The sequence below is a fragment of the Herbiconiux sp. genome (assembly GCF_023264895.1).
Lineage (GTDB): Bacteria > Actinomycetota > Actinomycetes > Actinomycetales > Microbacteriaceae > Herbiconiux.
The window spans coordinates 58,712-101,319 of sequence record NZ_JAHFUY010000017.1; the positions used below are offsets into that span (position 1 = coordinate 58,712).

At 69.4% G+C, this 42,608-nt stretch carries 41 protein-coding genes and 1 tRNA gene; 19 read left to right on the plus strand and 23 right to left on the minus strand.

Annotated features, from left to right (window positions below):
* The coding region (locus Q0D57_RS02210) for an alcohol dehydrogenase catalytic domain-containing protein (RefSeq protein WP_291037411.1) at positions 1 to 435 on the minus strand (435 nt) is incomplete at its 3' end.
* Between the two features lie 168 nt (positions 436 to 603).
* Here Q0D57_RS02210 and Q0D57_RS02215 point away from each other — a divergent pair.
* From Q0D57_RS02215 to Q0D57_RS02225, 3 genes are read left to right on the plus strand one after another with little or no spacing between them, the layout of a single operon-like run.
* Positions 604 to 861 (plus strand): BatC protein, encoded by a 258-nt coding sequence (locus Q0D57_RS02215; RefSeq protein ID WP_291037414.1) that lies wholly within the window; start codon positions 604 to 606, stop codon positions 859 to 861.
* Between the two features lie 11 nt (positions 862 to 872).
* The gene (locus Q0D57_RS02220) at positions 873 to 2,186 is read left to right on the plus strand and encodes a cupin domain-containing protein (protein ID WP_291037417.1); all 1,314 of its coding nucleotides are present in this window, start codon (positions 873 to 875) and stop codon (positions 2,184 to 2,186) included.
* A 10-nt stretch (positions 2,187 to 2,196) separates the two neighbouring features.
* On the plus strand, positions 2,197 to 3,099 hold the full coding sequence (locus tag Q0D57_RS02225) for a sucrase ferredoxin (protein ID WP_291037424.1): 903 nt from the start codon (positions 2,197 to 2,199) through the stop codon (positions 3,097 to 3,099).
* Between the two features lie 12 nt (positions 3,100 to 3,111).
* Here Q0D57_RS02225 and Q0D57_RS02230 read toward each other — a convergent pair whose 3' ends face one another.
* Complete coding sequence (locus Q0D57_RS02230; RefSeq protein WP_291037427.1) at positions 3,112 to 3,528, minus strand: VOC family protein; 417 nt, start codon at positions 3,526 to 3,528, stop codon at positions 3,112 to 3,114.
* A 111-nt stretch (positions 3,529 to 3,639) separates the two neighbouring features.
* Here Q0D57_RS02230 and Q0D57_RS02235 point away from each other — a divergent pair, with 111 nt between their 5' ends.
* The 3 genes from Q0D57_RS02235 (at position 3,640) to Q0D57_RS02245 (ending at position 7,576) form a co-directional block, all read left to right on the plus strand.
* The gene (locus tag Q0D57_RS02235; protein WP_291037430.1) at positions 3,640 to 4,680 is read left to right on the plus strand and encodes a WYL domain-containing protein; all 1,041 of its coding nucleotides are present in this window, start codon (positions 3,640 to 3,642) and stop codon (positions 4,678 to 4,680) included.
* Between the two features lie 122 nt (positions 4,681 to 4,802).
* On the plus strand, positions 4,803 to 5,282 hold the full coding sequence (locus Q0D57_RS02240) for a MarR family transcriptional regulator (RefSeq protein WP_291037437.1): 480 nt from the start codon (positions 4,803 to 4,805) through the stop codon (positions 5,280 to 5,282).
* Positions 5,283 to 5,398: 116 nt separating this feature from the next.
* Entirely contained in the window at positions 5,399 to 7,576 is a 2,178-nt protein-coding gene (locus Q0D57_RS02245; protein ID WP_291037440.1) for a glutamine synthetase III, read from the plus strand.
* A gap of 89 nt (positions 7,577 to 7,665) precedes the next feature.
* On the opposite strand, the gene Q0D57_RS02250 is transcribed toward Q0D57_RS02245, so the two are convergent.
* Positions 7,666 to 10,956 (minus strand): lamin tail domain-containing protein, encoded by a 3,291-nt coding sequence (locus Q0D57_RS02250; protein ID WP_291037445.1) that lies wholly within the window; start codon positions 10,954 to 10,956, stop codon positions 7,666 to 7,668.
* A gap of 115 nt (positions 10,957 to 11,071) precedes the next feature.
* Between Q0D57_RS02250 and Q0D57_RS02255 the strand changes: the two genes are divergently transcribed.
* A complete protein-coding gene (locus Q0D57_RS02255) occupies positions 11,072 to 11,953 on the plus strand; it encodes a DNA-formamidopyrimidine glycosylase family protein (protein WP_291037450.1) in 882 nt (293 codons plus the stop codon).
* Between the two features lie 14 nt (positions 11,954 to 11,967).
* Here the strand turns inward: Q0D57_RS02255 and Q0D57_RS02260 are convergent, their stop codons facing one another.
* Positions 11,968 to 12,075, minus strand: a complete 108-nt coding sequence (locus Q0D57_RS02260) for a HepT-like ribonuclease domain-containing protein (RefSeq protein ID WP_291037453.1) — start codon at positions 12,073 to 12,075, stop codon at positions 11,968 to 11,970.
* Positions 12,076 to 12,307: 232 nt separating this feature from the next.
* Complete coding sequence (locus Q0D57_RS02265; protein WP_291037456.1) at positions 12,308 to 12,628, minus strand: nucleotidyltransferase domain-containing protein; 321 nt, start codon at positions 12,626 to 12,628, stop codon at positions 12,308 to 12,310.
* Between the two features lie 235 nt (positions 12,629 to 12,863).
* On the opposite strand from Q0D57_RS02265, the gene Q0D57_RS02270 reads away from it, so the two are divergent.
* Both Q0D57_RS02270 and Q0D57_RS02275 read left to right on the plus strand, forming a co-directional pair.
* Positions 12,864 to 13,691, plus strand: a complete 828-nt coding sequence (locus Q0D57_RS02270; protein WP_291037459.1) for an SDR family NAD(P)-dependent oxidoreductase — start codon at positions 12,864 to 12,866, stop codon at positions 13,689 to 13,691.
* Positions 13,688 to 15,250, plus strand: coding sequence for an FAD-binding oxidoreductase (locus Q0D57_RS02275; protein WP_291037462.1), 1,563 nt, complete (start codon positions 13,688 to 13,690; stop codon positions 15,248 to 15,250). Before Q0D57_RS02270 ends, Q0D57_RS02275 begins: the two co-directional genes overlap by 4 nt.
* A gap of 19 nt (positions 15,251 to 15,269) precedes the next feature.
* Here the strand turns inward: Q0D57_RS02275 and Q0D57_RS02280 are convergent, their stop codons facing one another.
* The 3 genes from Q0D57_RS02280 to Q0D57_RS02290 all read right to left on the minus strand — a co-directional run bounded on the left by Q0D57_RS02280 (position 15,270) and on the right by Q0D57_RS02290 (position 18,432).
* Positions 15,270 to 17,510: a DUF2510 domain-containing protein gene (locus tag Q0D57_RS02280; RefSeq protein WP_291037465.1), complete on the minus strand. Its 2,241-nt coding sequence runs from the start codon at positions 17,508 to 17,510 to the stop codon at positions 15,270 to 15,272.
* Positions 17,511 to 17,634: 124 nt separating this feature from the next.
* Positions 17,635 to 17,955 (minus strand): hypothetical protein, encoded by a 321-nt coding sequence (locus Q0D57_RS02285; RefSeq protein ID WP_291037468.1) that lies wholly within the window; start codon positions 17,953 to 17,955, stop codon positions 17,635 to 17,637.
* Positions 17,956 to 18,063: 108 nt separating this feature from the next.
* Positions 18,064 to 18,432, minus strand: a complete 369-nt coding sequence (locus tag Q0D57_RS02290; protein ID WP_291037470.1) for a VOC family protein — start codon at positions 18,430 to 18,432, stop codon at positions 18,064 to 18,066.
* 63 nt (positions 18,433 to 18,495) lie between these two features.
* On the opposite strand from Q0D57_RS02290, the gene Q0D57_RS02295 reads away from it, so the two are divergent.
* Entirely contained in the window at positions 18,496 to 18,942 is a 447-nt protein-coding gene (locus tag Q0D57_RS02295; protein ID WP_291037472.1) for a MarR family transcriptional regulator, read from the plus strand.
* Between the two features lie 300 nt (positions 18,943 to 19,242).
* Here the strand turns inward: Q0D57_RS02295 and Q0D57_RS02300 are convergent.
* The 6 genes from Q0D57_RS02300 to galU form a co-directional block, all read right to left on the minus strand.
* Positions 19,243 to 19,318, minus strand: a tRNA-Ala gene (locus Q0D57_RS02300).
* Between the two features lie 31 nt (positions 19,319 to 19,349).
* Positions 19,350 to 20,726, minus strand: a complete 1,377-nt coding sequence (locus Q0D57_RS02305) for an acyltransferase (RefSeq protein ID WP_291037474.1) — start codon at positions 20,724 to 20,726, stop codon at positions 19,350 to 19,352.
* Between the two features lie 89 nt (positions 20,727 to 20,815).
* Positions 20,816 to 21,085 (minus strand): Rho termination factor N-terminal domain-containing protein, encoded by a 270-nt coding sequence (locus tag Q0D57_RS02310; RefSeq protein ID WP_291037477.1) that lies wholly within the window; start codon positions 21,083 to 21,085, stop codon positions 20,816 to 20,818.
* A 41-nt stretch (positions 21,086 to 21,126) separates the two neighbouring features.
* Positions 21,127 to 22,038, minus strand: coding sequence for a hypothetical protein (locus Q0D57_RS02315; protein WP_291037480.1), 912 nt, complete (start codon positions 22,036 to 22,038; stop codon positions 21,127 to 21,129).
* Positions 22,039 to 22,124: 86 nt separating this feature from the next.
* Positions 22,125 to 22,778: a GNAT family protein gene (locus tag Q0D57_RS02320; protein ID WP_291037483.1), complete on the minus strand. Its 654-nt coding sequence runs from the start codon at positions 22,776 to 22,778 to the stop codon at positions 22,125 to 22,127.
* 13 nt (positions 22,779 to 22,791) lie between these two features.
* Positions 22,792 to 23,682: a UTP--glucose-1-phosphate uridylyltransferase GalU gene (gene galU / locus Q0D57_RS02325; protein WP_291037489.1), complete on the minus strand. Its 891-nt coding sequence runs from the start codon at positions 23,680 to 23,682 to the stop codon at positions 22,792 to 22,794.
* 25 nt (positions 23,683 to 23,707) lie between these two features.
* Here galU and Q0D57_RS02330 point away from each other — a divergent pair, with 25 nt between their 5' ends.
* The 3 genes from Q0D57_RS02330 to mscL are packed head-to-tail and all read left to right on the plus strand — an operon-like array spanning position 23,708 to position 25,138.
* A complete protein-coding gene (locus Q0D57_RS02330) occupies positions 23,708 to 24,289 on the plus strand; it encodes a 5-formyltetrahydrofolate cyclo-ligase (RefSeq protein WP_291037492.1) in 582 nt (193 codons plus the stop codon).
* 38 nt (positions 24,290 to 24,327) lie between these two features.
* Positions 24,328 to 24,669, plus strand: coding sequence for an FmdB family zinc ribbon protein (locus Q0D57_RS02335; protein ID WP_291037495.1), 342 nt, complete (start codon positions 24,328 to 24,330; stop codon positions 24,667 to 24,669).
* Between the two features lie 10 nt (positions 24,670 to 24,679).
* Positions 24,680 to 25,138 (plus strand): large conductance mechanosensitive channel protein MscL, encoded by a 459-nt coding sequence (mscL, locus tag Q0D57_RS02340; protein WP_291037497.1) that lies wholly within the window; start codon positions 24,680 to 24,682, stop codon positions 25,136 to 25,138.
* Here the strand turns inward: mscL and Q0D57_RS02345 are convergent, their stop codons facing one another.
* Both Q0D57_RS02345 and Q0D57_RS02350 read right to left on the minus strand, forming a co-directional pair.
* Entirely contained in the window at positions 25,139 to 25,339 is a 201-nt protein-coding gene (locus Q0D57_RS02345; RefSeq protein WP_291037500.1) for a hypothetical protein, read from the minus strand.
* 26 nt (positions 25,340 to 25,365) lie between these two features.
* Positions 25,366 to 29,058, minus strand: a complete 3,693-nt coding sequence (locus Q0D57_RS02350; protein ID WP_291037563.1) for an AAA family ATPase — start codon at positions 29,056 to 29,058, stop codon at positions 25,366 to 25,368.
* A gap of 244 nt (positions 29,059 to 29,302) precedes the next feature.
* On the opposite strand from Q0D57_RS02350, the gene Q0D57_RS02355 reads away from it, so the two are divergent.
* Positions 29,303 to 30,391, plus strand: a complete 1,089-nt coding sequence (locus Q0D57_RS02355; protein WP_291037501.1) for an LLM class flavin-dependent oxidoreductase — start codon at positions 29,303 to 29,305, stop codon at positions 30,389 to 30,391.
* 23 nt (positions 30,392 to 30,414) lie between these two features.
* Here Q0D57_RS02355 and Q0D57_RS02360 read toward each other — a convergent pair whose 3' ends face one another.
* Positions 30,415 to 32,310, minus strand: a complete 1,896-nt coding sequence (locus Q0D57_RS02360; RefSeq protein ID WP_291037504.1) for a cell wall-binding repeat-containing protein — start codon at positions 32,308 to 32,310, stop codon at positions 30,415 to 30,417.
* 78 nt (positions 32,311 to 32,388) lie between these two features.
* Here Q0D57_RS02360 and Q0D57_RS02365 point away from each other — a divergent pair, with 78 nt between their 5' ends.
* Positions 32,389 to 32,961: a TetR/AcrR family transcriptional regulator gene (locus Q0D57_RS02365; protein ID WP_291037507.1), complete on the plus strand. Its 573-nt coding sequence runs from the start codon at positions 32,389 to 32,391 to the stop codon at positions 32,959 to 32,961.
* A gap of 39 nt (positions 32,962 to 33,000) precedes the next feature.
* Here Q0D57_RS02365 and Q0D57_RS02370 read toward each other — a convergent pair whose 3' ends face one another.
* The 4 genes from Q0D57_RS02370 to Q0D57_RS02385 all read right to left on the minus strand — a co-directional run bounded on the left by Q0D57_RS02370 (position 33,001) and on the right by Q0D57_RS02385 (position 35,903).
* Entirely contained in the window at positions 33,001 to 34,299 is a 1,299-nt protein-coding gene (locus tag Q0D57_RS02370) for a GNAT family N-acetyltransferase (RefSeq protein ID WP_291037510.1), read from the minus strand.
* A 142-nt stretch (positions 34,300 to 34,441) separates the two neighbouring features.
* On the minus strand, positions 34,442 to 34,726 hold the full coding sequence (locus Q0D57_RS02375; RefSeq protein ID WP_291037513.1) for a GNAT family N-acetyltransferase: 285 nt from the start codon (positions 34,724 to 34,726) through the stop codon (positions 34,442 to 34,444).
* A 19-nt stretch (positions 34,727 to 34,745) separates the two neighbouring features.
* Positions 34,746 to 34,928 carry a hypothetical protein gene (locus tag Q0D57_RS02380; protein ID WP_291037524.1) on the minus strand — a complete coding sequence of 61 codons (183 nt, stop codon included), beginning with the start codon at positions 34,926 to 34,928 and terminating at the stop codon, positions 34,746 to 34,748.
* A 6-nt stretch (positions 34,929 to 34,934) separates the two neighbouring features.
* Entirely contained in the window at positions 34,935 to 35,903 is a 969-nt protein-coding gene (locus tag Q0D57_RS02385) for a manganese catalase family protein (RefSeq protein ID WP_291037528.1), read from the minus strand.
* 150 nt (positions 35,904 to 36,053) lie between these two features.
* Here Q0D57_RS02385 and Q0D57_RS02390 point away from each other — a divergent pair, with 150 nt between their 5' ends.
* The 4 genes from Q0D57_RS02390 (at position 36,054) to Q0D57_RS02405 (ending at position 40,058) form a co-directional block, all read left to right on the plus strand.
* Positions 36,054 to 36,287 (plus strand): hypothetical protein, encoded by a 234-nt coding sequence (locus Q0D57_RS02390; RefSeq protein WP_291037531.1) that lies wholly within the window; start codon positions 36,054 to 36,056, stop codon positions 36,285 to 36,287.
* Positions 36,288 to 36,731: 444 nt separating this feature from the next.
* The gene (locus tag Q0D57_RS02395) at positions 36,732 to 38,012 is read left to right on the plus strand and encodes an Eco57I restriction-modification methylase domain-containing protein (RefSeq protein WP_291037535.1); all 1,281 of its coding nucleotides are present in this window, start codon (positions 36,732 to 36,734) and stop codon (positions 38,010 to 38,012) included.
* Positions 38,009 to 39,094 carry a DUF262 domain-containing protein gene (locus Q0D57_RS02400; RefSeq protein ID WP_291037545.1) on the plus strand — a complete coding sequence of 362 codons (1,086 nt, stop codon included), beginning with the start codon at positions 38,009 to 38,011 and terminating at the stop codon, positions 39,092 to 39,094. Before Q0D57_RS02395 ends, Q0D57_RS02400 begins: the two co-directional genes overlap by 4 nt.
* A 1-nt stretch (position 39,095) precedes the next feature.
* Positions 39,096 to 40,058 (plus strand): hypothetical protein, encoded by a 963-nt coding sequence (locus tag Q0D57_RS02405; RefSeq protein ID WP_291037548.1) that lies wholly within the window; start codon positions 39,096 to 39,098, stop codon positions 40,056 to 40,058.
* A 294-nt stretch (positions 40,059 to 40,352) separates the two neighbouring features.
* Here Q0D57_RS02405 and Q0D57_RS02410 read toward each other — a convergent pair whose 3' ends face one another.
* Together Q0D57_RS02410 and Q0D57_RS02415 are read right to left on the minus strand one after the other, a co-directional pair.
* Positions 40,353 to 41,282, minus strand: coding sequence for a hypothetical protein (locus Q0D57_RS02410; RefSeq protein ID WP_291037551.1), 930 nt, complete (start codon positions 41,280 to 41,282; stop codon positions 40,353 to 40,355).
* A gap of 10 nt (positions 41,283 to 41,292) precedes the next feature.
* Positions 41,293 to 42,369 carry a DUF262 domain-containing protein gene (locus Q0D57_RS02415; RefSeq protein WP_291037554.1) on the minus strand — a complete coding sequence of 359 codons (1,077 nt, stop codon included), beginning with the start codon at positions 42,367 to 42,369 and terminating at the stop codon, positions 41,293 to 41,295.
* Positions 42,370 to 42,608 lie beyond the last annotated feature (239 nt).

Consider the following 42,608-nt stretch of genomic DNA (forward strand, 5'->3'; position numbering starts at 1 on the left):
CTGCACGATCCAGTCCCCCGGCGAAGCGGAGAGGTAGTCGAGCAGGCTGAGGGCGCTGAACGGCATCGAGATGAGCTGCGCCGCGGTCTCGTCGGCGATGCCGTCGGGCACGGGGATGAGCCCGGCGGCCTTCGCCACGAAGTACTCGGCCCACACGCCGAAGGTGCCGCCGGTGACGACGCGCTGGCCGACCTGGAGCGCCGTCACACCCTCGCCGAGCGCGTCCACCACGCCGACGGCCTCGGTTCCGGATGCCGCGGGCAGCGACGGCTTGAAGCCGTAGGTCCCGCGGATGGTCCACAGGTCGTGGTTGTGGATGGGCGACAGCACGGTGCGGACGCGCACCTCCCCCTCACCGGGCTCGGGCAGGGGGCGGTCGGTGACCTCGAGGACGTCGGTGGCTTCGCCGAAGGAGGCGTGAGTGAGAGCGCGCATGCCGCCACGCTACTGCGCCGCCCTGGGACGGCCCCGAGCACGGCGTGCCTTCGACCTCGTCGCCGTCCTCCGTCCGACCGGAATGCGACGGGAAGAGGATGCGGGCTGTCGGGAGCCGGGCGTACGCTTCGAGCGACGGCATCGAGCCGCCCTGTGAGAGGAGATCAGATGGCAATCGACGACGACGACATCACGACCGACACCGCCGCGGGCGGCGAGGGAACCGCCGACGGCGGAGCGAACCCGGGCGGCCACGACGGCGGGGCCGACGGCTCGGCTGCCGGCGGCGAGGGTCCGGCCGACGGCGGAGCCAACCCCGACGGCCACGACGGCGGAGCCGACGGCTCGGCCGACGAGGGAGAGGGCCCGGCCGACGGCGGAGCCAACCCCGGTGGCCACGACGGCGGGGCCGACGGCTCGGCGTGACACACGATTCCGTGCGCGGAACGACGGACGGGCCGGGATCGGGTGACACCGAGGCCCGGCCCGCGCTGTCGCGCTGCATAGACGTCTCCCCCGACACCTTCGCCGCGGAGTACTGGGGGCGCCAGGCGCTGCTGTCGCCCGCCTCCGGACTGCACGCGGACTTCTCCGACCTGTTCAGCGCGTCGGCGGTCGACGAGCTCGTGCGGGAGCGCGGTCTCCGCACCCCCTTCATCCGCATGGCGCACGAGGGATCCGTCCTGCCGCCCGCCTCGTTCACCGCCTCCGGAGGCTTCGGCGCCGAAATCGGCGACCAGGTGAGCTCCGAGAAGGTGCTCGCCGAGTTCGCGGCCGGCGCCACCATCGTGCTGCAGGGGCTGCACCGTGTGTGGCCGCCGCTGATCGACTTCACGAGGCGACTGGTCGACGACATCGGGCACCCGGCACAGGTGAACGCCTATGTGACACCGGCGTCGTCCCGCGGGTTCGACCCGCACTACGACGTGCACGACGTGTTCGTGCTGCAGATCGCCGGGGAGAAGCACTGGCGCATCCACGCTCCCGTGCACCCGGATCCGCTCCGCGACCAGCCGTGGACCGACCACAAGGCCGCCGTCGCCGAGGCGGCGCTCGGCGAGCCCGTGATCGACGCCGTGCTGCGGCCGGGCGACGCACTGTACCTGCCGCGCGGCTGGATCCACTCCGCCACCGCGCTCGGCGGCACCTCGGTGCACCTCACGGTGGGCATGTCGGCCTACACGCGGGCGGATGTGGTGCGTGCGCTGGTCTCGACGCTCGGCGCGCACGAGTCGCTCCGGGGGTCGCTGCCGCTCGGGCTGGACTGGGCCGACGCGGAGGCCGTGCGGCCGGTCGTCGAGGAGGTCGTCGCCGAGATGGTGACGGCGCTCACCGGTGGCGGCGCGGGCGCTCGTGACGGCGCTGACGCGAGCGCTGGCGCTGGCGCTCAGGGCGCGCTCGTCTCCCGCACGCTCGCCCGCCGGTTCGCCGAGGCGACCCGCCCCGAGCCCGTCGCCCCGCTCGCGACGATCGACGCCATCGCGGCACTCGGACCGGCCTCGGTGGTGCGCTGGCGGGGATCGCTCGCCGCTCGGGTCGAGTCGCTGCCCGGCGACGGCGGCGCATCCGGGACGGTGCGGATCGTCACGCCCTCGAAGTCGCTCACGCTCCCCGAAGAGGCCGAGGCGGCCGTGCGCCGGCTGCACGAGGGCGGCGCCGTGCCGCTCGAGGAGCTGCCGGGGCTCGACGACGCCGACGCGATCGTGGTGGTGCGTCGCCTGCTGCGCGAAGGCATCCTGGTGCCGGCGTGAGAGCGGCGGCGTGACCGTCGAGTGGCGGCCGTGCAGCGATCGCGCTCGCGAGCGCGACGATCCGCTCGTGGCCACCGGGTCTCGGGGGTTGCAGTGGTTCCTGGTCGAGATCTCGGGTGCCTGGGGCACGCGGGCGTTCCTCGACCCGCCGTTCGACACCGAGCTGGGGCGCGCGCTCGTGACCCGCATCGAGGCGGCCGGGATGCGCCCGCTCGCCATCCGGCGCACCGGTCGCCGCGAGGCGCAGACCTCGTGGCGCTGGGCGTTCGTCGACTCCCGTCCAGGCCACGAGGTGGTGCGCTGGGGCGAGGTCGGCTCCCCCGCCGATCTGCTCGAAGTTCCTCTCGACGGCTCCACGGGCACGGTGTCGGAGCGGCCGCTGTTCGCCGTCTGCGCCCACGCGCGGCACGATCAGTGCTGTGCCGTGCGCGGCCGACAGGTCGTCACGCGCCTCGCCGAGGCCTACCCCGACGAGACCTGGGAGTGCTCCCACCTCGGTGGTGACCGCTTCGCCGGGACGATGGTGCTCTTCCCGCACGGCCTCTACTACGGCAAGGTCGACGACGCGGATGCCGCGCACGTGGCCGAGGCGTATCTCGACAGGCGCGTGGTCGACGAGTTCTACCGCGGCCGCAGCTCGCTCACCCACCCCGTGCAGGCCGCCCAGCACTTCGCGCGCGAGGAGTTCGGCGACGACGGGCTCGACGCCTACCCCCCGCTCGACGAGCGCTGGCACGGCGACGGCGATCGCGTGCTCGGCGCGGCGCACTGGACCGTGCGGCTGGGTGACGCGGCGGGCGTCATCACCGTGGAGCTCGCCGAGCACCTGTCGGAGCCCCTCCTCAGCACCTGCGCCGCCACCCGCTCGGGGCGCGTGCGGCAGTGGGAGCTGCGCGGGATCGTCCGCGACTGACGGCGTGCCGGCTCACGAGACGATCGGCCTCGCCGCCAGCCGGTCGAGGTAGTGCTGGTTGAACATGATCCCGAGCACGTTGCCGAACGGGTCGACCACCGAGGCCGTGACGAACCCGGGGCCGCGCTCGATCGGCTTCTCGTGCGGGGTGGCGCCGAGCGCGAGCAGGCGTGCGAGCGATCCCTCCACGTCGTCGACGTGCCAGTAGACGATCTCGCCGCCGAGGCCCGCGCCGCGACCGTCGGTGCGGCCGGCTGGCGCGTAGCGGGCGTCGATGATGCCGAGCTCGTGCTCGTGGTCGCCGATCCGGAACTCGGTGTAGCCGGGCACGTGGTAGTAGGCGTCGATGCCGAGCAGCTCGGCGTACCAGGCCTCGGCGGCGTCGAGGTCGGTGGCGTAGAAGCTGACGGTGGTGAGTCCACGCAGCATGGTGCTCTCCTTCGTGTCGGGCCGATCCGTCGTGCTCGACCGGCGATGTGATCTCAGTCTGCGAGTCATAAGTGCTCACCTTATGACTACTTTCATGCGCACAATGGAGACATGCGTGCCGACCGTCTCGTGGCCGCCGTGCTCCTCCTCCAGGCGCGGGGGCGCGTGACCGCGCGCGAGCTCGCCGACGAGCTCGAGACGTCGGTGGCGACGGCCCGGCGTGACCTCGAAGCCCTGTCGAGCGCGGGCATCCCCGTGTATCCGCAGTCGGGCCGAGGTGGCGGCTGGTCGCTGCTCGGTGGCGCGCGCACCGACCTCAGCGGGCTCACCGCTCCCGAGGCGCAGGCGCTCTTCCTGCTGCTCGGGCCTGCGGCCGCGATCGATCCGGATGCGCGCACGGCGCTGCGAAAGCTCGTGCGGGCGCTGCCGAGCACCTTCCGGGCCGATGCGGAGGCCGCGGCCGCGGCGGTGGTCGTCGACCGGTCGGCCTGGGGCGCCTCGACCGTCGGCCACGAGGGTGGCCGGGGCGACCGCCGGGCGATGGATCCGGTGCACCTCGCCGTGCTGCAGGATGCGATCGTGCGACGCCGGGCGGTGCGGCTGCGCTACGCCGGGTGGGACTCGCCCGAGGCCGACCTGCTCGTCGAGCCGTGGGGTCTCGTGCAGAAGAACGACGTCTGGTACCTGCTCGCGCCGGTCGCGGCGGAGCCTCCCGGTGGCCCGACCCCCGTCACCGGGGTCTCCGCTCCCCCGCGCTCGTTCCGGGTCGAGCGGATGCGCCGGGTCGAGCACGTGGACCGCCTCGTCGAGCGGCCGGCCGGCCTCGACCTCAGCGCCGAGTGGGAGCGGGTGGTGGCCGAGGTGGAGCACGAGCGGGCTGCGGTGTCGGCCGTGCTGCTCGTGGAGTCGGCGCTGGTGGGCTATCTGCGCTCCCGCTTCGGCCGGCACTGCGAGGTGCTCGACGAGGAGGACGGGCGCGATGACGGGCGCAGCCGAGTGCGGGTGGCGGCCGCGACCGGCACGATGATCGCGCGGGAGCTCGCCGGCTGGGGCGGCTTCGCCGAGGTGCTCGAGCCGCGATCCGTGCGCGACGAGCTCGCGGCCATCGGCGCACAGCTCGCCGCGCTCTACGGGCAGGTGCCCTCGGGGTAGCGCCAACCGCGCCAAAGCCACCGGTATCGCGCAGTTGGCGCTACCCGGGCGGCCCGGAGATACCCGAGGACCGGGCGGACGGATCCGAATGGTTGTACCGACAAGGGATCTAGACTCGGAGGATGGACGGGGCGCGGTGGTTGACGGCTGAACAGCTGCGGGCGTGGATCCGCCTCGAGGCCGTCGTGGAGCTCATGCCCGCCGTCCTCGACTCGCAGCTCCAGCGCGATGCCCAGCTCACGCACTTCGAGTACATCGTGCTCGCGAAGCTCTCCGAGACCGACGGGCGGGTGCTGCGGATGACGGCCCTCGCCGCCACCACGAACTCCACGCTCCCCCGCCTCTCCCACGTCGTGAGCCGCCTCGAAGCACGCGGCTTCGTGGAGCGCCTGCCCTGCCCCGGCGACCGGCGCGCCACGAACGCCCACCTCACCGACGCCGGCTTCGAGAAGGTCGTCGCCACGGCCCCCGGCCACGTGGAGAACGTGCGCGAGCACGTGATCGACGCGCTCACCCCCGAGCAGGTCGCCCAGCTCGACACCATCATGGAGGCCCTCCTCCAGCGCATCGACCCCGAGAACACCCTCCGCAGCCTGCCCTGAGCCCCGGATTCAGACCGTCACACGCCGGAAACACCACCGGCACGCCCGCTCCCTAGATTGAGCGAGCGGCCCCCGCCGAGGGGCGGACCCGAGAGGCCGCGTCGAGGGGGAAGCACATGAGTGGGAACACCGTCCGCAGGCAGGCCATCCGCGATGTGGAGGCGTACACGCCTCCCGCCGTCAGCTTCGCCGGCACCGAGGCACCCGGGGAGATCTTCGGGGAGAACGTCTTCAGCCGCATCGTCATGCAGAAGCGCCTCCCGAAGTCGGTCTACAAGTCGGTCATCTCGACGATCGAGCACGGCGCCGCGCTCGATCCGCTCGTCGCCGACGCCGTCGCCTCGGCCATGAAGGACTGGGCGCTCGAGAAGGGTGCCACCCACTACGCGCACGTCTTCTACCCGCTCACCGGCCTCACCGCCGAGAAGCACGACAGCTTCTTCGAACCGGTCGGCGACGGAACGGCCCTCGCCGAATTCGCGGGCAAGACCCTCGTTCAGGGCGAGCCCGACGCCTCGAGCTTCCCCAACGGCGGGCTGCGCAACACCTTCGAGGCCCGCGGCTACACGGGCTGGGATGTCACGAGCCCCGCCTACGTGCTCGAGAACCCCAACGGCAACACGCTCTGCATCCCCACCGTCTTCGTGTCCATGACGGGCGAGGCGCTCGACCACAAGACCCCGCTGCTGCGCTCGCAGCAGGCCATGGGCGCGCACGCCGAGCGCATCCTGAAGCTGTTCGGGCACACGAATCCGGGAAACATCGTGTCGTTCTGCGGGCCCGAGCAGGAGTACTTCCTCGTCGACCGCCACTTCTTCCTGGCCCGTCCCGACCTCATGAACTCCGGCCGCACCCTCTTCGGTTCGAAGCCGCCCAAGGGCCAGGAGTTCGACGACCACTACTTCGGCGCCATCCCCGAACGCGTGCTCGGCTTCATGATGGACACGGAGCGGGAGCTCTTCAAGCTCGGCATCCCCGCGAAGACCCGGCACAACGAGGTGGCGCCGGGCCAGTTCGAGATCGCGCCGATGTTCGAGCGCGGCAACATCGCAGCCGACCACCAGCAGCTGCTCATGACCACGTTCAAGACCATCGCCAAGAAGCACGGCATGGAGTGCCTGTTCCACGAGAAGCCGTTCCAGGGCGTGAACGGATCGGGCAAGCACGTCAACTTCTCGCTCGGCAACTCGGCCCTCGGCTCCCTGCTCGTGCCCGGCGACAACCCGCATGACAACGCCCAGTTCCTGGTGTTCTGCGCCGCCGTCATCCGTGCCGTGCACAGGTACGCCGGCCTCCTGCGCGCCTCGGTCGCCTCCGCCACCAACGACCACAGACTCGGTGCGAACGAGGCGCCGCCCGCCATCATCTCGATCTTCCTCGGCGACCAGCTCGCCGACGTGTTCGAGCAGATCGCCTCGGGCCCCGCCACCTCCTCGAAGGGCAAGGGGCACATGACCATCGGGGTCGACACCCTGCCGGTGCTGCCGACCGACCCCGGGGACCGCAACCGCACGAGCCCGTTCGCCTTCACCGGCAACCGCTTCGAGTTCCGCGCGCCCGGATCGATGCAGACGGTCTCCGGCCCGATGGTCACGATCAACACGATCCTGGCGGAGTCGCTCGACCACATCGCCACCGAGCTCGAGAACGCGGTCGCCTCGGGCACCGACTTCGACGAGGCCGTGCAGACCCTCCTCACCGAGATCATCACCCAGCACGGCGCCATCGTCTTCAACGGCGACGGCTACGCGGATGCCTGGCCCATCGAGGCGGAGAAGCGCGGTCTCGCGAACCTCAAGACCACGCTCGACGCCCTCCCGGAGCTGATCACTCCCGAAGCTCTGGCGCTGTTCGAGAAGTACCGGGTATTCAACCACCGGGAGATGCACTCGCGCTACGAGATCGGATTGGAGCAGTACGCCCTCACGATCGGCGTCGAGGCGCGCCTGACTCTCGAGATGGGCACGACCGTGGTGCTGCCGGCCGCGGTGCGGCACCAGACCGAGATCGCCCAGAACGTCGCCGCGCTGAAGGCCGCGGGCCTCGAGCCCGACCTCGGCCCGCTCGAGGAGGCGTCGGCGCCCCTCGCCGCACTGCGCTCGGCGCTGGCCGGTCTGCGTTCGGCGCTGGCGGCCGACACCGGCCACTCGGCTCTCGGCGAGGCGCAGCACGCCGCCGCCGCTCTGCTGCCCGCGATGTCGGCCGTCCGAAGCGCCGCCGACGCGCTCGAGGAGCTCGTGGCGGACGACCTGTGGCCCCTGCCCACCTACCAGGAGATGCTCTTCGTCCTCTGACGACGCCGGCCGGCCGACTCCCCCGCGATGAGCGGTGGAGTCGACCGGCGGTGGAGTCGACCGGCGGTGGAGTCGACCGGCGGCGCAGGTCAGACCGTTCGCCGGCGGCGGATCGCGAGACCGGCGAGGAGCAGCGCAGCCGCGAGGCCTGCCGGCACGAAGGGATCGGCACCGGTGGAGGCGAGCGTTCCGGTCGGTGCGCTCGACGCCGCGGTGATCCTGATGTCCGCCCAGCCGATGAGCGTTCCGTCGAGCGCGACGACCGCGAGGCGGTGAGCGCCGAGGGGTGCGGTGGCCGGGATCGTCACCGAGACCGTGCCCGCGGCGGAGACCGTGTGGCGGCCGAGGCTGAGGGGCGTGGAGTGCAGCCACACGTCGACCTGCTCACCCGCGTGCGCCGCTCCCACGGTGACCACCACCGTCTGACCCTGCTGCGCGGTGGCCGCGACGGCCACCGATCCGCGCGAGCCCTCGGTGAGGGCGCTGCCGTCGACCGGCTGCGGCCCGGTCACCACGGGGGCGCCCGGCCCAGTGGGCGCCGGATCGGTCGGCGTGGTCGGGACGGTGGGATCGGTCGGGACCGTGGGATCGGTGGGATCGGTCGGGTCGGTGGGATCGGTCGGATCCGTCGGGTCGGTCGGGTCGGTCGGATCCACCGGCGCCTCCGCACACTCCACCGTGCCGGTGCGCAGGGAGTGCCCGTCGGTGCCGTTGTCGTCCGACCAGTACGCGGTCTTCGATCCGCCGACGCACTGCGACTGCGGCGCGAGCGCGAACCCCTCGTTGTTGAGGTTCGGCATGCCCGTGGGCCGCTCGAGCACCTCGGTCACCACGAAGCGGCCGGCGGCAGCACCGGCAGCGCCACCGCCAGGGGTCCCAGCAGAAGCACCGGCCACGTCGAGCAGCGCGCTCCGCCCGTCGCAGGTGTCGTCGCAGACCGCCCAGAGCACCGAGCGCTCGGCATCCCACTCGAGCTCCATCACGCCCGTGAACCCGCTCGCGATGGTGGCCACGCGGTCGTAGCCGCCGCTCACCTGGTCGAGCGCGTAGGCGTAGACCGTCCCGTTCGCCTCGAGCCCCACGAAGAACAGGCCGTCGCCGTGGCCGGCGTACAGCGTCGGGTCGTAGAGCGCGTTCGTGCGCTCGTCGACGAAGCCCTTGGCCACGAGCGCGGCATCCGGGACCCAGGCGATGCCCTCGAGCCCCGCGTTCGCTCCCACGGCCGGCAGATCGGCGGCGAGGTTCCACTCCATCGAGGCGGAGAGGCCCGCACCCGCACCCGAGTCGGCGCCCGTCACGTCGTAGCGCAGCACCGCGGGCCGGCTCGTGCCCGACACCGAGTTGTCGCGCTCGCTCGAGACGAAGACGCCACCCGCGGGCCCGGCCGCGGTGAACGCGACGCCCTCGGCGTCGACGTCGCCCGTGCCGTCGGCGTAGTGCAGCGGCGTTCCGGCCGCCCCGCCGGCCCCGGCGTCGGCCGAAGGTGCCCAGGCCGAGCCGGTCCAGTCGAGGCGGTAGAGCGTGCCCGGCCCGTTCTTCACGGCCCAGAGCGTGCCCTCGTCGAGAGCGGACGGGGCCGTGACGGAGGTCTCGTAGGCGAGCCCGCTCATGTTGGTGCCGAAGAAGCCCGCCTCGTCGGCGGTCTCGACGTCGGAGCCACCCGGCCACGGCATCGTCTCGAGGTCTCCGGCGCAGGCGTTCACGGCGCCCTTGGTCGGCGCGGTCGTCTCGGCGAACGGCCCGGTGCCGTCGGGGCAGCGGCCGTAGGTCGTGGCCGCGTGGCCCGCCCAGGTGTGCGAGTCGACGAGCGTGGTGCCGTCAGCGGCGAACAGCCGCACCGAGTCGTTGGCGCCGAGGCCGTAGCCGGTGGCGCCGGCCTCGACATCGACCGCGAGGTAGCCGCCCGCCGCGATGCTCGTGCCGACGGGGAGCGCGACGGCGTGGGAGTCGTCGCTGTCCTTCAGCACGAAGCCCGAGACGTCGACGGTGTCGGCACCGTTGTTCTTCAGCTCCACCCAGTCGCCGGGCGTGCCGCCGGAGGACTCGATCTCGTTGATGCGCACGGGCGCGCTGCAGTCGTTCGGTGCGCCCTTCGTGGGCGAGGTCGTGGTGGTGAACTCGCCCGTGGCATCCGGGCAGCGGCCGTAAGTCGTGGCGGCGTGGCCGTTCCAGGTGTGGGAGTCGATGAGGGTCACGCCATCGGGGGCGTAGAGGCGCGCCGAGTCGGCCGATCCGAGGCCGTACCCCAGGGTGCTGTCATCGACGGCGAGGAAGGCGCCGGCGGCGATCGTGGTGCCGGCGGGGAGGGTGGCGGTGTGGCTGTCGTCGTTGTCCTTGACGATCCAGCCGCTCAGGTCGACCGTGTCGGCCGTCGGGTTCACGAGCTCGATCCAGTCGCCCGGTGTGCCGCCGTTGGACTCGATCTCGTTGATGCGCACGGCGTCTCCGGGCACCACCACGGGGGCGCAGTCGTTGGCGGCGGCCTTCGTGGCGCTCTGGGTGAGCACGAACTCGCCCGAACCGTCGGGGCAGCGGCCGTAGGTGGTCGCGGCGTGGGAGGTCCAGCTGTAGGAGTCGATGAGGGTCGCGCCGTCGGCACTGAAGATGCGCGCGGTGTCGGCGCCGCCGAGCCCGAAGCCGACCTCGACGTCGACGTCGACATCCACAGCGGCGAAGCCACCCGCCGGGATGACGGTGCCCGCGGGCACCTGCAGGGTGCGGGAATCGTTGTCGTCCTTCACCACGAGACCCGAGGCGTCGACCGGCACCGAACCGGTGTTCACGAGCTCGATCCAGTCGCCGGGCGTGCCGCCGGAGGACTCGACCTCGTTGATGCGCACGACGGTGGCCGGGTCGAGCGTGCAGTCGTTCGCGGCGCCGCGGGTGGGCGAGACGGTGGCGATGAACTCGCCCGTGCCGTCGGGGCAGCGGCCGTAGCTCGTGGGGGCATGCTGGGTCCAGGCCCAGGAGTCGACGAGGGTCGAGCCGTCGGCCAGGTAGAGCCGCACGGTGTCGGCGCGTCCGAGGCCGAACGACATCTCGGGGTCGCCGAACGACAGGAACCCACCCGGCTGGATGACGGAGCCCGCGGGCAGCGCGTCGGTGCGCCCGTCGTTGTCGTCGCGCACGATCCAGCCCGAGACGTCGATGGCGGCCGATCCGGTGTTCGTGAACTCCACCCAGTCGCCCACGGCGTCGCCGTCGGACTCGATCTCGTTGATGCGGATGTCGGCAGCCGCCGAGTCAGCAGCAGGGCCCGTCACGGGCGCGCCTGCAGCAGAGGCCGACGAGACGCCCAGCGGCGACAGCGCCGCGAGGAGCGGGACCGCGAGAGCGGTCGAGACGAGGAGCGCGGCGTTCTTCCGCCAGTGGTTTCGCATGAGGGCCCTTTCGCACGCCGAGAGGCGTCGACCGCAGTGTGGCGACCCGCGTCGAACACCAGGTGAACGCCAGCCAACGCGAGCGGATGTCGGCGGCCGGGCGCAGACTGGACGCGTGCCCGAACTGCCGGAAGTCGAAGCCCTGGTCACCGACCTCGGCGCTCGCCTGCGCGGGCAGGTGGTCGAACGGTTCCAGGCGGTCTCGTTCGCGGCCGTCAAGACGTTCGATCCGCCGCTGTCGGCTCTGAGCGGCGAGACGGTCGAGGGGGTGCGCCGGCACGGCAAGTTCCTCGACCTCGAGATCGGGGGTCTCCACCTCGTCATCCACCTCGCGCGGGCCGGCTGGATCCGCTGGCGCGACGGCCCGCCGCCACCGCCCACGGGCAAGCCCTCGCGCGGTCCCCTCGCGGCCCACCTCATCCTCGAGGGCGGCAACGGGCTCGCGGCAGGATCGGGCCTCGACATCACCGAGGCGGGCACCAAGAAGAGCCTCGCGATCTCGCTCGTGCGCGATCCGGCCGACGTCCCTGGCATCGCCCGGCTGGGTCCCGATCCGCTCGACCCGGCCTTCACCGAGGAGGCCTTCGCCGGCATCCTCGCCGCGGCCGGTCGCGCTCAGATCAAGGGAGTGCTGCGCAACCAGTCCCTCATCGCGGGCATCGGCAACGCCTACTCCGACGAGATCCTGCACGCCGCCCGCATGTCGCCCTTCAAGCCCGCCGCCATGACCGCGCCCGAGATCGCCGCTCTCTACGCCTCGCTGCAGTCCACCCTGCGCGATGCGGTCGCTCGCTCCGACGGCCTCGCCGCGAGCGAGCTCAAGCGCGAGAAGAAGTCGAACCTCCAGGTGCACGGCCGCACGGGCGAGCCCTGCCCCGTCTGCGGCGACACGGTGCGCCAGGTCACCTACGCCGACTCCTCCCTGCAGTACTGCCCCACCTGCCAGACCGGCGGCAAGCCCCTCGCCGACCGCGTCCTCTCCCGCCTCCTCAAGTAGGCCGCGCGCACCCCTCAGTCCTCGAGGAGCGCCTCGGCGATCGCGGGGAACTGCACGGCGACCGCCTGCCAGAGGATCTCCTCGTCGGTGCCGTCGTAGTCGTGGGCGATGAAGCTGCGCACGGCACGGATCCCGCGCCAGTCGATCTGCGGATGCGACGCTCGGAACGACTCGGGGGGAGCCGGTCGGCCGCGGCAGACAGATCCACCATGAGCGACCGCGCGATGCGGCGCTGATCGTCGTCCTCCGGATCGACGAAGCGGTCGTGGCCACGTTCGGCCACTCGACGAGCTGATGCCGCGAACCGTGCGATGTCGGCGAGGAGGGCCGGCACCCTGTCCACCTCGCCGTCGGTCACAGAGGAACGGCCTCGGCGCGGATGCGTGCCAGCGTGGGCCCGGTCCCTCGGTCCGAGACGACGTCGACGCTGACTCGCACGAGCTCCTCGACATCGGCCATGAATCCGGCGAGATCGAAGATGGAGGCATCGGGTTCCGGGTGCACGAGGAGGTCGAGGTCGGAACCCGCACGGGTCCGGCCACGCGCCACCGAGCCGAAGACTCGGACGTCGTGGAGACGGCGACGTGCAGCTGCGGTCTCTATCGGCTCCCGAAGAGCGCGCACTCGGTCGAGGCTCGGCGCTCGGAGCGCTGCATCGATCGGGACCGTCACCATGCGACCGATTATAGTGCGCGACGATCGGGCGGCCTCCGGCTGTAAGGCGGCGGATCCGGGGTAGTTCCCCGCAACTGTGTCGTTGACGGGCGCTGCGGGTGGTTCATACGGTGGGCGCGACAAGGGGGCATCGGCGCCCCTGCGATCGGGGGTACGCGATGGCACGCATCCGCGGCACGCACCGGATGCGACGGGCACGCATCCGCAGCACGCACCGGATGGCGGGGGCCGCCGCATGACGCGGATCGAGGGCGCCGTCGCGGTGGTGACGGGCGGCGCATCCGGAATCGGGCGCGGCATCGCCGAGCAGCTGATCTCCGAGGGTGCGGAGGTGGTGATCGCCGACGTGCAGCGGGACGTCTGCGAGGCCACCGCGGCCGAGATCGGTGCGGTCGGGATGCACGTCGACGTCACGAGCGCCGAGAGCGTCGACTCGCTCGCCACGGCGACGCTCGATCGGTTCGGCCGCGTCGACATCGTGGTGAACAACGCCGGCATCGGCCCGCTCGCCCGCGTCGCCGACCTCACGCTCGCCGACTGGCGGTGGATGATCGACGTCAACCTCTGGGGCGTCGTGCACGGCGTCACGACCTTCCTCCCCCTGCTCCGCGCGAACGAGCGCGGCGGCCACATCGTCAACACCGCCTCCAACGCGATGTTCTCGATCAACCCGGGGCTCGGCGCCTACTCGGCCACCAAGTTCGCCGTCGCGGCCCTCACCGAGACGATGGCCGTGGAGCTCGCCGAGGAGGGCTCCGACGTGCACGTCACGATCCTCACCCCCGGGCCCGTGCGCACGAACATCAAGGCGAGCTCCCGCAACCGCCCCGCCGGCCTCGAGGGCGGACTCACCGACGTCGACATCTCGCACGACCCCGCCTACAGCGGCCTGCGCTGGATCGACCCGATCGACGCGGGCCGCATCACCACCCGCGCCATCCGCGGCGACGAGCTCTACGCCATCACCCACCCCGAGCTGTGGGAGGCGGTCGGCGCCCGCCACGACGCCATCCGCGCCGCCTTCGACCGCCACCCCGCCCCGACGACGAAGGAGTCGCCATGACCATCACCACCCCCGGGTTCACCCTCACCGCCGAGACCGTCCGCCGCCTCGTGGCGGTCGTCGGCGACGACGCCGTGCACCTCGAGGACGCCGACCGCGACCAGTACCGCGACCCCTACTGGTACCAGGGCGACCGCACCTACGACTCCTCCGCCGTGGTCTACCCCACGAGCACCGAGCAGGTGCAGCAGATCGTGCGCATCGCGAGCGACGCGGGCGTGCCGATCTGGACGAGCTCGCAGGGCCGCAACAACGGCTACGGCGGCCCGTCGCCCCGGGTGAAGGGCTCGATCCTGCTGAGCTTCCGGCGCATGGACAAGGTGCTCGAGATCAACCGGGAGCTCGCCTACGCGGTGGTCGAGCCGGGCGTCCGCTGGTTCGACCTCGTCGACGCGCTCGAGGCCTCGGGCAACGAGGACCTCATCGTGAGCATCCCCGACATCGGCTGGGGCTCCGTGGTGGGGAACACGCTCGACTCGGGCGGCACGTACCTCCCCTACGGCATGGACTTCCAGGCCGCCACGGGCATGGAGGTCGTGCTCGCGAACGGCGAGCTGCTCCGCACCGGCATGGGCGGCGTGCCCGGCAACAAGTCGTGGCACCTCTACAAGCGCGGTCTCGGCCCCGTGCTCGATCCGCTCTTCGTGCAGTCGAACTACGGCATCGTCACCCGGATGGGCTACTGGCTCATGCGCCGCCCCGAGGCCTACGCCCCGCTCTATCTCACCATCCCGCGGGGCGACCAGCTCGAGCAGGCGGTCGACATCATCCGGGAGCTCCGCCTCAGTGGCGTGCTCCGCGGCGTGCCGTGCTTCTACAACATCGTCTCGCTGGCGTGGCAGTTCCCCGAGCTCGGCGAGTATCTCGGCGGCAAGGGCGCCCTCAGCGAGGAGCAGCTGCAGGAGCTCGCTGACAGCTCGGGCCTCGGTCGTTGGGGGTTCCGCGCCGCGCTCTGGGGAGACGGACCCGTGGTGGAGCATCAGCTCGCGAAGATCACGGAGGCCTGGAGCGCCCTCGAGGGCTCCCGGATCGTGCACGACCGCACCTTCACGAAAGACGAGTGGGGGCCGTTCGAGAGCTTCACCGAGAAGGTGCACGCGGGAGTCCCGACCATGGACATGATGAACGCGGTGCCCGACGGCATCGGCCACCTCGCGTTCTCACCCGTCATCCCGCTCGTGGGCAAGGAGGTCGCGGAGTTCGAGCGGCTCGCGAGCGAGTTCATCCGCGAGAACCTCGACGAGAACCTCTCGGCCGGCGTGATCGTCACGAACGAGCGCTCGCTCATCTTCATCTGCAACCTGAGCCTCGTGCTCGACGACGAGGCCCAGGTGCGGCGGGCTCGCGACACCCTCAAGAAGATGGTCGAGCACTTCGGCACGCTCGGCTACGGCGAGTACCGGGCGCACATCGACATCATGGATCTCGCCTCCGACCAGTTCTCGTTCGGCGACCACTCCTACCGGCGCTTCTGCGAAGCTATCAAGGACGCCGTCGACCCGAAGGGCATCCTCTCCCCCGGGCGCCACGGCATCTGGCCCGCCGCCTACCGCGAGTGAGCGACGGAGGCGACGGGCGCTACGGCGTCGCGTAGCCCGCGATCCGCAGGTCCGCCATCCACTGGGTGTCCTCGGCGCGTGCCGCCTGGTCGACGAACTCGCCGTCGGTGATGAGGAGGTACGCCGACGGGTCGGATCCGTCGTTCCAGGTGGGGTCGACCGCCAGCCACTGCCCGTCGATCTGCACCTTGTTCCAGGCGTGCCCACCGCCGTCGAAGACGTCGCCGGTCACGACCACGCTCTCGACGCCCGCCTCGTCGAGCAGCGCCTTGTAGGCCGCCGCGTAGCTCGCGCAGACCCCGACGTTGCCGTTCTCGGAGAGCAGCACGCCGCTCGGGTCCCAGGCGTGCTCGAAGCCGTCGGGGTAGCTCAAGAAGGAGGCCTCGAAGGCCGGGGTGTCGTACTCCGCCGTGTCGACGAGCCAGCTGTTGAGGGCCGTCGCCTTCTCGGCGTCGCTCATCCCGTCGGTCACGACGGACTGCACGGCGGCCGCCGTCGCCTTCTCGACCTCGGCCTGCAGGCGCGTGGTCTCGTCGGGGTCGTTGGCGTAGGTGACGTAGACGACCGCGTCGCGGACGGAGTAGCCGCGGTAGCCGAGCACGTAGGGGTTCTGGTAGACCGCCTCGCCCATCGCGTCGTCGAGCTCCGGCATGCCAGGCGCGTCCTGGAACTCCGAGATGTCGATGGCGTCCTCGCGGGCGACGAGGTTGGCTGCGAGGTACTCGGTGAAGTCGTTGCTGCCGTAGACGGGGTAGTCGACCTCGGGCGCGACCGTCGAGGGCGTGTACTGGTCGAAGTCCGCGTCGACCGCTTCGGCCACGAGGGTGATCTCCGGCATCCCGGTCGTCGGCGCCTCGGCGGCGACGCGCGCGTTGTAGGCGGCGATCTGCGCATCGACGCTCGCCCGATCGGGCGCGTTCAGCCGCACCGGCCAGCTCAGCGCCGTGCCTTTCCCGATCAGGGCGAGGCGCCAGGAGGTCTCGTCGCCCGGCGTGACCATCTCGGGGTCGATGTAGCCGGCGGTCTGCCTCGTCGCGCCGTCGAGCGACGTGAAGAGGAACCGGGTGGGGATCTGGTCGAGCGAGTCGACCCACTGACCGTTCGGGAACTGCTGCTCCTTCGCGTCGAGCGGGATCTCCTTCGGCAGCGACGCGGCGACCGCCTCGGCGTCGGTCGAGTTGGTCGAGGAGAACTGGGAGCCGTCGGTCGCGACCACGGCGTACTCGTACTCGCTCGTGTCGTTGTCGAGCGGGTTGACCGTGCCGCTGGATCCGGCGTCGGCGAGCTGTGCGGCGCTCCAGAGCGCGTAGGTCTCGAGACCCTCGTTCTGGGCGAGCTCGACCTCGACCTCCTCCCCCGAGAACGGGTCGAGGAGCGGAGGAGACCATGTCGTCTCGGTCGTGGTGCCCACGATGTCGACGCTCCGGCGATCCCCGTCCCACGACGAGACGGTCACGAGGTACTCGGTCGCACCGTCGACGGGATCCCAGCTCACCTGCAGCGTGCCGTTCTCGTCGGCCGTGTAGACCGCTTCGGGCGCCTCGAGGGGGCGCTCGATGGTGAACGGGTGCACGATGGGCTTCTCGAGCGGCTCGCCCGAACGGTCGAGCTTCTGCACGAGGAAGTACTCCTCGTTGAGGCCCCAGAAGAATCCGCCGTCCGGGTTGAACTCGAACTCGCGCTCGAGGCTCTCGTCGTAGCCGAGGCCGGTGCCGGTGTAGAAGCGCCCGGTCGACAGCGCGTCGGGCGAGACGTCGATCTCGCCCTTCCACTGGAAGGCGGAGAGGTCGGCGTGCTTCGTCAGCGCCGCGTCGGTGAACACCTCGAAGGCGAAGCTGTTGTCGTACTCGTCGCCGTTCTCGCGCGCCATCGCCTCGAGGTCGTAGTCGGCGGGGAAGGTGAAGGTGTGGTCGGGCTCGACGTCTTCGAGCAGGGGCGCGTAGGCGTAGGCCCAGCCCTCCTCGGTCACGAGCTTCGGGCCGGTCAGCGCCGGGATGCCCCACACGAAGAGCGCGGTCACGCCCACGGCGAGCGCCGCGCCACCGGCGACCAGGCCGATGACGAGGCCCCGACGCTTCTTCTCGGGGCGCTGCGGGCCGCCCGACCCACCACCCGTCGCGGCGTTCACCTGCGGCGCCGCCGCGGGGGCGAGCGGATGCACGTGCTCGGTCCAGCGCTCACCGTCCCAGTAGCGCTGCTGGTTCGCCACGGCCGGATCCGGGTACCAGCCTGCAGGGGTCGTGGGGGCGGCGTCCGTCATCGTCGTCCTGTTTTCTCGCGGGACCGCGGCCATCGGCGCGGTGAACTGACACGTGTCGATCAACGATATCCCGCTTCGCGAGCGCCGCAGCACCCACGGCTCGCCCGCGGGTTCGCCCCCTCGGTCAGCCCGCCGGGCGCTGCGCGGATTCGGACGGCTCCGCGACGAGCACGAGCTCGCCGCGGTCGGCCGATTCCGAGAGCATCGAGAGCCACGCGCGGTTGAGGCCGGGCGGGCGGCCGCCGTAGAAGTCGAACTCCAGGGGGATGTGCGGCGAGAGCCAGATCGTGCTCCGCCCGCTCCCCTGCTGCTTGTCCTTCTCCCAGGAGAGCCCGAAGGTCTCTCCGCGCCGGAGCTTCGTGATGACCACCACCTTCAGGTGGGCCAGGGTGCGGTCGTCGATCTCGAGCTCGCGCTGGTGCGTTCCGTAGAGCAGTTTTCCCATCGGTGGTGTCTTTCGGGTCGGGTGCGTCTCGCTGCCCTCGGGCATCCTCAGCATTCGAAGCGCCCGCGGTCTCCGGATTGCCCGGCCCGCGCCGACCCGGGAGCGCGACTACGCGCGGTCGTGCAGGGTGATGCGGTAGCCGTCGGGGTCGGCGAAGGTGAACGTGCGGCCGAAGGGGCCGTCGATCGGAGCGGCGACGATGGTGTGGCCGTCCGCCGCCAGCGTGTCGTGGATCTCCTGCACGTCGGTGGCGTGCAGCCAGATCGCCGCGCCGATGCCGGGCTGCCCGGCGGCGTCGAGGTCGGTGCCGGGAACGAGGTCGCGGAGGGCGAAGGCGATCGGCGCAGTCTCGAACACGACGGCGTGGGGCGGGCCCGCCTTCGAGCGGACGAGGCCGAGGTAGTGCTCGTAGAAGGCCTGGGAGGCGTCGAGGTCGCGGGTCTGCAGGGAGATGAAGTCGGGGCCGGTGACGGGCACGGTGTTCCTTTCGGTCGGTGTGTCAGTTAGCTGACACGGATCAACCTATGTCAGAATACTGACATGAGTCAAGACGACGCCGGAATCGACCTCGACACCTCGCTCGGCTACCTCCTCAAGGAGGCCTCGAGCGCTCTCCGCGCCGCCATGGAGGGCGTGCTCCGCCCCCTGGGCATGACCATCACGCACTACTCCTGCCTCGAACTGCTCTCCCAGCGCCCCGGCCTGTCCAACTCCGAGCTGGCGCGCGGCACCTTCGTCACCCGACAGTCGATGAACGTCCTGCTGCAGGCTCTGGAACGGGACGGGCAGGTCACCCGCCCCGCCGAGGCCCCCGCCGGGAAGGTGCTCCCCACCCGCCTGACCGCCAAGGGCCGCCGCAGCCTGCAGTCCGCCACCGCGGCGGTGCGCTCGGTGGAGGTGCGCATGCTCCAGGGCCTGACTCACGCCGAGCAGGCCGCGGCCCGCACGGCACTCCGCAGCATGGTCGCGTCGCTCAGGGCCGACTAGCCGAGCGGATCGGCCGAGCTCCGGTCAGCTCGATCCGCGCCGCACGAGCTCGATCGGGACCGGCGTCATCGCCTCGACGTGCTCTCCCCGGATGAGCCGCTCGAGCGTGGCCACCATCGTGGCCCCCTTGCCCGCGGTGTGCAGGTCGTGGGGCCGCCACACCCTCCCGCACAGTCACTCCTGGTAGCGCCACCTGCGCCAAGACCGCGGTTTTCGCGCGGAACGCGCTACCCGGATTCCGCGACGACGGCGGTGACGCGAAGAACCCCCGGGATCGCATCGATCCCGGGGGTTCCGTGGTGGTGGAGCTAAGGGGATTCGAACCCCTGACCTTCTCATTGCGAACGAGACGCGCTACCAACTGCGCCATAGCCCCGCCGCCGCATCGCTGCGACAACTCAGACAGTTTACGACGAAACCGCCGACGAACGCGAACCGGCCGGAGCGCCCCGCCCCGATCCGCTCTTCCACCTGCCGAGCAGCAGGATCGACACCCCCAGCAGGATGCTGCCGCCCACCGCGATCGGCAGGTCCATGAAGTACTCCATCACCGCGAACGGCGGCAGGAACGCGAGCACCGTGGCGATCGCCACCACCGCGGGCGGCGGCGTCGGCTCCACCTCGCGCGGCGCCTCCCAGCGCCCCACGAGGAACGACAGCCCGAACACCCCGGCCATCACGAGGAGGAACATGACCGGCCGGGTCCACCACCACGCGAGGCTCGCCGGCTCCGGGCTCGCGTAGGGCACGAGCAGCGCGATGCCCGAGAGGATGAGGATGACGGGCAGGTGCCACAGGTAGATGGTCATCAGCCGCGTGCCCACGAGGAACACGACGGCCCGGGCGGCGTGCGTGTTCATGAGCCGCGCGAGCGCCGGCCGCAGCAGGCGCAGGATGCACGCCTGCGCCACCGCGAGCGCGATCAGCGGCACGGTGGGCGGGTTGAGGTTCGTGAGCATGTCGTCGGAGTACGGGCCCCACACCGTCAGCGGCACGAGCGACGCGTAGGCGACGATCGGGATCGCCACGAGCACGTACCAGCGCCGCGCGTCGAACCAGCCGTCGGCGTAGAAGAAGCCGATCTGCTGCACGAGCAGCCAGACGAAGAAGAGGTTGGCCAGCCCGATCATCTCGATGCCGGTCGAGTAGCGCAGCGCATCGACCGCCACCGCCCCCGCGAACAGCACCGCGAGCGTCGCCTTCGGCGCCCTCGCGTGCCACGACACCATGAGGGGCACGAGCGCCTGGCACAGCGTGTAGGCCGCGAGGAACCACAGCGGCGACGCCGCACCCTCCACCGCGAGGTCGACGAGCTGCGGCTCGATCCCCAGCAGGCGCGCCCCACCGATCACGACCACGTAGAAGACGAACAGCGGCAGCGCCGGCTGCGCGAGTCGCAGCACGCGGTTGCGCACGTAGTCCGAGGCGGTACCGCCCCGCCGGGTGAGACTCCGCCACGCCGTGATCGACGCGAATCCGCCCACCACGAAGAACAGCGGCATGATCTGCCCCGCCCAGGTCACGGGGGCGAACCACCACTGGCTCTCGAGCGGCCTCGACACCTCGACCTGCCCGTCGGCGCCGAAGCCGACACCCACCATCAGCAAATGGATGACCACCACGAGCAGCACGCAGAACACGCGCGCGAGGTCGAGCGTGAGGTCGCGCTTGGAGATGTCGATGGCCGAGGCTCCGCGCGCACCGCCCGGGCCCGGTCGCCCGGCCTTGGGCCGAGCGGCAGGCGCGGCAGCGGGGGCGCGTGGGGTGACTCCGGCGTCGCTCATGCAGTCATCCTAGGTCGGCGACCCATCGCCGCCGGGGCATGGACACGCGAGCAGGCGCCGACGTGCACACCACCGGCCCCACCGCACCCCTAAGAGTCGCGCAGTGCCGAGACCAGCTCCGACTTCTTCTTCTTCGAGTAGCCCGTGAGCCCGATCTCCTTGGCCCGCTTCTTCAGCTCGGGCACGGTCCAGTCGTCGTACGAGCCCGACTCCCCGCCCTTCTTCCCCACGTTCCCGCGGCCCCTGGCAGCGGCGGCGTTCGAGATGCGGGCGGCCTTCTGCTTGGAGTCGCCCTCGTCGCGGAGCTCCTCGTAGAGCTCGGGATCCTTCAGCTGCGGCGGCGTCTTCTTGCCTGGCATGATGCGCTCCTTTCACGGATGCGCATGACCGTACGCCGAAATCAGCCGGCCCGCCTCCGGGCGAGCACCGAGTCGAGGTCGAGGTGCGGCTCGGTGTCGGCGTCGACGATGCCCATGCGCGCGAAGCGCGACGGAGCAGGAGCGGGCGCGGGCGCCTGGGCGGCCGGCGCCACCGGGAGCTCGGCCACGGTGGCACGCTCGGCGTCGAGCCGGGCTCGGAGCGCCGCCTCGTCGGCCGCTGCCGCAGCACGCAGCACCTCCGCCTCGTCGGGACCGTCCTCGAGCCCGAGCGGCGCGGAGGCCGTGCGCGACATGTACAGCGGGCGCGGGATGGCGACGGGAGTCCAGCCGTCCGTCGCCTGCTCATCCTCGACCTCGGGCTCCTCGGCCTCGACCGGTTCGGAGACGCCCTGCACGGGACGGTCCTCCCCCACATCGTGGATCACGAACACCTGCGCCGTGGGCGCCTCGGGCCGCGGCAGTCTCAGCCGGCGCCCCGCCTTCGAGAGCTTCACCAGCACGGCCACGCTCACACCCGACGCGATCACCCCGCCGATCAGGATGATCCAGGCCCCGGTGTAGACGGCCTGCATCCCGCCGAGCACGGCGACGGCCACCGACAGCAGCAGCACCACGGAGGTCCCGGCACGAGACCTCCTGAGCCGATCGGCCGTGCGCACGGCGGCGGGCACCACCGAGAGCTCGCGCTCGACGGCCCGGTGCTTCAGGATGCGCTCCTGCTCGGCGATGGCGCGGGCGTTGGCCTCCACGCGCACCTCCTGCGGCAGCTCTGCCGTCTCGGCGAGGATGCGGAGGGTCTGCTGCAGCCGCACCGCGTTGCGCTCGGTCGCGAGGTACTGACGGCTGCGGAACCACGACGGCAGCAGGTACGCGAGCCACAGGACCGCGGCGAGCGCGATGATGAAGCCACCGCTCAGCCAGTCCGTCGTCATGGCTCTACGGTAGGGGCGAGCGGGCACGCCGCCCCCGCATGAGGGGCGCGTGTCGGATGCTTCGCCGGGAAGCGCTCAGCGGATGCTCAGCGGGGCTGCACGGGGAGCTGCCGGGTGGCCGCGATCCGGTCGCTCTCGGGCACGGTGCCGTCGCCGATCGGCACCTGCCCCTCCTGCCACCGCCGCAGCACGCCCACGGGCAGCTCCTCGCGCACGAGCGCGAAGCAGAAGTGGTCGCGCCAGTCGCCGTTGATGTGGATGTAGCGGCGCCGGAGCCCCTCGTAGCGGTAGCCGAGCTTCTCGACCACGCGCAGGCTCGGCCCGTTCTCGGGGCGGATGCAGATCTCGATCCGGTGCAGCCCCACCGAGTAGAAGCAGTAGTCGGTCGCGAGCGCCACACCGATGGGCGTGATGTTCTTGCCCGCGAACCGCTCCGACACCCAGTAGCCGATCGACGCGGAGCCCACCGAGCCGTAGCTGATCGACGACACGTTCAGCTGCCCCGCCAGCTCCCCGTCGTACTCGAGCACGAAGGGCAGGCCGAGGCCGGCGCGCGCGTTCGCCTGCAACGAGCGGATGCTCGCGCGGGTGTCGAACGACATCGGCCCCTGCGGGTTCGTGGCCTCCCATTTGCGGAGCCACGTGCGGTTCTCGATCAGCTCCCGCTCGAGGGGCTTGGCGTCGCGCACCCGGATGGGTCTGGCCGTCACCGGCCCCTCGACGAGCGTGGGAACGAACATGGTGCGGAGACCCCTACAGGCCCTTGACGAACTCCTGCAGCCACGGGCGGAGGTCGGGCCCGAGGTCCTGACGGTCGCTCGCCAGCTGCACGATGGCCTTGATGTAGTCGAGCTTGTCGCCGGTGTCGTAGCGGCGGCCGCCGAAGACGACGCCGTAGACGCCGCCCGCGATCTCGTCGTCGCCCGCGAGGGTGAGCAGCGCATCCGTCAGCTGGATCTCGTTGCCCTTGCCGGGAGGCGTGTTCTCGAGGATGTCGAACACCTCGGGCATGAGCACGTAGCGGCCGATGACGGCGAGGTTGGAGGGAGCGGTGCCCTTGTCGGGCTTCTCGATGAGGCCCGTGACCTTCACGACGTCGTCTTCGTCGGTCTGCTCGACCGAGGCCACACCGTAGAGGTGGGTCATGGAGGGGTCGACCTCCATGAGGGCGATCACCGTGGCGGTGCGCGACTGCTGCACCTCGAGCATGCGCTTCAGCAGCGGGTCGCGGGCGTCGATGATGTCGTCGCCGAGCAGCACGGCGAAGGGCTCGTGGCCGACGTGCATGCGGGAGCGGAGCACGGCGTGGCCGAGGCCGAGCGGATCGCCCTGGCGCACGTAGTGCATCTCGGCGAGGGCGGTCGACTCGTTGACGACGCGGAGCATGTCGCCCTTGCCCTTCTGCTGAAGGGTCGACTCGAGCTCGTACACCCGGTCGAAGTGGTTCTCGATGGCCGCCTTGTTGCGGCCGGTCACGACGAGCACGTCGTTGAGCCCCGCGTCGACGGCCTCCTCCACCACGTACTGGATGGCCGGCTTGTCGACGACCGGGAGCATCTCCTTCGGCATCGCCTTCGTCGCGGGCAGGAAGCGTGTGCCGAGTCCGGCGGCCGGAATTACGGCTTTCGTTAATTGTGTCCCCATGATGCTCCCAGCGTATCCTGCTGGCATGCCTACGGATGAGTCCAACGACAAGCGGGCTCTCCGCGCCGAGCTCCGCGAGCGCCGCCGCACGAGGCCGGCCCACGTGGTCGACGCGGCCAACGCGGGATTCACCGCGAACCTCATCGCTCTCGCCTCCGAGACCAGGGCGCGCACCATCTCGGCGTACCTCTCCACCTCCTTCGAGCCGGACACCAGGCAGTTCCTGAACTGGGCCCTCGCCGACGGGCGGCGGGTGCTGCTCCCGATCGCCAGGCAGGACGGCCTGCTCGACTGGGCCGAGGGCGACGGCGAGACCGAGACCGAGGGCCTCTACGGCCTGCCGGAGCCCGTGGGCGGCATCCTGGGGCCCATCGCCATCAACGACGCCGACCTCATCCTCATCCCCGCCTCGGCGGTCGACACCCAGGGCACCCGCATGGGCTGGGGCCGTGGCTACTTCGACCGCACGCTCGGCTCCATGGAGAACCGCCCGCCCGTGTTCGCGGTGGTCTTCGATGATGAGATCCTTGACCAGGTGCCGCGTGAGCTCCACGACGCCCCCGTCGACGGGGTCGTCACCCCCACGAGGATCATCCGCTTCTCGTGACCCGCGACCCGCACCGCCCCTAGTCCCCCGGAGAACCCGTGCCCACCTACTCCTACCGCTGCACCGAGTGCGACAACGCCTTCGACATCCAGCAGGCCTTCACCGACGACACCCTCACCGAGTGCCCCGTCTGCGGCGGCAAGCTGCGCAAGGTCTTCAGCCCCGTGGGCGTGACCTTCAACGGATCGGGCTTCTACCGCACCGACTCGCGCGCCAAGACGCCGTCCGGCTCGTCGGGCTCGTCCGGTTCATCCAGCTCGTCGGGCGACGGATCGGGTTCGTCGTCGTCCTCCAGCTCCTCCAGCTCCTCCTCGAGCGCCCCGTCGTCGAGCCCCGCCCCCAGCGCGCCGTCCTCCTCCCCCGCGAAGAGCACCCCGTAGGCTTGTCGGCATGATCAAGGGATTCAAGGAGTTCATCCTCCGCGGCAATGTCATCGACCTGGCCGTGGCGGTCGTCATCGGAGCGGCCTTCACCGGTGTGGTGAACGCCGTCGTGAACAACATCTTCAACCCCCTGATCGCGGCTATCTTCAAGGCCAGCGACCTCGACAACGTGGCGGTCTGGACCCTCAACGGCTCCGACATCCGCTTCGGCGCGGTGCTCGGTGCCCTGATCCAGTTCCTGCTCGTGGCCGTGGTCGTGTACTTCGTCTTCGTGCTGCCGATCAACCACCTCAAGAAGGCCGCCTTCGCCCTCAAGAAGACTCCCGCGGAGTCGCTCGAGGAGAAGAACGAGGAGCTGCCCCCCACCGAGACCGAGCTGCTCATCCAGATCCGCGACCTGCTCGCGAACGAGCGCGCCGCCGCGGCGGGTGAACCGCCGGCGAGCGGTCACGCCCCCAAGCACTAGTCACCAGTGGGGCGGCACGTCCCGCTTCAGCCGGTCGTCGTTGGGCCCCGCCGTCGCCGAGGGCGGTCGGTCGCCCCACGACTCGTCGGTGTCCTCCGCCGCGCGCACGGGTGCGCCCTCCGGGGCCGCCTGCGGCCTGGGATCGCTGCCGGGCACGGGGTCGGTGGAGACCCGGCGCCGGCCGGTCTTGCGCACGCTCATGCGAAGGATCCTAAGACGAGACGGCCCTAGAACGAGATCGGCTGGGTCTCGACGAGCGCCAGCTCCCGCACACCGAGCACGTTCGCGATCCTCGCGGCCACGGCCTCGGGGTTCGTGAAGAGCTCGAACGAGTGCACGCGGAGGTAGTGCCAGCCGAGCCTGCGCAGCATGTCGGGCCGGAGCCGGAGCGACTCGCGGAGCGACGTGGAGTGCACCACCGCATCCGTCTCGATCGCGATCGCGCGGCCGTCGTGCGAGGCCACGAGCGTGAGCTTGCCGCGGTGCTCGAAGGCCACGTCGAGGCCGCGGGCGCCGAGGCGGCGGGCGAGGTCGATCAGCAGGGCGTCTCCGGGCGAGGAGAACGTGTCGGGGGTGGGGCCCGACTCGGCCTCCTGCAGGATCTGGCGGAGCGCGACGACGCCGAAGTTCATCCGGTCCTCGTCGATGTCGGCCGGCGTGAAGCAGCTGACGATGTCCATGGATCGGCGGGCCCTCGTCATCCCGACCGCGAGCAGCCGCTCGCCTCCGGGGCGGGCGAGCCCGCCGAAGTTCGTGAGCACGCGGCCGTGGGCCGTCTTGCCGTAGCCGACCGAGAAGATCACCCGGTCGCGACTCTGCGCCACCGACTGCTCGAGCGTGGCCACCATGAACGGCTCGGCGCGCTCCTTGAGCACGAAGTCCGCGAGGTCGCTGCGCTTGGCGAAGGCCGCGAGCACCGCCTGCTGCACGCGCACGGCGTGCTTGGGCGACGCGGTGATGACCATGAGCGATTCGCGCGGGTAGTTGATGGCGTGGTCGAGCACGAGCGAGACGACCTCGTCGACCTCGGCGTCGACGGATTCGACGGCTCCGGTCTCGGAGTCGGGCATGCCACCGCGGCCCTCGACGTAGTGCAGGGCGAGGCTGCCGTGGCCGAGGAAGGTGCCGGCCCACGGGAGCGAGTCGATCTTGCCGCCGTAGAAGCGGTGGTTGACGAGCTCGGCGAGGTCCTCGCCGCCCGCGCGGTAGCTGCGGGTGAGCGAGAGGGTCGGCACGAGGTCGGCGAGGCGCGCGAGCGCGGAGTCTGAGTGCAGCTCGTCGACGAGGGAGGCGTCGTCGCGCGATCGGGTGCGCTGGTCGTCGACCGGGCGGATGGCGACCTCGAAGTGCGAGGGCGTCTGCGTCACCGGGTCGCCGAACGCGACGACCTGGCGGGCGCGGCGGATGGCGCCGACGTTCTCGGCGAGGGTCGTGGCGCCGGCGTCGACGAGCACGACCGTGTCGAAGGTGATGGCATCCGTGATCTGCGAGACCTCGTAGGGCGAGGCGAGCCAGACCGGTGCGAGCACCTTGCCGAGGTGCGGTGCCGCCTCGTGCAGTGAGAACGACGACACCCCGTCGCCGCGCAGCAGCTGCTTGAGGGCCGTGGCCTCCATCGGGTGGTCGAGGATGCCGACGCTCCACGTCTCGGCGAGCTGCCACGCGAGCAGCTGGCCGTTCATCGAGGCGTGCGCCTCGTCGACGAGCCGGAAGTCGCCCTCGAGCCGGTCGAGCACGCCCGTGTTGGCGCCGAGGAGGGCGCGGTCGTTCGCGAGCATGAGCTCGAGCACCGACTGCCACCAGGCGAGCTCGAGCTCGTCGGGCACGGCGTGCTCGGGCACGTGACGGTTCGAGAGATCGACGAGCAGCGGATCGAGCGAGTGCTCGCGCAGCGAGTCGAGCAGCTCGGTGCGCTCCTGCAGGTTGGCGAGCACCTCGGACTCGGCGGCGAGACCCTCGATCATGCCGATGAGCTGGTCGATCGGCAGCGAGCCGAGCTGCTTCGAGGTGCCGACGGTGCCGAGCGGAAGGTCGAGCTGCGCGAGGTCTTCGGTGACGCGCTGGAACGCCATCTGCACCTCGTTGATGCCGACGGGGATCTCCGGCGGGATGCCGGCGGCGGCGAAGCGGTACCAGAGGGTGCGCTGCTGCTGGATGCGGCGGAGCGACTCGTTGATGTCGCCGATGTGCACGCCGGGGCGCACGTACTCCTTGGCGAGCGACTTGAGCCGCCTGCGCGAGGTCGACGACATCTGCGGGGCGTCGCGGCGCGGGGAGGTGGCGGCGATGAGGTCGGTGAGCGAGCGGTCGAAGACCACGGGCAGGAACTTGTCGAGCGTCTCGCGGAGGTCGGCGAGCAGGCGCAGGTAGGTGCCGAGCTCGGTGAGCGAGGTGAACGGCCGCATGCGGGTCTGGCCGATGAGGTCGTAGGCGCCCGTGAGGAGCTTCGGCAGGTCGGAGTTGTTGAGCCGCTTCGCGAGGGCGTGCGCACGGTGGGCGTCGTCGCCCGAGGAGAACTGGGCGCCGTACCAGGGCGAGTCGTCGGGCCCGTAGCGGAACTGGCCGAGCTCGGCGGCGCGGGAGAGCGTCTTGGCGGCCTTCTGGCGGCCGGAGGCGAGCGACTCGAGCGCGGGGCGGTCGAGCCGGGCGGTGGTCGCCGGCGGGTTCGGGAGCAGGGCGAGGCGGGCGAGCTCGCGCAGCGCATCGAGCACCGAGACCTTCAGCAGCGGGTCGACCCGCGACATCGAGGTGCGGTAGTCGAGCAGCACGCTGCGGAGGCGCACGAGCGCCTCGTCGACGTCGGCCACCCGGGGCTGCGTGGCCTTCTCATTGCGGCCGATCGACTGGATCAGGTCGCGGCGGAGTGTGCGCGGCGAGACCGCGACGCCCGGGAGCCCCACGTCGGAGAGGCGGCGGTTGATGCCGCCGAGACTGAGGCGGCGCGGGCTCACCACGAGCACGCGCTTGTTCTGGGCCACGAGCGCACCGATCGCGTTCACGATGGTCTGGGTGCCACCGGTGCCCGGGAGGGTCTTCACCACGAGCGAGTTGCCGCCCGCGATCTGCGCGATCACGTTCTCCTGCTCGCCGTCGGCGTCGAGGAGGAGCGTGTCGGTGGAGGGGGCGCGGTGGTCCTGGGGCGACGGGTCGACGGGGTGGTAGCCGTCCTGCACCCCACGACGGGAGGTGAGGTTGCCGGCGAGCGCGTCGAGCACCGGATGCGCGAGGTCGCCGCTGTCGGCCGTCATGTCGCTCGCGACGTCGGCGAACGAGGAGACCACGAGGCGCGGGTGCACCTGGAACCAGGCCAGGTGCGAGGTGAGACTGCGGAGGCGGTCGATGACCGGCTGCGGCTTGAAGACGCCGTTGGAGGCGGCGAGCGCCACGAGCGACTCGCGGTCGAGCGTGATCTGGAACTGCTCCTGCAGGCGGCGCGCGAGCACGGGGTTCACGAAGGGGGCGCCCCGGAGCTTGAGCTCGAAGTCGCGGCCGTAGCGGCGCACCGAGATGGGGCGGAGGAGCACGGGGGCGCGGAACGACTGCTCGGCACCGGGCTCGCCGTCTGCCCCAGGAGCAGCGCCGGGTGCGGTGCCGCGCCACTCGGCGAGGCCGATGGCGAGGTGCACGGAGTCGATGCCGCGCACCGACCGCAGCTCCACGCCCTTGTCGGTGATGGCGCCGGCGGCGATGCGCGCGTTCCGGAGCGCGAGCTCGTCGCGGATGAGGCTCGACAGCAGGGTGGAGTTGCCGGTGATGAACTGGGCGAGACCGCCGGGGTGCGTGGTGCTCAGCTCGATGCGCGAGCGGGGCGAGTCGTCGAAGGCGATGAGGGGTGAAGGGCCGCCGATCGCGGCGATCTCGGCACGCCAGGCGTCGCGCGTCGGCTCCACCAGGCTGTCGGTGCTGTAGACCTGGCCCACCTGGCCACCGCCCTGGCCGTTCCGCCCCCAGGCCGACTCCACGGGGTCGACCGCAGACGGGGTCTCGTCTGCTTCTCGTTTCTTATCGGCGCGCCACACAGGGCCACAGTACGTGTCGTGGCCCGGAATCCCGGGTAATCACAGGCGAGTTTCGCGATCCGGCGTGGCGAGAGCGACCTCACCGGTGGCCAGGCGGCGACTCCGGCGGAATAATCCGGGTGCGTCGCGGGCTTGAACCTGGGATATGACGAACCTCTCGGTGCTCGACCTGATCCCCGTCCGCTCCCGGCAGAGCTCCGGTGAGGCGGTGGCCGCCAGCCTCGCTCTCGTGCAGGCCGCCGAGCGGCTGGGCTTCACCCGCTACTGGCTCGCGGAGCACCACAACATGCCCGCCGTGGCCTCGACCTCACCGTCGACGCTCATCGCGCACTTCGCGGCCGGCACGTCGCGCATCCGCCTGGGCTCGGGCGGAGTCATGCTGCCGAACCACGCTCCGCTGTCGATCGCCGAGCAGTTCGCGCTCCTCGAGGCCATGCACCCGGGCCGCATCGATCTCGGCCTCGGCCGGGCTCCCGGCTCCGACCCCGTGACGTCCTACATGCTCCGCGGGCCGCGCACCACGACCGACGGCGACCCCGCCGAGACGTTCCCCACCGACGTCGAGACGGTCGCGGCGCTGCTCGGCTCGGACCGCCCGCCGGCCGACGCGCCGTTCGGTGACGACCAGCCGGGCGTGGGCCTCAACATCCGTGCGCGGTCGTACGAGCTGAAGGCCACGCCCCGCGTGACGAGCGCGCCCGAAATGTGGCTGCTCGGCTCGAGCGACTTCAGCGCCGCCCTCGCCGCGAAGCTCGGCCTGGCCTACGTGTTCGCCAACCACTTCGGCCAGCCCGGCATCGAGCGGGCGCTCGAGCTGTACCGCTCGTCGTTCCAGCCCTCCGAGGCCCTTGCCGGCCCCAAGACGCTCGTGACCGCCAACATCTCGGTGGCTGACACCGCCGAGGAGGCCGAGCGGCTCGCGCTCCCCCAGCTCATCCAGATGGCCCGCATCCGCACGGGAGGTGCGCTCACCCCGCAGCTGACCGTCGAGGCGGCCGAGACGACGGAGCTGGGGCCGATGGAGCAGGAGTCGGTGCGCGACCAGTCCCGCCGCTGGCTGATCGGCACGGCCGACGAGGTGGCCGCGCGCATCCGCTCGCTCACCGAGCAGCACGGGGTCGACGAGGTCATGGTGTCGCCCGTGGGCGGCACCCGCGAGGCCGACCCGATGACCGCTTCGCCGGCGCGCATCCGCTCGCTCGAGCTCATCGCCCCGCACTTCACCGCGCGCTGAGCGGGTGGCGCGGCCGCTCCTCGTCAGGGGCAGGCCGTGAGGGATTCGACGCCCGCGCCGAGCGAGTTCGGGCCGCCGAGCAGGGTCACGCGTTCGGCGCGGAACTTCTGCAGGTTGAGCTTGAACTCCGGCGATACGCACGTGGAGCGCACCACCACGAGCGGTGAGCTCTTGGCCCCGGCGAGCGCCGAGCCCGCGAGGGCGTCGGGGAAGTTGAGGCCCGTCGCCACGAAGACGCGCTCCCGACGCACCCCGGTGGTGTCGAAGGCGTAGGCGTCGAGGTTGATGGCGAGCGAGGCCTCGTAGCGGTCGGCGCCCGAGATGCGGCGCACGCTGATGGACGAGCCGTCGATGCGCAACCCGCTGAGCGACGACTGCAGTCCGGACGAGACCGAGTTCGGGCCACCCGCGATCGTGACGTTCCGCACCCGGAGCGTCGTCTGGAGCAGGGTGGCGGTGGCCTGGTCGACCGAGGTCGCGGGGCCGTAGACGAGCACGACGGGCCGGTTGGTCGCACCGCCGGCGCCGCTCGCGCTCAGCGCGTCGGGGAAGGTGGTGCCGGTGGCCACGTAGGCTCCGGCGTTGCTCGGACCGAAGGCCTTGGCGGCCACGGTGCGAGAGACCTCGTAGCGGTCGGCTCCACCCCACCGTTCGATGGCGACGCCGGGACGCAGTTCCCCCAGCTGCTCCACGACACGCTCGGAGATGGAGTTGGAGCCGCCGACCACGACGATCTTCTTGGGCCTCAACGAAAGCTGAATGGCGTCGGCCACACCGCGGGGGACCGTGTCGGTGCTCGTCAGCAGGAGCGGCGCGTCGAGCTTGACCGCTGCCGGGCCGGCCGAGAGCGCGTCGGCGTAGCCGCCGCCGAAGGCGAGGAATACCGTCTCTGCCCCGTTCGGATACGCCTCCTTCGCGATCGCGACGGCCACCTCGTAGCGGGTCTGGCCCTCGAGGCGGTCGACGTCGATGTGCGGGTAGCCGAACCAGTCCGTGTAGATCACCCAGAAGTTGAGGTTGCCGAAGCTCGAGCAGGCGTCGCCCTCGCTCGTGCTGTCGAGCGCGGCGGGGTTCGGCTGGTACGGCGTGTACTTGTAGAGCGCGGCCGTCGCCTTCGTGCGGATGGTGAGGGGGGCCGATCCGCAGGTCTCGTCGGGGTGGTAGCGCACCGCCGTAGGGCTCCCGATCGGGAGGCGTGGGTTCTGGAAGTCGCTCTTCAGCTGGCGCGCGGCGTTGTAGACCTGGTTGAAGAAGCCCCGGGTGGCGGGGTCGCACTCCGTGCCGTCGTCGCGGCAGTCGTAGCCGGTCGCCGCATTGAGCCGGCCCTCTGTGGGGGCCGTGGAGGTGACGAGGCCCGACTCCTTCTCGATCAGGGCGAGCAGGGCCTTCTGGCTGACGCCGCAGGCATACCCGGCCCTCGCGATGATCGTGGCCGCGGTCTGCGAGCCGCCGGTGTACGCGTTGCAGTGCGAATCCTGCGGGACGGACGGCACGGAGAACCTGTGCGGCCCCGCGAGGCACATCGAGTTCGCGCAGGCGGGCACCTTGCTCGTGAGGAACGACTGCACGCCGGCGGCGTCGAGCGCACCGCCGTTGTACATGTTCTTGTCGCTGATGATGTCGTCGGCGCGGAAGCTGTAGGTGTTGACGCCGAAGAGATTCGGCTCGGCCTCGCCTTCCGGCGGGTCGACGGTGGCGGGTGGAGTCGTGGCGTCCGCGGGGGCCGGCGTCGTCGCCTCCGGCGCGGGAGTCGTCGGCGCCTCCGGCGTCGGACTCGTCGTCGCCACCGGCGTCGGAATCGTCGTCGCATCCGGCGTGGGGAGCGGCGCCGCCGCCACCAGCCCCACCGTGAGCGAGAGACCCGCCACGACGGTGGCGGTCTTCAGGGACAGGCTCTTCCACACGCGCGTTGTGCTCACGGGCCGACCCTACAGTGATCTACACATGTTTGATAGTGCCGCCGCCTGGGAGAACGACTGTTCCCGTAAACTGGCCGGGTGAGCAGCGCAGCCGGCCTCGAGGGCGAACGGACGAGGCCCTCGGCCGCGCGCGAGCGACTGCTCACGACCGCCTCCGAGCTGTTCTACCGGGAGGGCATCGGCCGGGTGGGCATGGATCGCGTGCTCTCCGAGGCGGGGGTCCCCCGCGCCACGATGTACCGGCACTTCTCCGGCAAGGAGGCGCTCGTGGTCGCCTGCCTCGAGCGGGAGGACGCCCGGGTGCGGGCCGCGCTCACGGCCTCCCCCGATCCGGATGCCGACACCCTGCTCGTGCTCATCGCCGACGACCTCATGGGTCGCCATTCGCGTGGCTGCCCCTTCATCAACGCCGCCATCGAATACCCCGACCCCGCGAGCGAGGTGCGCCGCATCGTCACCGCCCACCGGGCGTGGTTCGCCGAGCTGCTCGAGGGGGCACTCGGCGACTCCGCCGCCTCCTCTTCAGCGCTCGCTGCGGAGATCGTGCTCCTGCGCGACGGCGCGCTCGTCGGGGGCTACCTCGACGAGCCGGCCGCCGTGCGCGCGGCGTTCCTGCGGGCGGCCCGCGCCCTCATCGACCCCGCGCGCTGACGGGGTGCGGAACGCTGCCACGCTCGCAGCGCCGCCGCCTCAGAAGTGCGTGACGCCGTACACCGGTCGCACCGGGGTCAGCAGACCGGCGAGCCGGCCGACCGCCCCGGGGGTGCGCTCCACGATCCGCCCTGCCGACGCGAGGGTGCGGGCGTCGACGGCTCCGAGGTAGAGGGAGCCGAGCACCCAGGCCTCGAGTTCGAGGTCGGGCGCGGCGGCCTCGCCGTCGGTCACGTGAGCACGCCCACCGGCGACCCGGATCCGATAGCGCCCCGTGGCGAACCCGAGGTCGTCGGCTACCTCGATGACGACCTCGCCCTCCGCACCAGGGAGGTACCCCCGCGCCTCGAACGCGGCCACGACGTCGAGCAGGCGGATCCAGAGCCGGTCGCTCCGACTCGTCGTGCGCACCGCGCGCCAGTCGGCGAGCGCCCAGCGCAGCGGGTCGTCGGCGGGAGCGGCATCGAACCGCACGGTGTCGACGAGGTCCATCGACCCGAGCAGCTCCCAGAGGCCGAGGTAGGCGCCGTCGGTCGCGGCGACGAGGTCGATCACCTCGAGCTCGGTCGTGCGCTCCCCCTCGTGCACGCGGTACGCCGCGTAGCCGTCGATCGCACCGTCCTCGCTGTAGTGCACGATGGCGCGCACAGTGTCGTCGGCCCCGCCGTTCGGCCCGGCGAGACCGGCGCTCCGGCGCCAGTACGCCTGCTGCCGGTCGACTGAACCTGGGGTGCGGGCGTGGAAGGCGGAGAAGACGCGCGGGGCGATCGAGACGAGCTCGTGCGCGTCGATGAGCTCGCAGCGCCCGGTCGTGGGAACGGTGAGACGGAAGCGGTGACCGGCCGGAACGGTGATGGAATCGACGCTGTAGGCGGTGCCGAAGCCGAAGCGGCGGTAGATCGTCGCCTCCGAGACCGTGAGCGCGGCCAGCGCGTGGCCGGCGGCGTGCGCGGCCGTCAGGTCGTCGGTCATCATGCGCCGGAGGAGGCCACGCCGGCGGTGGGTGGGGCGCACGGTCACCCCGGCGATGAGGTGCGCGGGCAGCAGCTCGGCTCCTCCCACGTTGAGGGTGTGCTCGTAGGCCGCGAAGGTGGCGACGGGCACCTCGGGTGCGAGTGCCGACTCGGGTGCCGATGTCGTGTAGACGCCGGTGAGCCGCCGGCCGTCCGCCGCGATGACGGCCGCGGCGAGATCGATCGCCTCCGCCGTCATCCGCGACTCGTGGAACCCGCGCGCCTCCGCCGCGAGCCAGTTCCGGGTGGCCTCGTCGGCCCTGCCGTCCGGGGCGGCCGCCGGGAAGGTGCGGAACTCGTACGGGTGGTCGATCTCGGTTGCCATGACTCCACGCTAACGCGGAGCGATCCGGCTCCGGCAGGTGCTGACCGGATGACCCGCGGCCGGTGAACCGTTAACGATTGGTGGAGAGGGCCGAAGCCCTCCCCACGCATGAGCATAGCAATGCCGCGCCCCTCGCCGCCACTCAGCGCGAGAGCAGCCCGGCGCGCTCCGGATGCTCGTCGAACCACTTGCCCACGTACCAGCACATGGGCACGATCCGGTAGGGCGTGTTGGCCTCGACGTCGTCGACTGCGTAGGCCACGATCTCGCCCGCGAGCCCTTTGCCGCGCTGGCGCGGGTCGGTGAACGTGTGGGTGAACGAGATGTGGTTCTCGTTCACCACGTAGTCCACGGCGCTCGCGAGGGCCCCGTCGATGCGCAGCGAATAGCGGTGCTGCTCGGCCTCATGACTGAATTCCTGTGCCATGCGCCCACCCTACGCTCGTCTAGTCGACGAGGTCTGCCGGCGACTCCGGGAGCGATTCGGACTGCTCGGTGCGGTCGCGGAGCCGATCCGACATCCCGGATGCACCCTGGCCCTCCTCGTCCTCATCTGCCTCCTTGATGAGCTCGGCGAGTTCCTCGTCGCGAGGGGCGTCGGCGGAGGGGCCTGGTTCGTTGTTCGACATGTTGTACTACTTCCCTGCGGTCTTCCCTGTGGTCGGCCCGTAGAAGGACTCGACGTCGGCGAGCTCCTGCTCGGCGGTGGCCTGGATGAGCTTCAGCAGCTCCGGGTCGAGGCCCGGGCTGAACTCCTCGAGCCGCTCGGGCGCGATGAACGACGGGGTCCCGACCGGGGCCTGCTCGGTGGCGTCGAGGTCGGTGCCGTCGTGGGAGGGAGACGCGCCCTGGAAGATGCGGCCGGCTTCCGATTCGCCCTTGAGGTCGAAGGTGAACTGCTTGCTCTGCAGGCCGAGGTCGAGGAGCTCCTTGACCTCGGGGAACTGCTCGGCGTTCGTCTTCGGGATCGGGAGGGTCTTCTTCCAGTCGACCCCGAGCGTCTCGAGCGCCTTGGCGTAGGCGTTCTCGTGGGCCTGGTCGCGCACGATCAGGTAGGAGATCGTGGAGCGGGCGGTCTTGTTGGCCGTCATCTCGTAGATGCGGCACTTCTGCAGGCGCCCGGTCGACTCGAGCATGAGGTTGTAGAGCAGGTCGAGCACGAGGTTGCCCGAGTTGTAGACGTAGCTGCCGAGCCAGGGGTTGCCCGCCGCGTCGACGGGCATCGCGCCCTGTGCGCCCACGAGGTAGTGGTGGATGTTGCTGTGGTCGAGCGCGATGTTGAGCGGTGTCGCTCCCCCGGCCCCCGGGGTGTCGAGCGGGTCGGTGAGCTTGCCCTTGTACTGCGGCGAGCCGTCGAGCAGGCGCGAGATCGTGGTGCCGATGAGCTCGACGTGGCTGATCTCCTCGGTGCCGACGCCCTGGATGAGGTCGCGGTACGGCTTCGCGGAGGGCCCGCGGAAGTTCATGGCCTGGAAGAGGTACTGCATCATCGTGCGCATCTCGCCGAACTGGCCGCCGAGCCCCTCCTGCAGTGCGTTCGCGGCGGCGGGATCCGGCTCATCCTCGGCGATGTCGTTGATCCATTCCTGAACGTGGAAATACACGGAAGTGCCTCCTCGGCGTGAAGAGCACGCACGCTGCGCGCCTCTTCCACCGTGCCCCCGGCCGCCCGCGGGAGCAGCCCCCTTGCCAAACGGCACCGCCGCATGCACCCGGCCGGCCGGTAGGCTCGGTGCATCTCTGAGGGGGGAACCGTGAACAGCACGACAGCATCCGTGATGGCCATCATCCTGCCGATCGCGGCCTACGTCGTTCTGATCCTGCTCAGCCTGGTCATCTTCTACTGGCTCGTGAAGAAGGCCATCCGCACGGCACTCGCCGACCACTACAAGACGGTCAAGCTCTACGAGGAGACAGGCGAGTGGATCCCGGGCCCCTGGGACCTCAAGACCCCGCCCCGAGGCGCCGAGACCGCCACCGACGACTGACGAACGGTGCCCCTGGAGGGACTCGAACTCGTTAGGCGGGCCCGTGACACGCGTATGAACTAGCAACTTCCGCGTATTTCCGCGGCCTTTCGATCACATCGAAAGCGCTGAATCAGGCCATCTTGAGATCGTTTGTGGGCAAAGTGTGGGCACGGAATGAGACTGGGGTCGCCTCGCTGTGCAACTGACGAAGGCTTATTACAGATTGCTCACCAGGATGAGCCTTGCGTCGCGGCACAGAGTGAGTTCCCCGGTAACGTTTGGGACGCGGGATACCCCTTCGCCGATGGTAGATTCCGCGCCAGTCGCTAGCCAGATCGATGAACCTGGACACGGCGCGATATTTGCAAACGACTCCTCAGGCACGTACCAGGATAGAGTTACTTAGTTCTATACCAGCCGCCCCAAGGAGACACGTTGGGTGATGCTCGCAAACAGGTTCCTGTGCGCGACGTCGACCGCACCCAGATATTTACGCCTCCTGACCTGGCTGACTTCATGGTTCACCAGCTCAATCTCTCAGCCGCTGGAGAGGTTGATCTCCTGGAACCGGGCGCTGGTGCAGGCGCACTAGCGGAATCCGTAATCGCCGCTAGCCCTAGGCCGCCCCGGCTCACGTTGGTCGAGCGGGACCTCACGCTTGGATCTCACTTGTCGGATCTAGTGGAGCATCACCGCTCCGACATAGCCGAGGACTCCGAGGCCCTCACCGACGACTTCTTCGCGCTCGCCCCGGCTTGGATTGCCGACGGGCGCCGCTTCACTCACATCATCACGAACCCGCCCTTCGCCCGCGTCGAGCCACAGAGTCATGTCGCGGCCGTCCTCCGAAAAGCGAACGTTCGAGCAACGAACTACTTTGCAGCTTTCCTCTGGCTTGCGTCTGATCTCCTAGCGGACGGTGGAACGATGGTCGCGGTTGTGCCGCGATCGATCCTGTCGGGGGCGCGATACGCAGCAACGCGAGCCCATATGTTGGAAGGGGCAGCGCTCGTCGCCCTCCACCACTTCACGGACCGTCGGGCAGTCTTCGAGCGTGATTCAGTGCAACAGGAAGTGGTGGTCCTCACTCTGTCTCGCGGAGCGGCGCCCTCCCACATCCGCTATTCGCAGTCGGCCACGGTGATCAACATCCCTGACGCAATTCAGTTGCCTCACCGGAGGATTCAACTCGATGCAGCTGATGGCCATGCTGTGCTGGTGCCGACTATTGTCCGCGGAGAGGTGGATCCGTCGGACGCGACCAGCTCCCTCCTACCCGACGGTGTTCAGGCGTCAGTGGGGAACGTCGTGGACTTTCGCGCGGGTGCGGACGTAGTCGTTAGGGGCGATGGCGAGATCCCTTTAGTCGGGTCCGAAATCTTCTTCACACGCACTCCCGACCTGCGGGCGCTTCGACTAAACGACCGGACGCAGCGACACGTATTCCCTCCGGGTCGCTACGTAGTCATTCGGCGTATCTCCCCCTCAGAAGCCCGCCCGCGTATTCAGGCGAAACTGGTTGTCGCTGAGGGTGACGAATTCTCGAAGGGAGTGGCTTTTGAGAATCACCTGCTGGTACTGCATGCGAACGGGAAAGGCATGACGCCCGAGACGTGTAGCGTCTTGCTTGAGCGTCTCAGCGATGCGAGGACTGAGCGCCAGTTTTGTGAGCGCGGGGGAACGACGCAGGTTAATGTCGGAGACATCCGCGCGCTCCGCTACGAGGGGAGTTCCGAAGAGTGACCGTAGACAACGACCTCTTGCTCGGACTGCTGGACCGCCAGCCGACGCTGCAAACCATTACTTGGCTTCTGAGCCTTCGAAAATTCGATCAGCTTGACCTTGATCCTCCATATCAACGCAAGAGCGTGTGGACACTTCGCGAGAAGCGGCGATTTCTCGACACCGTTCTGCACAATTACCCGAGCCCAGCTATTTTCCTCCACCGCAGCCTCGACGACGAGGGGAACCCGACCTACCACGTCGTCGATGGCAAGCAACGGTTGACCACCATCCTCGAATTCGCCGACAACAGATTGCGACTCCCGAGCGACTTCGGAGACGAGCGACTCGATGGGCAAAACTGGAAAGGGTTGGCTAACTTCGGAGCTGCACGCAAGGCATTCTGGGGCTACCAGCTGACGGTCGAGTTCATCGATGATGTGCACGAGCCTCTGGTTCGGGAGATATTCTCACGACTCAACCAGAACTCCCGCAAGCTGGAGCGCCAAGAGCTGCGCCACGCGCGCTATGACGGCTGGCTCCTCAACTTTGTCGAGCAGCAGGCGCAAGACTCCGTCTGGCGTGACCTCAAAGTGGTGACCAGGGCTCGGTCGAAACGGATGACTGATGCTCAGCTCCTACTGGAGTACTCTCAAGCGCTGATGAGTGGACACCCAGTCGGGTTTGACCAAGATTCTCTAGACGAGTTGTGCGCAAGTTACGACGATCCTGATTCGATTGATGGGTTTGACACGGACCAGTTTGAGGAGGAGTTCAGGGCTCTGGCGGCGAACATAGCAGCCCTAGTCGCTGGCCAGCCCGACCTGTTGACTGTCATCAATTCACGAAACAACTTCTACTCGGTATGGTGTTTCGCCATAGCTGCCCGTCAACGAGAGGCAGACGTTTCTGCCGAACGGCTGCACTGCTTCTTGAGGGATGTTGAGGAACTGCGAGAAGCCGAGCGCGAGAATCCTCAACGGGAGCGAAGCGGCGACGACCCCGCAGTCGCCAGCTACCTAGCGAACTCCCTTGGCGCTGCTACCGAGGAGCCACAGCGTCGCGCTCGCCACGAGGCGCTTCTATCGCTTCTCCCTAGCTAAAATGACAGTCCCCACGTCATGGCGTGAGGCGTATCGGAAGCAGGTACCCCTCGCGAGGCTCCTAAAGGCTGAGGTAGACCAGCACTTCGAAAAGGCTAGACCGGGGTGGTTCACTCACTCTCGGGTCAAGGAAGAGGAGTCTTTCCACCAGAAGATCGAAACCGGGCGCATTGAGGAGATTGAGGAGCTCGAGGACTTCTTTGGAGCGCTGCTCGTCGTTCCACTGCCCTCGGATATCGCAAGTGCGCTCGAGTTCTTGGATGAGTTCTTCGTCACGAAGTATCGCCGCCCACCGGATTCGGACCACGCCCAGTACCCCGCGTCTGCATTCCGGTTCAATGACATCCGGCTGTATGGGCACCTTCGGCCCGATGAATCTATGCCTCCGACTCCCGTCGACAACATGATTTTCGAGGTGCAAGTGCGTACCTTCTTCCAGCATGCTTGGAGCAGTGCGACACACGATCTCGTCTACAAACACCCGCGCTTCAGTTGGGCGCGAAGTCGGGTGGCGGCGCAGATCAAGGCGATCCTCGAGAGTGCAGAGATGACGATTGATTCGATCGATGCGCTCGAGAATTCACCTGTGTTGCCGCGTGAAGGATCGCCAGAGAGCGAATTGAATCTCGTCCTGGAGGTCGTAACTGGCCACTGGAACCCCGATGACTTGCCGGAGAACCTGAAACGCCTAACGGAGACGCTCTCGGATCTATGCCTGGCTTTGTCTCTGGACTCTCGCGCGCTCGACCAGATCCTCACTCGAGGAAGGGCGGAACTCGGTGGTCACCCGGATGGCTGGTCACCCTACCAGTGCACAGTCGATTACTACAGCCGATACGAAGCCGACAAGCTTCGGCGGGTGCTCAAGAAGAAGTCGCACCGTCCGAAGAGGATTTTCGTAACCGATGAAGTTCTCGATCGCCTCGGCCTGCGCCTGGAGGAATGTCAATCGGCCGCCACATGACAACCGCTCCGGACAGCGCCGTCGACACCCGAGTCATGCGTGATTCTGGATAATCGAGCTTGGGTGGCATATCAAGCCGTGAACCTAGCCGCAGGCCTTCATCGGCTGCAGGCCCTATAGGTCGCCGAGGATGACCAGTTGTCATGCCTCCTTGGAACGACACGCGGCAGGTGGCTGCGACACGCTATCATCATTCGACTTTTTGCGCAGCCGGCGCGGAGCGAAGAGACGTCGCGGAGGATTTCGATCCTGACGGTCCGATCGTGTGCTCGGTCAGGCGGAGAGCGACCCCATCTAGCCCAGACGTGGCACTTGCCATTCAAGTATGTCGGAGAGTCGGTTGCGAACAATCAGAACCTCGGCGGTGGTGCAACGGTCGGCCGCGTCGCGTATAGCATCGTGACGGTCCGGAACCACACGGACGGCCCGGACCCCGCCCTCCCTTCTTTCCGCCCATCCGCGTTGATGCTCTTCTACAAATCTCAGCGATATGCGCGTAGGTGTTGTCCAAAGCGGATCTTGCGCGAAATCGCGCTCTCCTCGGTGAAGCGCGATCGCGCCTACGGAGGCGAACGTGTCGAAGACAAGTGCAAACTTCACGAGCAACTCCGCCGCTAACGTGAGCCAAATTCCAGACACCGCGTACCCTGCGTCATGCGCAGCTCGATGCCGCTCGCCTGCGAACTCTTTCAATTGCTCGTCTAGACGGATCGGCACCCCAGAAGGATCGGCCCCTGGGTAGCCGAATCGAATCGACAGTTGTCGCGCGGACTCAGCCGGACTGGGGACGTGGAAATCCTTTAGGATCCGGAAGTAGTCAGGTGACCCCATGTTGCTGCCTCCCCACATCCATGTGAGGGGAGAGAGGTTGATCGCGCCTGAAACGGCGGCGAGGCTGGCCCCGGCAGCGGCTAAGTACGACTGTACGTCCGCAGCATCCATTCGGCGTACTTTCGCACTGGCCACCTCGACCACGTTGCGAGACGCGCGCTCCTGAAGCTTGGCGGGAAGGTCCGAGTAATGCGATTGACCAGAGTTGACGAAACTCGCGATCTCAACGAGTCTGCCCTCGACGAACGTCTCCAGCTGGTTGAAGGCAGCGACTGCGAGCCCACGCCGGATGATGGCACCTGCTGCGTCCGGTGCTCTCACCTCCGGAATGTTGAGCGCATCCCTTAGGCCCGTCGCTCCAAGAACGAGCGCGTCGCGTGCCGCCGAAGCCATGTTCGTCAGCTCAGCTAAGCGCCGCTTCGAGCGCGAACTTTTGGAGATCGATGCGAGTCCTCAAGCGCGCCGGTGTGTTCGTCGCTTGCCGGACTGCTTCCTCGAACACCACATCCTCGAAAAGGACCTCAGTGTGAATCCGCACGAGATCAGCCTTCGCGATCAACGCCCTCGACCGCTCCGGCCCCAACTCGGCGATAGCAACCATCTGAGCATCGAATAGACCTGCCAGGGCTTGATCCCGCCCCGGCCATTTGAAGGCGTCCGCACCCCACACAGCCTCGGCCACCTCCACAGACGTCTCGAACAAGCGGGAGAGGCGGCGGAGACTAGTCTCGCCGGCATCTCGCTGTTCGAGCATGAAGAGGTCCAGCGATTGGCGGATGTCGCCGGAGAAAGTGCGCCACCCGCTAGCGAGTGCGAAGAACCGGAGAACGAACTCCGCGTCCGCCATCCTTCGATAGGCGGGAGAGGAAGGCGGCACAACCTTGAGCTGCTGACGAAGGAAAGAGTTCTCAGCTAGCCGATAGATCAGATCGTTGAGCGGTCCTCTGTAAGCGACGTTACGTATCTCCTGAGCGTTCAGCACTTCGCCACCAGTATTGAGCCGCAAGAAGACTTCATGCTTCAGGACCTCGTCAGACTGGCGCAGCAATGTGGTTACTCGCAAGTTTTTCATCCCGAGCGAATTGCGGATGCCTGTTGGAAGATCCGAGTATCGCAGCCCATTTAGTCCTTCGAGACGGCTCAGATTCCGAAGGACGAGACGGTCAGCGAAGAAGGCGTCGATCGCGGTCAACCGCTGTTTGCCGTCGATCACCGCATATCGCCCAATTCTGGCTTCGTCTTCGGCCAGGTAGACCGGCGGAACCGGGATATTGACAAGGAATGACTCGATGAGTAGTGACTGTCGATCTGCCGTCCACCGGTCGCGACGCTGGAATTTTGGAGACACGTCAATCGCGCCCGATTGCACCAACTGCGCCAATGAGATCAACCCTTGGTCTGCTATCTCGACTACGGCGGCCTTTTGCGCGGCGAGGAAGTCCCGCTCGAGATTCTCCTGCGACGCTCCTGCGCGATCCATGACACACCATCTCCTGCCCGCCACCACTTTTGCGAGCCTATCGGTTCGACGAACGCTGCGGCCGCGGCAAGTCACCTGGGTCGCGGTCGCTGGCCTGCCTAACTGCAAGCTCACTCGATGTCGGCAACGCTCGAATATGAGGCCATAGCGACGGGGTGGTTTCCATCCATCGTTGCAACGTGAATCCCACTGTTGGAGGTCATGTTGTCTACTCGTCGCATCCCGAAGGGTCCTGGGCG

Coding starts and splice junctions, on each gene's coding strand:
- Q0D57_RS02215 (WP_291037414.1), top strand. CDS start 604: ATGGCAATCGACGACGACGACATCACGACCGACACCGCCGCGGGCGGC.
- Q0D57_RS02230 (WP_291037427.1), bottom strand. CDS start 3,528: ATGCTGCGTGGACTCACCACCGTCAGCTTCTACGCCACCGACCTCGAC.
- Q0D57_RS02235 (WP_291037430.1), top strand. CDS start 3,640: ATGCGTGCCGACCGTCTCGTGGCCGCCGTGCTCCTCCTCCAGGCGCGG.
- Q0D57_RS02240 (WP_291037437.1), top strand. CDS start 4,803: ATGGACGGGGCGCGGTGGTTGACGGCTGAACAGCTGCGGGCGTGGATC.
- Q0D57_RS02245 (WP_291037440.1), top strand. CDS start 5,399: ATGAGTGGGAACACCGTCCGCAGGCAGGCCATCCGCGATGTGGAGGCG.
- Q0D57_RS02250 (WP_291037445.1), bottom strand. CDS start 10,956: ATGCGAAACCACTGGCGGAAGAACGCCGCGCTCCTCGTCTCGACCGCT.
- Q0D57_RS02265 (WP_291037456.1), bottom strand. CDS start 12,628: ATGGTGACGGTCCCGATCGATGCAGCGCTCCGAGCGCCGAGCCTCGAC.
- Q0D57_RS02270 (WP_291037459.1), top strand. CDS start 12,864: ATGACGCGGATCGAGGGCGCCGTCGCGGTGGTGACGGGCGGCGCATCC.
- Q0D57_RS02275 (WP_291037462.1), top strand. CDS start 13,688: ATGACCATCACCACCCCCGGGTTCACCCTCACCGCCGAGACCGTCCGC.
- Q0D57_RS02280 (WP_291037465.1), bottom strand. CDS start 17,510: ATGACGGACGCCGCCCCCACGACCCCTGCAGGCTGGTACCCGGATCCG.
- Q0D57_RS02285 (WP_291037468.1), bottom strand. CDS start 17,955: ATGGGAAAACTGCTCTACGGAACGCACCAGCGCGAGCTCGAGATCGAC.
- Q0D57_RS02295 (WP_291037472.1), top strand. CDS start 18,496: ATGAGTCAAGACGACGCCGGAATCGACCTCGACACCTCGCTCGGCTAC.
- Q0D57_RS02305 (WP_291037474.1), bottom strand. CDS start 20,726: ATGAGCGACGCCGGAGTCACCCCACGCGCCCCCGCTGCCGCGCCTGCC.
- Q0D57_RS02310 (WP_291037477.1), bottom strand. CDS start 21,085: ATGCCAGGCAAGAAGACGCCGCCGCAGCTGAAGGATCCCGAGCTCTAC.
- Q0D57_RS02315 (WP_291037480.1), bottom strand. CDS start 22,038: ATGACGACGGACTGGCTGAGCGGTGGCTTCATCATCGCGCTCGCCGCG.
- Q0D57_RS02320 (WP_291037483.1), bottom strand. CDS start 22,778: ATGTTCGTTCCCACGCTCGTCGAGGGGCCGGTGACGGCCAGACCCATC.
- galU (WP_291037489.1), bottom strand. CDS start 23,682: ATGGGGACACAATTAACGAAAGCCGTAATTCCGGCCGCCGGACTCGGC.
- Q0D57_RS02330 (WP_291037492.1), top strand. CDS start 23,708: ATGCCTACGGATGAGTCCAACGACAAGCGGGCTCTCCGCGCCGAGCTC.
- mscL (WP_291037497.1), top strand. CDS start 24,680: ATGATCAAGGGATTCAAGGAGTTCATCCTCCGCGGCAATGTCATCGAC.
- Q0D57_RS02345 (WP_291037500.1), bottom strand. CDS start 25,339: ATGAGCGTGCGCAAGACCGGCCGGCGCCGGGTCTCCACCGACCCCGTG.
- Q0D57_RS02355 (WP_291037501.1), top strand. CDS start 29,303: ATGACGAACCTCTCGGTGCTCGACCTGATCCCCGTCCGCTCCCGGCAG.
- Q0D57_RS02370 (WP_291037510.1), bottom strand. CDS start 34,299: ATGGCAACCGAGATCGACCACCCGTACGAGTTCCGCACCTTCCCGGCG.
- Q0D57_RS02375 (WP_291037513.1), bottom strand. CDS start 34,726: ATGGCACAGGAATTCAGTCATGAGGCCGAGCAGCACCGCTATTCGCTG.
- Q0D57_RS02380 (WP_291037524.1), bottom strand. CDS start 34,928: ATGTCGAACAACGAACCAGGCCCCTCCGCCGACGCCCCTCGCGACGAG.
- Q0D57_RS02405 (WP_291037548.1), top strand. CDS start 39,096: ATGACAGTCCCCACGTCATGGCGTGAGGCGTATCGGAAGCAGGTACCC.
- Q0D57_RS02410 (WP_291037551.1), bottom strand. CDS start 41,282: ATGGCTTCGGCGGCACGCGACGCGCTCGTTCTTGGAGCGACGGGCCTA.
- Q0D57_RS02415 (WP_291037554.1), bottom strand. CDS start 42,369: ATGGATCGCGCAGGAGCGTCGCAGGAGAATCTCGAGCGGGACTTCCTC.